Genomic DNA, 53,860 nt, shown 5'->3' on the forward strand with positions numbered 1-53,860 from the left:
GTCGTCCCGAAGTCCGCCCAGCCGTTCGTGGCCACCCTGGTGCGCACCATCTTCGACCAGCCCGACGCGGCTTCCGTCGAAGCTCAGCACGTCTGGGTCGTCCAAACGCTCGAGGCCAAGCACCCGGCCGCGGCAGAGCACCTGGACGCCGCCCGCGATGACCTGATCGCCTTCGCCGCCTTCCCACGCGAGATCTGGACGCAGATCTGGTCCAACAATCCGCAGGAACGGCTGAACAAGGAGATCCGCCGCCGCACCGACGTGGTCGGCATCTTCCCCGACCGGCCGGCCATCATCCGCCTCGTCGGCGCGGTGCTGGCCGAGCAGACCGACGAATGGGTCGAAGGACGCCGCTACATGGGCCTGGAAGCCCTCGCCAAAGCCCGCCTGCGTGTCCTGCCCGGCGACACACCCACGCAGAACCCACTCCCACAGACACTTACCGCTTAACCTGCAGAAACAGGATCACGCGGAGATCGACTCATACACCACGTCCGTGGACGTGACCCACGGGGTCCGCGCCGCGCAGCCGACCTCCCAGGAGCTTGACAAGGCTTTGCCGCCGCCCGGACGACCCGGCCCGGTGCCCGCGGCTACGGTGAAGATGTTCCACGCGCCGCATTGGCGTTTCCCGGGAACCCAGTCCGACGCTCCGTCCGCCCAGGCCATCTGGGCGCCGCAAACCCACGGAGTGACACGATGCTCAAGCGCCTGCTCGCCGCCACCGCCACGGTGGCCGCCGCACTCGTCGTCTCGGGCGCCCTGTCCGCGCCCGCCGCCCAGGCCACCGAGGACGTTCCGGCCTCCGGGCAGTTCGCACCGTCGCCGCCCTATCCCCCGTACAACGAGGACGACGACTGACCCGTCGCCGACCGAGGCCGCCCTGTCACGGGGCGGCCTCCCCTCGGCCCAAGATATGACAGCGCTGTTGTATTTTGGGACGATGTTTCCCCCGATCGAGCCGTACGACCACGGCCATCTCGACACCGGCGACGGCCACCTCGTCTACTGGGAGGTGTGCGGCAACCCCGAGGGCAAGCCCGCCCTCGTCGTCCACGGCGGCCCGGGATCGGGCTGCTCCCCGGGCGCGCGGCGCGCCTTCGATCCCGAGCGCTACCGCATCATCCTGTTCGACCAGCGCAACTGCGGCCGCAGCCTGCCCCACGCGAGCGACCCCGCCACCGATCTCAGCAACAACACCACGCACCACCTGATCGCGGACATGGAGCGGCTGCGTGAGCACCTCGGCGTCGACCGGTGGCTGCTGTACGGCGGTTCCTGGGGCTCCACCCTCATGCTGGCCTACGCCGAGACCCATCCCGAGCGCGTGTCCGAGATGGTGATCGTCAGCGTGACCATGACCCGCCGCTCCGAGATCGACTGGCTCTACCGGGGCGTCGGCCGGTTCTTCCCCGAGCAGTGGCAGCGCTTCCGCGAGGGCGTGCCCGAGGCCGACCGCGACGGGGACCTGCTGGCCGCGTACGCCCGGCTGGTGTCCGATCCCGATCCGGCCGTGCGCGAGAAGGCCACCCACGACTGGCTGGCCTGGGAGGACGCGGTGATCTCGCTGGAGGCCAACGGCACGCCCGGCGCCTACAGCGACCGGCCGTCCGACGCGCGCCTCGCCCTGGTCCGCATCTGCAGCCACTACTTCTCCAACGCCGCCTGGCTGGAGGAGGGCGTGCTGCTCCGCGACGCCCACAAGCTCGCCGGCATCCCCGGCGTGCTCATCCACGGCCGTTTCGACCTCGGCGGCCCGCTGGAGAACGCCTGGCAGCTCGCCCGGGCCTGGCCCGACGCGCGACTCGTCGTGGTGGACGACTCCGGGCACACCGGCAGCGGCACGATGCGCGAGGAGGTGCTCGCCGCCCTGAACGGATTCGCCCAGTAAATCCGCAGAAAGTGCTTATAGCGGTCTTACGGCGCTACCTGCACTGTTATACCGCTATACCACTATCGGAGGGACGATCATGACTGCCGGACCGGACGACTACGGCACCGCCGAGGTGCTGGCCCAGGAGCCTTCCCGCCGCCGTCTCCCTCGCGCGCTCGTGCTCACCGGCGTGACCGCCCTGGTGATCGCCACGGGTGCCGGGGTCGCCGCGGCGGCGCTCTCGCCCACGCCCTCCCAGAGCCCCACCGCCTCGGCCCCGCCCGCCGAGCCCCCCTCGGCCGCCCCGTCGGAGAGGGGCCCCTGGCACGGCCGGGGCTGGGGCCCCGGGCACGGCATGGGACGCGGCGCCATCCACGGCCAGTACGTCGTCCCCGACGGCAACGGCGGTTACGTGACCGTGGCCACCCAGTACGGCGACGTGACCGCGGTCGGCCAGGACTCGATCACGGTCAAGAGCGAGGACGGTCACACCAAGGAGTACGCGCTCAACGGCGACACCCGCGTCAACGCCGGCCGCGAGGGTCTCGACTCGGTGAAGGCCGGGTCGAAGGTGTTCGTCAAGGCGACGGTGCAGGGCGAGGCGGCCACCGCGGTCGCCGTGTTCGACGTCACGGGGTGGGACCGGGGCGAGTGGCACGGCCGCCGGCACCACGACCACCGGCCCGGCGGTCCCGGCCGGCCGGCCTCTCCCGCCCCGCCCTCTCCTGCCCCGGCATCCCCCGCTCCGACCGCGACGTCCTGACCCGTACTGCAGGTCGCTCGAAGGAGTGCGGACGGGGACCCCTCACCGGCTCCGGGCGGCGAGGGCGCCTCGTCACGACGTCGCCGACCGGCGCGGATCAGGAGGGGCGCGCCGGTCGGCAGGTGGCGCAGGCCGACGCCTTTACAAAGTAGATCTCGGGCGTCGATTCTGGTACTCGGCCGCTGGGCTCGTGGTGGCGTGGGCCGCTCGACGACGGTCAGGCCGGGCGGGTGACGGGCGGGCGGCGGCGCGAGACGGCCACGCCCGCCAGGCAGAGCACGCCGCCGACGAGCGTGAGCGGGCCCGGCACCTCTCCCAGCGCCAGCCAGGACATCGGCACCACGAGCGCCGGCACCACGTAGGTGGTGGCGCCCATGCGCCCGGCCGTCGTCCGGGACAGCGCGTACGCCCAGGTGGTGAACGCCAGGGCGGTCGGGAACACCCCCAGGTAGACCATGTTCGCGGTCGCGGCGAGCGGCGCCCGCGCCGCCTCCGACACCAGGACGCCGGCGAACGGCAGGCAGGCGACGGCCCCGGCGATGCAGCCCCACGTGGTCACCTGCAGGGCGCCGGCGTGCCGCAGCGCGGGCTTCTGCGCGACGACCCCGGCGGCGTACCCGGCGGCGGCCAGCACGCAGAGCAGCACGCCCAGCACGGACGCGTCACCGGTCCCGGAGGTCGACAGGCCCACCACGGCGGCGCCGGCGAACGACACCGCCATGCCGGCGAGCAGCGGCCGCGGCAGCCCCTCCCCCAGGAGCCTGCCGCCGAGCAGCGCGATGAGGATCGGGCCGATGTTGACGACCATGGCCGCCGTCCCCGCGTCCACCTCCCGCTCCGCCCAGTTGAGCGTCACCATGTACAGCCCGAACCACAGCACGCCCGACCAGATGATCCCCGGCCAGGCCGCGCGCGGCGGCCACCCTTCGCGGCGGACCAGACTGATCGCTCCCAGCACCAGGGCGCCGGCGAGGAGCCGCCCGAGGGCGAGGGCGCCCGGCGAGTACGCCGAGCCGGCGCTGCGGATGGAGACGAAGGCGGAAGCCCACAGCACGACGGTGACGGCGGCCGCTGCCAGGGCGAGCCGCGAGCCGCGACGGCCGGTGTCCGAGGAGGTTGCCATACGGCCGAACCTAGCCGCGGGACATTCACGCCCCCGTCGAAGGGTGACGGTAGCCCTTTCTCCCAGAATTGGGATATTGTCCCGCATATGGGAAAGATTGAGGTCGAGCCGGTGGAAGCCCGCCTGGCCGAGCGGCTCGCGCACCTGCGCGCCGAGCACGGCTGGTCGCTGGAGGAGCTGGCCGCCCGCACCGGGGTCAGCCGCTCGACGCTGTCGCGGCTGGAGCGGGCCGAGATCAGCCCGACCGCCGCCATGCTCGGCAGGCTCTGCTCCGCCTACGGCCGGACGATGTCGCAGCTGCTGGCCGAGGTGGAGGCCGAGCCGCCGCAGCTCGTCCCGGCCGACCGGCAGACGGTGTGGCGCGACGTGACGTCGGGATTCACCCGCCGCTCGGTGTCACCCCCCCATCCCGGGTTGCGCGGCGAGGTGGTCGAGGGCGTGCTGCGGCCCGGCGCCGACATCTCCTACGACGAGCCGCCGGTCCCCGCCCTCGAACAGCACATCTGGGTGCTCGACGGCGTCCTGGAGGTGACCACGGGCGGCGCCGCCCACCGGATCGGGACGGGGGACTGTCTGCGGTTCAGGCTGTGGGGCCGCTCCCGCTTCCACAATCCCGGCCCCGGCCCGGTCCGCTACGCCCTCCTGATCGTCCTCCCCTGACCTGCCCGTACCGTCGAAGGAACGACCATGCACACGATCACGCGCCTGACCGCCGGCGACTTCCACGACGCCGTGGAGGCATTGGCCGGGCTGCTCACCGACGTCGTCGCCGACGGCGCCTCGCTCGGCTTCGTCCTGCCCTTCGGCCGTGACGAGGCCGCCGCCTGGTGGCGCGCCCAGGAGCCGGCCGTGGCCGACGGCAGCCTGCGCCTGTGGGTCGCCCGCACCGGCGGCGGCATCGGCGGCATCGCCGGCGTCGTCGGCCTGGCGCTGGAGCGCAAGCCCAACGGCAGCCACCGCGCCGAGATCGTCAAGCTGATGGTGCACCCCGGCGCCCGCGGGCACGGCCTGGGCCGCACCCTGCTCGGCACCGCCGAACGGGCGGCCGTCGCGGCCGGCGTCACCCTGTTGCTGCTGGACACCGAGACCGGCAGCGCCGCCGACCGCCTCTACCCCGCCGCCGGCTGGGCCAGGTACGGCGTCGTCCCCGGCTACGCCGCCGATCCGGCGGGCACGCCGCGGGACTGCAGCTTCTACTACAAGCGACTGGAACGCGCCTCCCTGGCCTGACGCGGTCCCGTCCCGCCGCGGCGCGTGGTGTCACGGCGGGGACGGACCGGTCAGCCGGCGGTGCCGTCGAGGATCGGGATGAGCTGCTCCTCCTCGTAGGCCAGGTGCCGTTCCAGCTCGTCGCTGAGCCGTCCGACCTCGGCCGCGACCTGGAGGGGGTCGGGTGCGTCGCCGGAGATGACGGCCTGGAGTTCCGCCAGGAGGGCGGCCACCCTGCGGTGCTCCTCCCCGAGCCGTTCCAGGGTCGGGGCGAGGGAGGGGTGCTGGCGGGCGAGGGCCGGGAACATCCCCATGTCCTCGTGGACGTGGTGGTGGTGCAGCCCCTGGCAGACGGTCAGGCAGTTGATCCGGAGCTGGGCGCCGATTCCCGGCCCGGCGTCGGCGATCTCCTTGCGCACCAGGGCGAGCTCGCGGCGGAAGGCGTCGTGGACGGCCTTCAGCGCCGCGCCGAACGACGGGGCGTTGATGTTCGGCGGTCCGGCGGCGGGCACCTCCGTCAGCGCCACGACCGGCAGGACGCGCTCCGTCCTGGCCTGGTAGTCGGCCCACCCGGGGTCGGCCTCGACGGCGCGGGCGAAGACGCGGTCGCGTTCGGGGCCGTCGAGCACGGTGGCCTCCGCCTCGTAGGTGAACACGCCGTTCTCGACCGTGACACGGGGGTGGGCGAGCAGGTTGTGGAACCAGTCGGGGTGCTTCGGCGAGCCACCGGCCGAGCCGATGACGATGATGCGCTCGCCGCCGTCGGGGAGGTAGCCGAGCGGGGTCGTGTGCCGGGTCCCGGAACGGGCGCCGGTGGTCGTCAGCAGGATCAGCCGGGCTCCCTCGAAAAGGCCGCCGACGCGGCCGCCGTTGGCGCGGAACTCCTCGATGATCTGCTGGTTGAAGTCTACGGGCATGGGGTGTCGTGTTCTCCGGTTCGGGAGGGCCGCGAAGCCGTTCGCGGCAGGGGGAAGCACGCCACGGGCGCGTACGGGCCGTGGCGTGGAAAGGGAGGGGAGGGCGAGCCGGGCAGCAGGGTGCCGGGTTCGCCGGGAATGCCGACTATCGAAGGGAAAACTCGGAGGGGACGCGGTGTGCGGGCGTCCGCTCGGAGGCGCAGGCGGGCCGCGGGCCCGCCGCGAGGTCACGACGTGGCCGGGTGCCCTACTCGCTTCTGGCCCATGGCCGACCCGGCAGTCACGTCGTCCACCCTAGCCGGAGGGGTACGGCCCGGCAACATCATTTCCCGGGCATCCGGCTGCCCTGCGGTTCACGGCCGCTGCCGGGGTAGGCGTCCAGGAGGACGCGGAGGTGAGGTGACCGCGATGGCCGTCACCCTGGCACTGGCGGGCGACACCATGCTCGGCCGCGGCGTGGCGGAGCGCCTCGCCGGCCGGTCGCGCGTGGCCGACTTCTTCGCCGGCGAGGTGCGCGACATGCTGGCCGAGGCCGATCTCTTCCTGCTGAACCTGGAGTGCTGCGTCTCCGCGCGCGGCGCGCCCTGGCGGGCGCCGGGCAAGCCGTTCCACTTCAGGGCGCCGCCACAGGCCGCCGACCTGCTGGCCGAGCTCGGCGTCGACTGCGTCACCCTGGCCAACAACCACGCCCTCGACTACGGCCCCGACGCGCTGCTCGACACCCTCTCCCACCTGGCCCGGGCGGGCATCGGCTGCGTCGGCGCGGGCGAGGACCTGGCGCGGGCCCGCCGGCCGGTCCGCGTGGACGCGCGCGGGACGCGGCTGGACGTCGTGGCCTTCAGCGACCATCCGAGCGACTTCGCCGCCACGCCGGAGCGGCCCGGCATCGCCCATGCCGACCTGTCCGAGGGCGTGCCGCCCTGGGTGGTCGAGACGGTCGCCGCCCGGCGCGAGCACGGCGAGGCGGTGCTCGTCACCCCGCACTGGGGGCCCAACATGGTCACCGAGCCGCTCGCGTACGTGCGCCGCGCCGCCGACACGCTCGCCGGGACCGGGGCCACGCTGGTGGCGGGGCATTCGGCGCACACGTTCCACGGGGTCGCCGGGCGGGTGCTGTTCGACCTGGGCGACTTCATCGACGACTACGCCGTGCACCCGCTCGTCCGCAACGACCTCGGGCTGCTGTGGCTGGTCACACTGACACCGGCCGGACCGGTGGAGCTGCGTGCCCTGCCGCTCAAGCTGGACTACGCCCGTACCGGGCCGGCCGTCGGCGACGACTGGCTGCGGGTGCGCGACCGGTTCACCGCCGCCTGCGCCGCGCTTGGCACGTCCGTCCGCGTACGGGGCCGCGAACTGGTCGCCGCGTGGGACACCGCCGCCCCGCGGCCCTCCGGCGTCCGGCGGGAGACGCCTGCCGGCCCGCGGGGCGAGGGAGGGTTCAGCCGCTGAACTCCTTGGCCTCGCGGCCGTGCACGATGAGCGCGTACAGGACGAGCACGTCCACCGCGATGACGGCGAGCGACCACCAGGGGTTGACGGAGATCCAGATGAGCTGGGTGAGCGCGTTCAGCATGACGAGGACGACGGCGACCGCGCGCGCCCACGTCTGGCCCACGCTGACCGCGATGCCGGTGGCGATGAGCGCGAGGCCGAGCAGGAGGTGGATCCATCCCCACCCGGTGAGGTCGAAGACGAGCAGGCTGCCGGCCGCCTGGATGTAGACGTCGCGGTGGAAGATGGCGTAAAGGCCGGAGATGGCGTTGAACAGGCCCGACAGGATCAGGATGATGCCCGCGAACCAGACCCAGCCGACCCAGCCGGTGACGTGCTGCTGGCGAGCTTGATAGGTCATGGCGAATCTCCTTGGAAGACGATGGCCGGACCCTCTCCCTGACAGTACTGATATGGGTGCGTTCAAGGCTTTTGTTGAGGTAAATGTTGTGATGAGGAGCTTTTGTGCTCCAGCTCCCCGAGGCGCACGAAGACGGAGATTTTACGCGGCCGAGGGCGACAGCTGATCGAGAAATGTGGTGGCCTGCCTGCTATCGCCGCATTCGCGAGAAATGCAGCGCTGTCGATCCAGGCTGGGAGGATCCGATGGAGCCGCTGTCCGTCACCGTCACGACCCGATCCGGGCACGCCGTGGTGCGCCTGCGGGGTGAGATCGACATCGCCACCGCCGACGCGTTCCGGAGCGCTCTCGACAGCGCCGTCGAGCATCCGGCCGTCTCGTCGCTCGACCTGGACCTGGGCCGGGTGTCGTTCATCGACTGCTCCGGGTTGCGCGTGCTGGTGGGCGTGCGGCGGGCGATGGAGGACAAGGGCGGGACCGTCCGCCTGATCCGCCGCTCCCCCGCGGTGGAGCGGCTGCTGACGGCGGCCGGGCTCGACGAGCGGCTGCACGTGCCCGCTTCCCACGTCAAGGTGCCGGTCCCGGCCGCGTAGCAGGTTCGACGGGCCGTTTTCAGGGGAGTTGTCGTTCACCCTTGAACAGAACAACCCTCGGAGCGGCCCCCATGACGAATCCCACGGGCACCATCGCGGTCGGAGTGGAGGAGGAGTTCCACATCGTCGACGCCGGCACCCGGCACCTGGTGTCCCGATCCGGCGACCTGTTGAAGAGACTGCCGGAGGACCGCTTCACCCAGGAGTTGCTGCGCTCGGCGGTGGAGGCCAACAGCAGGCCGTTCGCCACGTTGGAGGAGCTGGCGCGCGACCTGACCGGGCTGCGCCGCACGGTGATCGCGGCGGCCGACGAGCTCGGCCTGGGCATCGCGGCGGCGGGCAGCGTGCCGCTCGGCGACATGGACCGGATGAAGGTCTCCCCCGACCCCCGCTACGAGCAGATGCTGGACGACTACCAGGTGCTGACCCGGGAGCAGCTCATCTGCGGGACGCAGGTGCACGCCGAGATCGAGGATCCCGATCTGGCGGTCCTGGTCTCGCACCGGGTGGGACCGTGGCTGTCCCCGCTGCTGGCGCTGAGCGGCAGCTCGCCGTACTGGATGGAGCAGGACACCGGGTACGCCAGCTACCGCACGCTGGTGTGGCGGCGCTGGCCGACCTCGGGACCGATGAGCAGGTTCGACACCGCCGCCGACTACGAGCAGATGGTGAAGGGGCTCGTCAGGTCCGGCGTGATCACCGACCCGGGGATGATCTACTTCGATGTCCGGCCGTCGGCGCACGTCCCCACCGTGGAGCTGCGCATCTGCGACTCCTGCCCGCTGGTGGACGACATCGTGCTCATCGCCGGGCTGTTCCGGGCGGTGGTGACGCGCGAGCTGGAGGCGGTGCTGCGCGACCGGGAGCACGAGGTGCCGCTCGAACCGGTGCGCGCCGCGACCTGGCAGGCCGCCCGCTCCGGGCTGGAGGGCGAACTCGTCGACCCGGACGCGGGCGAGCCCCGGCCGGCGGCCGAGGTGGTGCGCAGCACGGTGGACGCCCTGCGCCCCTGGCTGGAGGCGGCCGGCGACTGGGACCTGGTCTCGGACCTGGCCGGCGCGGCACTCGCCCGGGGCAGCTCGGCCGAGCGGCAGCGGCGCGCCCTGGCCCGTGCCGGCCGGATGACCGACGTGGTCGACCTGCTGCTCGCCGAGACCCGCTCCGGGACGTAGCCGCCCTTCACAGGACGCTCGCCAGGAACGTCCGGGTCCGCTCGTGCCGGGGGCCGGCGAGGACGGCCTCCGGCCGCCCGCTCTCCACGACGACACCGTCGGCGAAGAACGTCAGCGTGTCGCCGACCTCGCGCGCGAAGCCGATCTCGTGCGTGACCACGATCATGGTCATCCCGCCGCGCGCCAGCGCCTTCATCACCTCCAGCACCTCGTCCACCAGCTCGGGATCGAGTGCCGAGGTCGGCTCGTCGAACAGCATGAGCGCCGGTTCCATCGCCAGGGCCCTGGCGATGGCCACCCGCTGCTGCTGGCCGCCGGAGAGCTGGTGGGGCCGTTTGTGCGCGTGCGCGGCCAGCCCGACCTGTTCGAGGTGGCGCATGGCGAGCTCCCGCGCCGCCGCCGGCGTACGGCCGGCCACGTGGATCGGCGCGCAGGCCACGTTCTCCAGCGCCGTCTGGTGGGCGAAGAGGTTGAAGCGCTGGAACACCATCCCGATGTTCCTGCGGAAGGCGGCGAACCGCTTCGGCGTCCACGGGTGGTACCTGCCGGCGCCCATCGTGTAGCCGACCTCCTCACCGAGGACCCGCAGGCTCCCGCCGAGCACGGGTTCGAGCCCGTTGACGCACCGCAGGAAGGTGGACTTGCCGGACCCTGACGGGCCGATGACGCAGCTCACCTCGCCCTGCCGCACGGTGAAGTCGACCCCGTGGAGCACCTGGGTGTCGCCGTAGCCCATCCGGACGCCGGATGCGGCGACGACCACGCTCACGCGGTCACCTTCGGCAGGAACATGCGGCCGGTCACGCTCCTGCGGACCAGCCGTACCGCGTCGGAGCCGAACCGGCGTTCCAGCCGGCCCTGCAGGAAGGTGGCGACCGCTGTCATGAGCATGTACCACAGGCTTGCCACGATGAGGAGTTCCATGATCAGGTTGTTGGACTTGTAGATCTGGCTGGCATTGGTCATCAGGTCGTGGCCGGCCACCACGTACACCAGGGACGTCGTCTTCAGCATGGAGATGAACTCGTTGCCGGTGGGCGGGATGATGATCCGCAGCGCCTGGGGCAGCACGATGACGCGCATCCGCCTGGCCGGGGTCATGCCGAGGGCGTACGCCGCCTCCGTCTGGCCGCGGTCCACGGCCTGGATCCCGGCCCGCACCGTCTCGGCGAAGTAGGCGGCGAGATTCAGCCCGAGGCCGAGCATGGCCGCGGTGAATCCGGTCATCACCTCGTTGGTGTCCCACTTCACCCCGACGGAGGTGAACGGCACTCTCAGGACCAGCACCGGGAAGAGGAACGCCAGGTTGTACCAGAAGATGAGCTGGACGAGCAGGGGCGTGCCGCGGAAGAACCAGATGTAGAGCGTGGCCAGCCGGCGCAGCACCGGGTTGTGCGCCAGCCGCATCACCGCGAGCAGCACTCCAAGCACGAGGCCGATGGCGGTGGCCAGCACCGAGATCTCGAGCGTGACCAGGATCCCCGCCAGGATCTGCCCGTCGAACAGGTAGCGGCCGACGGCGCTCCAGTCCAGGTTGGGGTTGGTGACGAGAAGCAGGACCAGCCAGCCGAAGACGAGAACCGCGCCGGTGCCCGCCAGCAGGCGGCCCCAGTGCCGCGGGCGCGCGACCGGGATCGGCCTGCCCTCGGGGCTGATGATGGGTTCCGTACGCACGCCGGCTACTTCCCGCCGTTGACCACGGCCGACTGCACCGCGAGCTTCTCCAGCGACCACGCCTTGAGGATGGCCCCGTACTCACCGCTCCTGATCAGGGCGTCGAGGGCGCCCCTGACGGACGCGACGAGCTCGGTGTTCTCCGGGTTCATGCCGATACCCCACGGGCTCTCGGTGCCGTCGATGGCCAGCGCCTCGACGCCCAGCGCCGGGTCGGCCGCCTTGTACGCCGCCACGACGTAGTCGGTGATGTTGGCCGTCGCGCGCCCGTTCTTGACCTGGAGGAGCGCCTCCTGGTCGCCGGGGAACTTGAGGATGTCGACACCGGCCCTGCCCGCCTTCTCGCAGTCGCCGTCGTAGGTCTCGGCCAGCTCCAGGGAGGTCCCGTTGTCGACCACGGAGACCGTCTTGCCGCACAGGTCGCCCGGTCCCCGGACGCCGTCCGGGTTCCCGGCCTTGACGAGCATGCCGGCGCCGGCCCGGACGTAGTCGACGAAGGTGACCTTGGCCTGCCGTTCCGGGGTGTCCGACATCGATGACATGATCATGTCGTACCGGCCGGTGATGACGCCGGGGATCTGGGCGTTGAAGTCCTCGTGGCTGATCACCACCTTGACGCCGAGCTTCCGCGCGATGGCGCGGGCCAGGGCGGGGTCCAGGCCGATCGGTGTCTTCTTGTCGCCGGCGAAGAGCTCCATGGGCGGGTAGCCCACGGAGGTCGTGACCTTGAGGCCGTCCGCCTTCACGTCGGCCGGGACCTTGGCGGCGAGGTCCTGGTCCGGGGTGACGGCGTTGATGATCGCGGCCGCCTTGTCGTCGGCGGGCGCCTGGTCGAGGGCCACGGTGGGCCCGCCCGCCGGGTCCTGGCCGCCGGGACGGGCCTCGGCGGCCCCGTCGTCGAGCGGCTGGGCTCCGCAGGCGGTCGCCGCCAGCAGCAGGGCGCCGATGGTGATGGTTCGCAGGTTCATGACCGGGTCGTCTCCTTAGCTGCGTGCCCAGCGGATCTCGCCGCCGACCACGGTGGTCAGGACTTCCGTGCGCAGCAGCGCGTCGGGGGCTTCGGCGAAGGGGTCGGTGTCGAGGGCGATGAAGTCCGCGAGCATGCCTTCGGCCAGCACCCCCTTGCGCCGCTCCTCGCCGGCCGCGTAGGCCGAGCCGAAGGTGTGCGCCCGCAACGCCTCGCCGAAGGTGAGGCGCTGCCCCGGCTGCCAGCCTCCGGGCGGCCTGCCGTCCGGGCGGGTCCGGGTCACGGCGGCGTGCAGCGCGGCGAAGGGGTTCGGGTGTTCGACGGGCGCGTCGGAGCCGAAGGCCAGCGCGACGCCCGCGTCCAGCAGGGCGCGCCAGGCGTAGGAGGCCAGGTCGCGGTCGCCGAGCAGGGAGGAGACGAGGTCGAGGTCGCTGGTGCAGTGGACGGGCTGCATCGAGGCGACGACGCCCAGTCCGGCCATCCTGGCGATGTCGGCCGGCCGGAGATGCTGCGCGTGCTCGATCCGGTGCCGCAGGCCCGCTCGCCCGCCGGCGGCCTCGTAGGCGTTGAGCACGAGGTGGTTGGCCTGGTCGCCGATGGCGTGCGTGGCCACCGCGATGCCGGCCGCGCTCGCCGTGCCGATGAGCCTGACCAGGTCCGGATAGGGGGTCACGGCGATGCCGGCGTTGCCGGGGGCGCCGGCGAACGGCTCGCTCATGTGGCAGGTGTACGAGCCCAGCGCTCCGTCGCCGAACAGCTTCACCGGGCCGGTGCGGAACCAGTCGTCACCCTGGCCGGTCCGCCTTCCTTCGGCGATGGCCGCCTCCAGGTGGTCCCGCGGGATCGCCTTGTGCACGCGCAGTTTGAGCTCGCCGGCCCGGTGCAGGTCCAGGTAGGCCGCCCGGCAGTCCTCGCCGTCGATGTCGTGCACGCTGGTCAGCCCCAGGGCCAGCAACTCCTCCTGGGCCGTCCGGAGCAGGTCGGTCAGGTCTCCGGAGGCCACGAGGTCGCGCAGCGGGTAGGCGGCGGATTCGCGCAGGATGCCGGTCGGTTCGCCGTCCGCGTCCTTGACGATCTCGCCGCCGACCGGGTCGGGGGTGTCGCGGTCGATGCCCATCACACGCAGGGCCAGGGAGTTGGCCCACGTGGTGTGACCGTCGACGCTGGCGAGGGCGACGGGCCGGTCGGGGCAGACGGAGTCGAGGGCGTGCCGGTCGGGCTGCACCGGGCGGTCCCAGGTGTTGCTGTTCCAGCGGCCGCCGGACAGCCAGGCGCCCGGCTCCAGCCGGGAGGCGTGGCCGGAGATCCGGGCCAGCGCCGCCTCGAGCGACGGGACACCGCGAAGGTCCACCTCGCTCAGGCCCCGCGCGTAGTTCGCCGTGTGGATGTGGGCGTCGTACAGGCCGGGGATGACCGCCGCTCCGTCGAGGTCCACCACGTCGGCCGATCGTCCCGCCGCCGCCCGGACCTCGGACTCGTCACCCATGGCCAGCACCGTCTCCCCTTGGACGGCGAGCGCTCGCACGGGTGGTTTCGCGCCGTCTCCGGAGTGAATAACGGCATTGCGAAATATACGGATTGTCATGGAACCTCGGGCTTGGTGAGAAGTTCCCCACACTGTAAGAGCGGCGCATTAGCGTCCGAAAGAGCATAAAGACGACATTCAGCGCGGCTGAGGATAAGGAACGCTGATGGTGAAACCCGAGCATCTGCGCACGCTGCGTGAGGTGGTCAACCGTGGATCGTTCGCCGCCGCCGCCAACCGCCTCGGCTACACCCCCTCGGCCGTGTCGCAGCAGATGACCGCGCTGGAGCGGGAGCTCGGGGTGAGCCTGTTCATCCGGTCGGCCCACAGCGTCCTGCCCACCAACGCGGCCGAGGTGATGGCCAGGCACGCCGCCACTGTCCTGGGCGACCTCGACCGGCTGGTGGCCGCCGTACGGGAGACGCACCGCGACACCCGACGGCAGCTGCGGCTGGGCGCGTTCTCCAGCTTCGTCCTGCACCGGATCGCCCCGGTCCTGCGGCAGCTGCCTCCCGACGACAGGGCGTGCTTCCGGTTGTCGGTCGGAGAGCCGTCCCAGCTCATCCCGCACCTCGGCGCCGGCGGCGAGATGGACGCCGCGATCGTCTACCGCGTGGGCGACGCCGGGCTGTCGTGGCCTTCGTCGGTGGAGCAGCGCTGGATCGCCGAGGACCCGTTCAAGGTCGTCCTGCCCCGCTCGTGGCCCGGCCTCGCCCCCTACCGCGCCGAGCAACTGGCGGACCTGCCGTGGGTGGTGCACCACCCCGCCAGCAGCGACGCGTCCTTCTTCGACGGACTGTTCGCACGCTGGGGGCTGCACCCGCGCGTCGTCGGCTACTCCGACGACTTCAACGCCACGCTCGCCATGGTGGCGGCGGGCATGGGCGCGGCGCTCATCCCCGAGCTGGCCCTGCCGGCGCACGATCCCGGCATCGTCGTCGCCGACGTCCCGTGGCTCCGCACCAGCCGCAGCATCTTCGCCCTCGTCCGCCCGGACCGGGAGACCGCCCGGCTGAGCGCCTTCCTGGACTCGTTGCACCGTCCGGACGCCGACGCCGAACGCGGTGACGGATGAGCCGGGCAGGACGAGCGTCGCCGCCCGGCGGCGGGTGGCGCGGGGGCGGCACCGCCGTGCTCCTGGCGCACGCCGTGGGCACGCAGGCGCTCACGTTCGTGCTGCGGCCCGTCATGTCGTACCGGGCGATCGAGCTGGACGTCCCGACGGCCTGGCTCGGCGTGCTGGGCGCCGCCTTCGCGATCGCGCCGCTCGCGCTGGCCATCCCCGCCGGGCACGGCGCCGACCGCTACGGCGAACGGCGGATGGCCGTGGCCGGCGCCGTGCTGTTCGCCGCGGCGAGCGTCACCTTCGTCGTGGCGGGGCAGAGCGTGGCGGGGCTGGTCCTCGCCGGCGTGCTGCTCGGCACCGGACACCTCGGCTGCGTCATCGCCCAGCAGGCGCTGGTCGCCAACACCACCCCGCGGGGCGGCTACGACGCCGCCTTCGGCCGCTACACCTTCGCCGCGTCCCTGGGGCAGGCCGCGGGGCCGGGCCTGATCGCCGCGTTCGGCGGCGGGCAGGCCATCCCCGACACCGGGGGCGTGTTCCGGTGGAGCTGCCTGCTGGGCGTGATGCTGCTCGCCCTGTCGGCGTTCCTGCCGAGCAGCCCGCGCAGGAGCGCGCAGGACGGCGGCGGAGAGGTGGGGCTGCGCGCCCTGCTGCGGCTGCCGGGTCTCGGCCGGGCCCTGGTGACGAGCTGCGTCGTGCTGGCGGCGCTGGACGTCACGATCGTCTACCTGCCGGCGCTGGGCGCCGAACGGGGGCTGGCCTCGGGCACCGTGGGCCTGCTGCTCGTCGTGCGCGGGGTGGCGTCCATGGTGTCGCGGTTCTTCCTCGGCCGGCTGTCCCACGCCGTCGGCCGGCGCAGGCTCCTGGTGGGCAGCACGACGGGGGCGGCGCTGGGACTGCTGCTCGTGCCGCTGCCGTGGCCGTTGTGGGTGCTGGCGGCGCTGCTGCTGGTGGTCGGGTTCGGGCTCGGGGTGGGGCAGCCGCTCACCATGTCGTGGCTGGCCGAGGCCGCGCCGCCGGGGTTGCGCGGGCGGGCCATGTCGCTGCGGCTCGTCGGCAACCGCACCGGCCAGGTGCTCATCCCGAGCGCCGCCGGGCTGGTCGCGGCCGGGCTGGGAGCCGCCGGGGTGCTGTGGGTGACGGCGCTCGGGCTCGGCTGCGTGAGCGCCGCCGCACGCGGGCTCCCTGCGGACCGGGGCTGACCGTACGCGGGCCGAATGCCCCGCCGTGCGAGCCGCTCGTACGAACGGCTCGCATGGCGGGCAAGGTGCGAGAGCGAGTGCGGTCGCACGGCTCGCACGGCGGGCAAGGTGCGAGAGCGAGTGCGGTCGCACGGCGGGCAAGGTGCGGTGGCCCGGCTCGGACGGCGGGTCAGCGGCGGGTGAAGGTGCCGAGGCCGGTGCGGTCGAGGCTCTCCACGGTGACCCGTGTGATCGCCCCGCCGGTTCCGGCCGCGAACCGGACGCCGGACAGGCCGGAGGCGTTCTCGCCCCGCGTCTCGAAGGCGAACGTGTCGCCGGCGTGGTGGCGCAGCGGGAAGCGGCGCACCCCGTGCGGGCCCAGCCGCATCACCAGCCCGCCGCCCTCGCGGGTGACGGTGAGCGGGCCGTGGTAGCCGTTGGCGTAGGTCCCCGTGTACGCGGCCGGCCGCCTGGCCGGGGCGGCGTCCACCGGCGGCCGGGCGTAGTCCGTCCCCGCCCGGGCGCGTTCCTCCATCCCGGCGAAGACCTTGCCGAAGAAGGCGGGCCAGTCGACCGTGGGCCGGCCGTGCTGCGCGAGGTCGAGGAACGTCGCCGTCACGGTCTCGGGCGCGCCCACGGGCTGACCGTTGGTGAGCGCCACGATGCCGAGCCCCTCGGACGGCAGGAGGGTCACCGCCGTGGCCGCGCCCAGCTCGAAGGCTCCGGAGTGGCCGAGCCGCAGCCGGCCCAGCTCGTCGTAGTCCACGTTCCAGCCGAGCCCGTAGAAACCGGCCCGCCCGTACGGCGCCCTCGGCGGCGACGAGACGATGTGCGGCAGGTGCGTCCGCGCCAGCTCCGCCCGCCCGACGACGCGCCTGCCGTCGAACACGCCGCCGCCGAGCTGCAGCCGCATCCACGCGGCGAGGTCGCGGGCGGTCGAGGCGGCTCCGCCGGCCGGCGACTGGGCCTGCGGGTCCCGGACCGGCCCGGCCTCCCATCGGCCGCCCACCCGGACATGGGTCACCGCCCGATCGGGTGCCCGCCGGTACGCGGCGAAGCGCGAGGTGGTGGCCGTCATGCCGAGCGGCTCGTACAGGGTGCGCGCCGACAGCTCCGCCCAGGTCACGCCGCGCGCCCTGGCCACCGCGAGGGCCGCGGCGGTGAAGCCGAAGTTGGTGTAGGCGTACGTGGCGCGGAAGGGGGCCAGCGGCTCGTCGCGCAGATGGCGCAGGATGTAGCCGCGGCGGTAGCCGAGGTCCTCCAGCAGGTCACCGGCGTGGTCCGGCAGGCCGCTGCGGTGGGCGAACAGGTCGGCCAGCGTCACATGGCGTGTCACCCACGGGTCGGCCAGCGCGAACCCCGGATCGTGCTCGACCACCGGGTCGTCCCAGGCCACGCCCCGCTGTCCGGCGACGGCGGCGACCACGGTGGAGGCCAGCGGCTTGGACAGGGAGGCGAGCTGGAAGAGCGTGTCCGGGCCGACCGCGCCGGGGCTGCCGGCCCGGCGCACGCCGAACCCCTTGAGATAGGCGACCCGGTCCCGGTACACGACGGCGACGGACATGCCGGGCACCCCGGTCCTCGCCAGCGTGTCGCGGACGACGCCGTCGAGGCGGGCCACCGCGGCGTCGACGCGGGCCGGGGTGAGCGAGGGCGGCGGCTGAGCGGGCGGCTCCGCCGGCAGGCTTCCGCGCGGGTCCGTCTGTGGGTCCGTCTGCGGGGGTGTCGGCGGGTTCGTCTGCGGAGGCGTCGGCAGGGTCGTCGTCCCGGCGACCGGGGCTCCGAGTGCGTGGACCGGCGGTGACGGCCGGGCGCCCGCCTGCCGGGCCGTCGTACCACTGCCGGCGCACGCCGAGAGCAGCACCCCCGCCACCGCGACGACGACCGCCCGCCCCCACACGCCGGACGCCCCGACCACCCCGAAGCGGCCGGACGCCCCGCAAGAGCTGGACACCTTCGAGCCGGACGCTCCGCAAGGGCCGGACGCCCTCGGGCCGGACGCCTCAGAAGGACTGGACGAGCCGGACGCCCCGTAAGGGCCGGACGTCCTGGAGGAGCCGGGCGTCCGGAAGGTCCTGGAGCGCCCGGACGGGCCGGTCACGGCGCTTCAAGGTCCCCGGTGGCCGCGTACTCGAGTTGCCGGGCGTCGGACGTGCTGCCGACCGGCGGCGGCAGGACGGGCCGCGAGGGAACGACGGTCACCGGGCACGGCGGCCAGCGCAGGCACGACAGCACCACGACCCCGAGCCGGCCGTCGCCGGCGTGGTGGGCTGCCGAGCCCAGCACGAGCAGCGCGGCCCGCCGCGCGGCCCGCGCGAGCGCGACCTCGGGACGCCCGGCCACGAGCCGCTGCTCGACGCGCAGACCGGGGCGGGCGTCGCGGATGAGCTTCACCGCCTGGTCGAGGACGGCGATGGCACGGGCGTGCCGGTACGGCGCGTCGTCGTGCCAGGCCGGCGGCGCGTACGGCGCCTGCTCTCCGGGCGCGTCCCACGCGTGCAGGACGACGAGCCGCGCCCCGGCCCGCTGCGCCTCACCGGCCGCCCACAGCAGGGCGTCCGCGCTGCTCGGCGTGCCGTCCGCGCCCACGACGATGCGTCGATCCTCCATGTCTCCATGGTTCCCCGCCCCGGCCGGGACAGTGAGAGGCGTTCCACCCCTTTACTAGGGACTTACGACCTGCGCACTGATTCCTCCGCCAGGGCACGCCCGGGCGGGCGGAACGCAGACCGACCTGCGCATTGTCCTATGTCTGCCCTGGTGAGAGGATTGAAGGGCGATGTCCACGGATCTGGCAGTCATCCTCAACGACAAGCCGGGAGAGCTGGCCCGCCTGGGCCAGGCCACCGGCCAGGCCGGTGTGAACATCAAGGGCCTGGCCGCCTTCACCGGTGACGGCAAGGGCGTGGTCCACCTGCTCCTCGACGACGACGCCGTGGCGCGCTGCCGGCAGGCGGTGCAGGGCGCCGGGATGGGGATCGCCGACGAGCGTCAGGTGCTGGTGGTGGACATCGACGACCGGCCCGGCACGCTGGGCGAGCTGACCCGGCAGCTCGCCGAGGCCAACGTCAACATCGATCTGGCCTACACCGTCTTCGGCGGCGTCAAGGTCGTCATCGCCACCGACGACCTGGAGAACGCCGTGGCCGCCCTCGACGGGACCCTGGGCGAGCAGGCCGACACGGTGAGCATCTGGGACCAGCCCGCCTGACCCCCGGCACGGGGCGACCGGCTACACCGCGACACCCCCGTCCAGTTCCAGGCGGGAGCCGGTGAACGCCGCCCGCAGGCGCCGATCGTGCGTCACGACCACCAGCGCGCCCCGATACCAGGCCAGCGCCTCCTCCAGTTGCTCCACGAGCATCGGCGACAGGTGGTTGGTCGGCTCGTCCAGCAGGAGCAGGTCCACGGGCTCGGTCACCAGCCGGGCCAGCTCGATGCGGCGCCGCTGCCCGTAGGAGAGCTCCCGGAGGCGCAGGCTCAGGTCCGCCGACTGGAACAGGCCCAGGGCGAGCAGCGTGTCCGCGTGCTCGTCCAGGCCCCCGGGGCGCCCGTGGGCGTAGGCCCGCAGCACGGTCCACTCCGCCGCCCCCGCCGAGCCGCCCGGCCGCGCCACCCCCACCGGCCCGTCCGACCGGAGCACCCCCGCCAGACCGTCCGGCCCTGGCGCACCCGCCGGGTCGGACGGCCGGTGCATCGCGGCCGGGTCGGACGGCCGACGCATCGCGGCCGGGTCGGACGGCCGACGCATCGCGGCCGGGGCGGTCCGCCGCGCAAGGCCGGTGTCCGGCTCGCCCTGCCGGAACAACCCGACCCTGCCCACCCGCCGCATCTCGCCCGCGTACGGCTCCTCCTGCCGGAAGAACCCGACCCGGCCCACCCGCCGCACCTCCCCCGCGTCCGGCTGGAGCTCCCCGGCGAGGATCCGCATCAGCGTGGTCTTGCCCGCCCCGTTGGGGCCGGTGACGAGCAGCCGCTCACCGGCGCGGACAGCCAGGTGATCAAGGCGGAGCCGCCCCGCCACCACCACTCCGTCGAGCGCCGCCACCTCGGTCCCGATGGCGGCTTCCGCGGTGGCGAGGGCGGCGGTGAAGCGCAACGGCTCCGGCGGCGGCGGCGCCGGGTGCTCGGTGAGCCATCGCAGCCGCTGCTGGGACTGCCGGATGCGCCCGGCGGCCCCGTGCGTACGCGAACGCCCCCGCCAGCTTCCGGTTCCCATGCCGGCCTTGGGGGTCTTGCGGGGGATCGCGGCCAGCCGGCCGGCGTTGGCCGCCACCAGCGTGGCATGCCGGTCCAGCTCCGTCCTCCACTCCTCGTGCGCCCGCGCCCGCGCGGCGCGTTCGGCGGCCTTGGCGGCGAGGTACCCGGTGTAGCCGTCGCCGTAGCGGCGCACCTGGCCGTCGGCGACCTCCAGGATGGCGGTGGTCACCCGGTCCAGGAACGCCCGGTCGTGGGTGATCGCCACGACGGTGCCCCGGTGGGCGAGCAGGCGCTGTTCGAGCCAGTTCACGGCCCGGTCGTCCAGGTCGTTGGTCGGCTCGTCGAGCAGCAGCAGCTCGGGATCGGACGCCAGGGTGGCGGCCAGGGCGAGCCTGGAGCGTTCGCCGCCGGAGAGCGTGCCGAGCGGGCGGCTCCGGTCGAGCCCCGGCAGTCCGAGCCCGTGGAGCGCGATCTCCACCCGGGCGTCGGCCTCGTAGCCGCCCCGCGCCTCGAACTCCGCCACCAGCCCCGCGTAGGTGTCCAGGCCCGCGCGAGCCTCCGCGGCCGTACCGGCCTGCGCGCCCGTCACGGCGAGCGCCCGTTCGGCCGCCCGCATCCGGGCCTCCAGCTCTCTCAGGCCGGCCAGCGCCAGGTCGACGGCGTCGGCCACCGTCGCGTGCGGTGGCAGCCCGAGCGACTGCGGCAGGTAGCCGACGCCACCGGGCGCGACGACGACGAGCTCACCGTTGTCCGGCCGTTCGGCCTCCGCCATGAGCCTGAGCAGCGTCGACTTGCCGGCCCCGTTGTCGCCGATCATCCCGATGCGCTCGCCGGCCTTGACGCTGAGCGACACCCGGTCCAGGACGACGCGGGTGCCGTAACGCTTGGTGATCTCACTGAGTGCCAGTCGGGCAGCAGCACGCATGAGGGCCTCCTCTTCTCGACGCGGACTCTTCTCGACGCGGACTCTTCTCAGCACGGACTCCCCTCGACGCGGACTCTTCTCAGCACGGACTCCCCTCGACGCGGACTCTTCTGGACGCTGACGATGTCACCTGCGCAGGTCAGCCCGGCGCCTTCCGGCTGAGGTGCTCCCAGGCGCGGTACTCCTCCGCGCGAGCCCGGTCCATCTCCTGCACCATGTCGTAGGAGGCGGCGCCGACGATCAGCCGCAACGGCGGCTCCGCCAGGTCTGCCAGCTCCATGATCACCGGGGCCGCGGTGCTCGGGTCGGGACCGGCGTCCTCGCCCCACATCTCGGCCAGCCTGGCGCGCAGCGGCTCGTACTCCGGGTGGTGCTGCGTCGCCGTGGTGCCCCGGGTGAACAGGTCGGTGCCGTAGCCGCCGGGTTGGACGATCGTCACCTTGATCCCGAACGGCGCGACCTCCATCGCCAGCGCCTGACTCAACGAGTCGAGGGCGGACTTGCTCGCCGCGTAGAACCCGACCGACGCGAACCCCCCACCCGTCCCCATCGAGGTGACCTGCAGGATGTGGCCGGATCCCTGCGCCCGCAGGTGCGGCACCACGGCCTGGGCCACCCACACCGCGCCGAAGAAGTTGACGTCGAACTGGGCGCGGATCTGCTCTTCGGTGGCCTCCTCCACCATGCCGAACAGCATCGTGCCGGCGTTGTTGACCACGACGTCGAGCCTCCCGAACGCCGCCGCCGCCTGGTCCACCACCGTCCGCACGGCCGCGCGGTCGGAGACGTCCAGCGTCAGCCGGACGAGGTCGTCCGGGTGGGCGGCGGCCAGGTCGTCGAGCGGGGTGAGGTCGCGCGCCGCCGCCACGACGCGGTCGCCGGCGGCCAGGGCCGCCTCGGCGAAGGCCCTGCCCAGACCCCTGGACGCGCCGGTGATGAACCATACTCGGGCAGTCGTCATGCACGCTCCTCCACTGGTGAGACGATACGGTCCGCCTCGCTAGACGATGAGTATGGGGGACGCCCGCCCCGTCGTCAAGACGGATCGTCTCGTCTCGCCGAGTGCTATGCTTCCGCACGTGACCGACCCCAGAAAGCCGAACCCCGCCCGGCGCAGCGAGCGAAGCCGGCGCGCCATCCTCGACGCCGCGCGCGAGCTGATCTCCGAGCTCGGCTACGCCAAGGTGTCGATCGAGTCCATCGCCGCGCGCGCGGGAGTCGGCAAGCAGACCATCTACCGCTGGTGGCCGTCCAAGGGCGCGGTGATCTTCGACTCGTTCCTGGCGCTCAGCGAGGGCGAGGAGGGCATGCGGCTGCCCGACACCGGCGACCTCGAGGCCGACCTCAAGACCGTCATGCGGGCGACCGTCGCCGAGTTCGCCGACCCCGCGTTCGAGGCCCCCATCAGGGCACTCAACATGGAGATCATCGGTGACCCCGACCTCGCCGCCCTCTACCGCGACAAGCTCGCGCGGCCCGTCGACGAAGCCAAGAAGGCACGGCTGCGCAGCGGCCAGCAGGCCGGCCAGCTGGCCGCGGACGCCGACCTCGATCTGGTGCTCGAAGTGCTGTACGCCCCGCTCCACCAGCGCTGGCTGCACCGATCCGGCCCGCTCACCCAGGAGTACGCCGACGCGCTCGTGGAGGCCACCCTCCGCGCGTTCAGCCCCTGAGCGGCGTCCCACCACCCGACCCGCCGGACACCGGCCCAGACCGCAGGATCGTCAAGAGGGCGTGACCTGACGCGGCACTGGCTGGGCGGGCGGGGCGAGCCGCGCCACCTATTTGACGGATGTGATCGTCAAGGTCCGTCTGGAGCAACCCGTTGTCGATACCACGGGCGCACTCCGTGGAGAGGTGGACATCCGCAGGCGGAGGTTCTCCGCTGCTCAGCAAGATCACCCCTTGAGTCCGTCGACATCCCGGAGCGAACCCTTTCTGTCGGGCCCGCCTGTCAAGATCGCCGGCATGAGCACGCGACCCCCCACGTTCGCCAGAGCCGACGTGCACGTGAGCCATCATCAGATGCTCGTGAACGAGGAGACGGGCGCCGACCATCCGTCCCGCGTCCCCAACGGTCTGACGGCGTCGGCCCCCGGAGCGGCGGTGATCCTGACCGGCATACACACCGGAGTCGTGGACGTCACGGTGCAACTCGCCGACGCGCCCCCTGCCACCACAGTGGGGGGATGGGACGAGGTGGAGGACGTGGAGCTGATCAGTTTCACGGGTGAGACCCGGTTGGGGGGCCTCATGGGCCACCTGCCGGAGGCGCTCCCCAACCTGACCCCGCACGGTCCCGGCCGCTACGGCATGCGTGTGCACGCGCGCGGTCGCCACATCGATCCCTCCGCCGTGCCGAGCGTGCCCTTCGAGTTCTACCTGGTCATGATCTGGCCCATCGAGGTGGGACCGAAGGCGTGCGCCAGGCTCGGCGTGGGCGTCGCGGAAGAGCTGGGGCTGCCGGACAAGTCCGCCGAGATCAGGCGCTGGGCCCGGGAGCACGCGCGGCCGGAGTGCGAAGCCGGGGCGCATCGCCGCGAACGTCCCCCCGCCGCTCCCCACGCCCGTCCTGGGCACCGCACGGGCGACCGAGCATCGGTTGCGGATCGCCAATCCCTACCGTGAGGCCGCCTCCGGACCGGCGCTGCCGCAGGGCCTGGTCGCCGCCGCCCCGGACGCGGTGATCATCAGGACCCTCAAGCTGCGCCGGCCATAGTCGGCCCTGCACTTTCCAGACGCTGCGCGACGCGCTGCGGTGCAAGGAAATCCGGTGGTCGTCGGTCGCCCACTCCTTCCGTGATCCGAAAGGACCCTGCCCAAGGACTTCGCCGCCCGTCGCGTCGCGAACTACGCCAAGCTGGGCCAATCGAGATACCGGCGGTCACCGAGCCAGGTGATCACCTGGACGCTGGCGACCCGCCTGGGCCAGATCGTCCCGCTCATCCGAGACTTCCCGGGCCGCGCCAGTCGAACCCAACGTTCTCGTGACGGCCCGCGATCCGGCCTGCTGCGTCATAGGCGGTCACGGTGACGGGAGGGGTGTCGATGAAACGCTCCGGTTCACTGCTGTCCCTGCTCTTGCGGGAGACGGACTTGGCCGGCGTCCTGGAGATGAAGAAGCCGTTGCTCACGACGGCGTCTGTACGCTCGCCAGGGGACCATCCGATCGTCACCCGCCGCACGTCGGGAGCGACTCGGCCGGCGACAATACGTACGTAGTTGTCGCGGGGCGGCGGGTTCTTGCGGTACCAGTAGTGCACCGAATAGACGTCTACGCTGAGCTTGCCGGGGAACCCGGTCAGGTCCCCCGGCGCCTTGTTGCCCCAGTAGGTGAAGACCGGGGGCTCGGGCGACTCTTTGGTCGGCGTGCACAAGACGAAGCCCTTGGCACTGCCCAGCAGGGCACTGGAGCCGTTCTTGTCCCGGTATTCCGCCAGAACCCGGAAATCTCGCACTGTGCCATGTGCCGGGTCGCGCCAGTCGGGGTTGACGTTGACGGACGGGCCGCCGGCGGGCATACAGTCATGCACCAGCCGGAGCTGCTCGGGAGTGTTCGGCGGCAGGTCGCGGGCCGGCGCCTCGGCGACCTTCGCGGTCGTCTGCGTCCCGTCAAGGGCGAAGACGAAGCCGAGCCCGACGGCCAGCGTGGCGATGGCGGGGAGGGACCACGACAGACGGCGGCGGCGCGCGGACCGGGCGGTCGCGCGGGCGGCATAGGCCGAGGCGTTCACCGGAAGAGCCTCGCCGGCCATGCGGCGCAGCTCCTCGGCGAGGGTGCGCTCGTTGACGGTCGTCATGTCAGGCCTCCAGGGTGACGGGTTCGCCGACCAGCTCGCGCAACCGGGTGATCGCCTGATGTGTCTGGCTGCGAACGGTGCCGACCGAACAACCCATGATCTTGGCCACCTCCGACTCCGGGAGGTCTTCGTAGTAGCGCAGCACCAGCACCGCCCGTTTGCGCACGGGCAGCGTACGTAACGCCTGGTCGAGGGTGATGCGAGTCTCGACCTCGGCGGTCTGGTCGCCGGTCGTTCGCTCGGGCACCGCGTCCACCACGCGCTCTCTGTCCCACCACGGGCTCCGCCACCGGTCCGCTTGTTCGTGGTACATCACTCGGCGCACGTACATCTCCGGGTTGCTGCGGATTCTCCGCCAGCGGCCGGCCGTCTTGGCCAACGCGCTCTGCAGGAGGTCCTCGGCGGCATGCTGATCGTTGGTGAGGACGTACGCGAGCCTGATCAGGCTGTCCGAGCGGGCGGCCACGAAGTCGGCGAAGTCGCGTTGCTGGTCCGGATGCACGAGTCTCCTCGGGGCGGTGGTCTCACCCTGTTAAGACGTGTCCGAGGCCGTTTTTCTATGGCGTGCTCTCCGCGCCGCAGTGTCGAGGCACCTCGTCATGCCGTTCGACATGGCAATCGACGCTTTCGCAGAACGGGCCGAGCGGCGGCTGCGCGGCGCCAGCCGGCGGGAGGGGCTGCGCCGGCCGATGCGCGGCCGGCTCACCGAGGCGCGGCACGCCCTTCCTGGGCCACCCCCATGCGAGACCTCGGGACAAGTGGGACGCCAAGGCTGAGGGCGCCCGGCCGGGGCGGCTCTGTGGACCTCGATCGCGTCGTCCGGCGAGGGACGGCCGAGCCCGCTGACTACGGCTGGGAGCAAGCCGTCACAAGGAGAGGCCGAGCAGCGTCAGCAGCCGGCGGAACGGGGCCGACACGCGGCACACCGACACCGAGGCCTCGTGGACGAAGCCGAGCAGTGCCCGCGCGCCCGAGACGTCGATGAACGACACCCGGGCGGCGTCGACCACCAGGGCGGGTTCGCGACGGTGTGCGTCCGCCAGCGCGCGCACGAGCGCCCGGCTGTTGGTGGTGTCGACCTCGCCGACGAGCCGGACCACCGGCTGGCCGGCCGGGCCGTCGAGCACGACGCGCAACAGTCCGTCGGAGTAGAGGACCCGCCGGAGCCCGGCGCCGCTCTCGGGGCGGGCAGTCATGGCCTGATCGAGCATGTCGTCGCCTCCTCCGTCCCGATGCTGCCGGTCAAGCTCAGAAGAGCGGCCTCCCACGACTCACCGCGCCGTGAACGGGCAGGGGGCGGACGTCACGGCGATGACGCGAACACCTGTGCACATGCGATCGTCCCTCGCGCTTGCGTTCACTCTTCTTGGCAGTGGTTCGTGTAACCCCTAAGGTTAGGCGTGCAAGAGAATACAGGAAAGATTTTTCGGTATAAAATCTTCCGTGGATCGTCCCGGCGCATGGCGGACCCGCCGGGGGCCACCGGGGAGTGAGCTGCATGAGCAAGATCGCTGATGATGGGCCACGCTGGACCTTCCTCACCAACCATGCCCGCGTACTGCTGGCGATCGCCCGCAACCCGCAGGTGCGCGTCCGCGACATCGCCGCCGCGATCGGCATCACCGAGCGCGCCGCGCAGGGCATCGTGACCGACCTCAAGGAAGCCGGGTACCTCGATCCGGTGCGGGTGGGGCGGCGCAATCACTACACGATCGACGCACGCCAGACCTTCCGGCACCCGACCGAGGCGCAGATGCCGGTGCAGGCGCTGATCGACATGTTCACCCACCGCGACCTGTCGGAGGCGGACATCGAGCCCCGGCCCGCCCGGGACGACGACGTCGCGGGGAGCCGGCCCGTCGAGGACGACGCCGGACGGACCTCGTCCGGGGAGCGGGCCGTGGCCTCCCGCTGAGGGCCGGTCACACGGCCGGCCGGGCCTCCAGGAGGCGCACCACCTCGGCGTGACCGGTGCCGATCCAGCGCTCCGACCGCGGATTCCCGTCCGCGTCGCGGACCTCGGCCACCACCCGTTCGTCGCCGCCCTCGCCCCGTTCCCGGCGGAGCGTCACCCTGGCTCCCGGCGGCGCGTGCTCCGCGGCCTGCTCGCCCAGCCTGGCCTCGAGGTCGCCTCCCCTGTGGCGCCGGGCGAGGTCGGCGGGGCGCAGGCCGCGCTCGTCGGCCGCGGCGGGGTCGGCGCCGTGACGGAGCAGCGCGCCGACCACGGCGGCCAGGCCCCGCTCGGCGGCGTGTGAGAGGGGCGTGCGCCCGGTGGGGCCGGCCGGGTCGGGGTCGGCGCCCCGTTCGAGCAGGGCCGTCACGACGGCCAGGTGCCCGTTGGCCGCCGCCCAGTGCAGCGCGGTCATCGCGCTGCCCGCGCCGCCCTCACGGCGGCCGGGATCGGCGCCGCCGTCCAGCAGGGCGGCGACCGCCTCGGCATGCCCCCAGCACGCGGCGGCGCACAGGGGCAGCCCCTCGCTCTCTCCGCCGCTCTCCCGGTCGGGGTCGGCGCCGGCGGCGAGCAGCATCCGTACGATCCCGGCGTCCCCGCGCAAGGCGGCCAGGTAGAGGGCCGTGCTGCCGGACCCGTCCGGCGTGTCGGGGGACACGCCCTGGTCGAGCAGCCGCGCGACCTTCCCGGCCGCGCCCGTCGCCGCGGCCGTCACCAGTCGATCTCCGGTCATCCGGCCAGTCTGGCCGGGGCCTCGTCGTCGATCCACCGGTTTTCGCTCCGCCCGGGTTCAGCTCCCGGTGTCGAAGCGCAGCGGCATGTGCTTGATGCCGTTGATGAAGTCGGAGCGCATCCTGCGTACCGGACCCGTGTGCTCGGCCGCGGGGAAGCGGCGCAGCAGTTCCCTGATCATGCTGGAGATCTGCAGCCGGGCGAGGTTGGCACCCAGGCAGAAGTGCGGGCCGCCGCCGCCGAAGGTCACGTGGTCGTTCGGGGTGCGGTGGATGTCGAAGGTGTACGGGTCGGGGAAGACGTCCTCGTCCCGGTTGGCGGACATGTAGAACGTCACCACCTTCTCACCCTCGGCGATGCGCCGGCCGCGCAGGACGGTGTCGCGGGTCGCGGTGCGCCGGAAGTTGTGGATGGAGGAGCCCCAGCGCAGGAACTCCTCGGTGGCGGTGCGCCACAGGCCCTCGTCGTCGAGGTTGGCGGCCAGCTCGCGGTAGCTGTCCGGGTGGGCGATGAGCGCGTGCATGGCGTGCGCGATGAGGTTGCGGGTGGTCTCGTTGCCGGCGACGCACAGGATGACGAAGAAGGCGTCGATCTCCTCACGGGTCAGCCGGTCACCGTCGATTTCGGCCTGCACCAGGGCCGTGAGGATGTCGTCGCGCGGGCGCTCGCGCCGTTCGTCCACCAGCCCGTCGCAGTAGGCGAAGATCTCGGCGGCGGCGATCTCGCCGTCCTCGAACGTGGTGCGGAAGTCGGGGTCCTGGAAGCCCACCATGCGGTTGGACCATTCGAAGATCTTGGCGTGGTCCTCCTCGGGGACGCCGACGAGGTCGCAGATCATCTGCAACGGCAGGTACTCGGCGACGTCGGTGACGAACTCCACCTCGCCGTCCTTCTCCCGCACGGTGTCGGCGATCCTCTCGGCGCGTTCGCGGACCTTGTCCTTCAGCCGGGCGATCGTCCTCGGCGTGAAGCCGGCGCTGACCAGGCGCCGGTAGCGGGTCTGCTTGGGCGGGTCCATGTTGAGCAGCATGAGCCCGGCCACCTCGATGAACTCCGGCGTCTGGGTGCGGATGAACGCCGTGCCCACCTGGGTGGACCAGGTCTGCGTGTCGCGGCTGACCGACTTGACGTCGTCGTACCTCGTGACGGCCCAGAAACCCGTGTCGTCGGGCACGTCGTGCCAGTAGACCGGGGCGTTGCGGCGCAGCCAGGCGAACTGGTCGTGCGGCACTTCCCGTTCCCAGGTGTCCTCTAGCAGATCGATCTTCATGGTGCTCCGGGGGTGTCGGCTGGCCTACAGGTGCGCCCTCCCCGATATAACTATCAAGCGAGCGCTTGGTCAAGTCTCGGGATGGCGGCGCCGCGACTCGCGAAGGGCAAGGCGGGGCAAAGCCGGGGACCTCCGCCGTGCCCTCGCCCATAATGAGCGCGATATGGCTGACCTGGAGAAGCATGAGCGGGGTGACGACAGGCCGCCGTCGGCGTACCGCCGGGCCGCACCGGTCGCGCCGTTCCCCGAGTACGCCCCGCCGCCGGCGATGGACCGCACCCGGGTGATCGTCCTGCTGGTGGTGGGGTCGGCGGCGCTGCTGGGGGCGTGGCTGGGACTCCACGGGCCGGGCGGCGCGGACCCGGGCGGGGTGGCGGCGCCCTCCCCCGCCGGCCGCCCTGGAGCGCTCGCGGGTGCGGGAGGCCCGGCACTCGGTGACGCCGGGCCGCGCATCGGGAGCGGGGCGTCCGCGCCGCGCACCGGGCGGGACGCGCCGCGGGTCCGGGAGCGGCACCAGGCCGGGCGGACCCGGGACGCACGGTCAGGGCACCCTCCCAGGCCAGGCGGGGGCCACGCCCACCACACGACCAGGCGTGGCGGGGGCCAGGCCCACCACACGACCAGGCCAGGCGGCGGCCACGCGGCCGGGCGTGGCGGGGACGGCGCTCGTCACGCGACCGTGCCCGGCCCCGGCTCGTACGCACCGAACCCGGCCGCCCAGGACCGGGAGAACCGGGCCGGGCGCGCGGCCGGGCGTCGCGAGGATGCCCGGGCGACCCGGCAGGACCGGGAGAACCGGCCCCGGCACGCGGCCGCGCGACACGAACCCGTACGGACCGGGCACGTACGGACCGATCACGAAGCGAGGGCAGGCGCCGGGACGCCGGCGCACCGCTCGCCCCGGTCCGCCGGCGAACGGCCCTCGCGCCCCGCACCGGGGGCCGAGGCTCGGCGGCCGGTCTCCCCCGGCCGGCACAACGGCAAGACCGCGCGCGGGCCAGGGGCCACCGAGGACCGCCCGGCGCCCCGGGCCACGTCGCGCGGACCCGCCGGACCGGGCCTGCTGCACCAGTGGTGCGAGGACAACTTCACCACCGCTCCCCTGCTGGCCCGCGCCTGCCACCTGTACGTCACCCCCTGACCGGGGCCGGGCCGGAAACCGGGTGCGGTGCCCGGCTCGGGTGTGCTGGGATGCGACCCCATGGACGACGTGGCGCTGCGGGCGCTCGCCCGGCGGTTGGTGGAGGTGCCCTCGGTCGTGGCCGTGGTGCTCGGCGGGAGCAGGGCGCGGGGGACGCACCGCCCCGACTCGGACTTCGACCTGGGCCTGTACTACCGGGGCGAGCTGGACGTGCCGGCGTTGCGGTCCCTGGCCGCGCGGGTGGCGGACGAGCCGGCCGAGCTCACCGAGCCGGGCGGCTGGGGCCCGTGGGTGAACGGCGGCGGCTGGCTGACGATCCGCGGGCGGCGCGTCGACTGGCTCTACCGCGACCTCGACCGCGTCCACCGGGTGTGGGACGACTGCCGGGCCGGGCGGTACGAGGTCGGGGCCCAGGCCGGGCATCCTCTCGGGTTCTACTCCCACGCCTACGCGGGTGAGGCGGCGCTGTGCCGGGTGCTGGCCGATCCCGGCGGGGAGGTGACCGCGCTGCGCGAGGCGGCTCGCTCGTACCCTGCGGCGCTCGGCGAGGCTCTGGTGGCCGGGCTGTGGGAGGCGGACTTCGCGGTGCGGCTGGCGGGCTACGGCACGTCCGGAGAGGACCCCGCGTACGCGGCGGGCTGCCTGTTCCGGGCGATCGGCGTGGCCTGCCAGGCGCTGCACGGGCACGCGGGCCGATGGCTGATCAACGAGAAGGGGATGGTCGCGTCGGCCGGCCGGCTGCCGGCGGCGCCGGAGAGGTTCGCGGCGCGGGCACAGGCGGTGCTGGGCGCGATCGGGACCTCGCGGCGGGAGATCGGCGAGACGGTCACGCGGGCCGCCACGCTGGTGCGCGAGGTCCGACGGATCGTGGCCGGATGATCGTACGATGATCCGACATCGGGCGAACTTCGAGGTCAGCGAGTTAGGGCCGCGGCGCACGCCATGAGCCGCGCGTCCATAACACCGTAATAGATGACCTTTGACATCTAGCCGGATCCATACCAGCCGATAACTTGACAGCACCCCCCACAAAGGAGTGCACATGTGGAGTAAGCGCATGGGTCTGGTAGGCGCCACCATCATGGCCGCCTGTCTGGCCACCCCCCTCACCCCTGCCGCCGCAGACCCCGCTCCCCAGGCAACCGCCCCGCCCGGCATGATCGACGCGCTCGAACGCGACCTCGGCATCTCCGAGCAGCAGGCCGTCCAGCGGCTGGCCAACGAGCAGCGCGCGGCCGTGGCCGAGTCGCGGCTCAGCACCACGCTCGGCTCGTCGTTCGGCGGCGCGTGGCTGAACGAGGACGCCTCCAAGCTGATGGTCGCCACCACGGACGCGGCGGCCGCTCCCGGCATCGAGGCGCAGGGCGCCACGCCGGTCGTCGTCTCCCGCTCCCTGGAGCAGCTGAACGCGATCAAGGGCCAGCTCGACCGGGTCGCGGAGCAGGCCAGGACCGGGGCGACGCTGTGGTACGTCGACGTGGCGGCCAACAGCGTCGTCATCAACGCCCCCACCCAGGAGGCCGGTGACGCCCTGGCCGCGGCGGCCCGCGTCGACCGCAACCTGGTCCGCGTGCAGGTGAGCGCCGAGAAGCCGCAGCCGTTCATCAACATCATCGGCGGCAGCGCCTACTACATCGGCTCGAGCCGGTGCAGCGTCGGCTTCTCGGTGACGCGCGGCTCCACCCCCGGCTTCGTCACCGCCGGTCACTGCGGCAGGGCCGGCTCCCGGACGACCAACCCGACGGGCACCTTCCAGGGCTCGTCGTTCCCGGGCAACGACTACGCCTGGGTCGCCGCTCCCGGCAACACCCCCACGCCGTACGTGCGCGGCTCCGGCGGCGCGATGGTGACCGTGCGCGGCTCCCAGCAGGCCTCGGTCGGCGCCTCGATCTGCCGTTCCGGCTCGACCACCGGCTGGCGCTGCGGCATCATCCAGCAGCACAACGCCACCGTGACCTACCCGCAGGGCAGCGTCTACGGCCTGACCCGCACCAGCGCCTGCGCCCAGCCGGGTGACTCCGGCGGCTCGTTCATCTCGGGCAGCCAGGCCCAGGGCGTGACCTCCGGCGGCTCCGGCAACTGCAGCGTCGGCGGGACGACCTACCACCAGCCGGTCAACGAGATCCTGGGCGCCTACGGGCTGACCCTCACCACCGGCTGACCCGGGCCGTCAGGCCCTCCTCCGCAGCGTGTCCGGCACCCGCCGGGCACGCTGCCCTTTTGCACGCCGTCCCGCGCCGCGCCACGCCGCGCCGCGCCGTCCTTCGCCTCCCGCCCGTCATTCAGGGGACGACCTGCGCCGCCGGTAGGCGCGCTGGCGGCAGGCGGCCGAGCAGTACGCGCGGGGCCGCCCGGAGGCGGGCCGCTCCACAGGGGCGCCGCACTCCGGACACCCCGCGATTTCGTCACGCGTTTCGTAACGTTGTTGGATGAGCAGTTCGACGCCGTCCAGGAGCCTCGCCAGGCCGAACCCGAACGGGTCGACCGGCCGGTCGTAGGCGCCCGCCTCCCACAGCCGGGTGATCGTCGGATAGTCGCCCAGCCGGTCGAACAGCGTCCCACGCGCGCCCCACCACTCCGCCTCGCTCACCCCGCTGCTGCGCTCGGTCTCCGCCGCCTCCACCAGCAGAGACGCTTCGGCGTCGACGAAGCGTGAGACGAGGCCGACCACGGCGACCACCTCGGCCGGGGCCAGGCCGGTGCCGTCGAGCGCGCCGAGCATGCGCTCGTAGTGGGCGACGCCGTTGGGGCCGGGGACGTGACGGGATCCGCGCACCTCGGCCAGCCACGGATGGCGCCGGCGCAGCTCCCAGCTCCGGCGCGCGCACGCCTCCAGCCGCTCGCGCCACCCGCCCTCCCCCGGCCGGCCGTCCTCGGCCGGCTCGCCCATGACCGCGTCGCGCATCAGGTCGACGAGCTGGTCCCGGCCGGGCACGTGCCGGTAGAGCGACATCGTGGTGAAGCCGAGCCGGTCGGCCACCTTCCGCATGGACAGGCCCGCCAGCCCTTCGGCGTCGGCCAGCTCCACGGCCGCCCGGACGATCCGGTCCAGGCTCAGCCCCGTCCTCGGCTCCGCGTCCGCGCCCCGCCGCCGCCACAGCAACTCCACCACGCGATCGGGATCGGCCGCCTCGTCTCTCACCATGTTTATGGTATATACCTTGTGTACACCGTAAACACGCACGATCGAGGGGATCCTCATGCCTGAATTATTCGTCGCCCCCGACGGGGACGATTCGGCGCCCGGCACGCTGGAGCGACCGTTCGCCACCCTCGACCGCGCCCGCCGCGCCGCGCGCGGCCTCACGGGCGAGATCACCGTCCGGTTGCGGGCGGGCACGCACCTGCTCACCGCGCCCCTGGAGCTGACCGCGGCCGACTCGGGCCGCGACGGCCACCGCGTCGTCTACGAGCCCCACGGGTACGGCACGGCCGGGCAGGAGAAGGTCGTGATCAGCGGCGGCCGGACGGTCTCCGGCTGGCGGGAGCGGAGCGGCGCGTGGTCGGCCGACGTCGGCGACCTCGACACCCGCCAGTTGTACGTCGACGGCCGCCGGGCCGAACGCGCCGCGATCGACGGCCTGCCCGGCGAGGTCTCCATGACCGAGACCGGTTACCTCACCGCCGACGCGACGCCGCTCGGCTGGCACAGCCCCGCCGACGTCGAGTTCGTGCACCGGGGCGTCTATCCGTGGACCGAGGCCCGCATCGGCGTCGCCTCGGTCTCCCGGGACGGCGACGGCCGGACGGTGATCAGCATGGCGCAGCCGGCCTTCGGCCGTGCCCTCGACCTCTACAACTCCACCTGGGAGGGCCGGACGTCCCGGGGGCCCGGCCTGCCGACCCGCGTGGAGAACGACGCCGCGTTCCTCACCGAGCCCGGCACGTTCGTCCTCGACCGTTCACGCCCCGGCCACCACGTCCTGATCTACCTGCCGCGGCCGGGCGAGCGCCCGGACCGCACCCACGTGGTGGCGCCCGCTCTGGAGACGCTGGTGCGGGTCCTCGGGGCCCGCGACGTCACGTTCCGCGGATTGACGTTCGCCGACGCCACCTGGCTGCGGCCCGGCGGTCCCGACGGGTTCCTGCACTACCACGGGAGCGGTTTCCACGTCGGCGGGCCGGTCGACACCGTCGCGTTCGGCGAGGGGGCGTCGGTGACCGTGCCGCAGGAGATGGTGACGATTCCCGCGTGCGTGACGTTCGAGGAGGTGTCAGACGTACGGGTCGAGGGCTGCCACTTCACGCGGCTCGGCGCCACCGCGCTCGGCGTGTCCGGCGGCGCCGGCGTCACGGTGCGCGGGTGCGACTTCGACACCCTGGCGGCCGGGGGTGTCGTCGTCACCGGTGGTCAGGGCGTCCTGCTGGAGGACAACCTGGTGCGGCACATCGGCCTCGACTACCCCGGCTCCCCCGGCATCGCGCTGACCGGCACCGAGCGGTGCACGGTGGCGCACAACCACGTCGCCGACGTGCCGCACTGCGGGATCGTCGCCGGGCCCGGCCGTGGCACCCGCATCGTGGGCAACCTCACCACCGGCACGATGGGCGCGCTGGCCGACGGCGGCGGCGTCTACCTGGCCGGCCCGCAGGGTGGCTCGCTCGACGACGCCGCGGTCGTCCGGGGCAACGTCATCCAGGACACGCGCACCCCGTACAACTTCGGCCTGTACGCCGACTACGGCGCGTCCTGGGTCATCATCGAGGAGAACGTGGTGGCCCGCGCGGACAGCACGGCCATCCTGCACGTGTCCCCGCCGCTGGAGAACGTCGTCTTCCGGGGCAACTTCTGGGACGCCGACCCGGTCGGCGCCGACGCCCCGCCGGCCGGGGTCGTCTACGAGGACAACACCACGATCGCCGGCGCGTCCGACCTCGCGGCCGCCACAGCGGAGCTCCGATCCCGCGCGGGCCTCCTCACCCCGCGGCCCACCGCCCTCCGAGCCGAGGCAGCGACCGTCTGACGAGCACTCCCCGGCGGCCAGGCACAACCGAACCTCGGGCGGGCCTGGCCGGCGGGGCACCATCACCCTTTCCATGTAACCCCTCATGGGGTTATGCTCGGGGTTATGCCGAAGATCAACGTCTACCTCCCCGACGACCTGGCCGAGGCGGTCAAGGAGGCCGGCGTGCCCGTCTCCGCGGTCTGCCAGCGGGCCCTGGAGCAGGCCGTGCGCCGGATCACCGCCATCCGGCAGACCGCGCTGACCGATCTCGACCTCGACCAGCCGACCGGCTCGCTGGCGTACCTGACCGCCCGCGCCCGCGCCGTGCTCGGTCTGGCCGTCGAGCGCGCCCGCGCGGACGGCGCGCCGGTCGTCGGCACCGGTCACCTGCTCGGCGGCCTGCTGGCCGAGGGGACCAACCTGGCGCTGCACGTCCTGCGCGCGATCGAGGTCGAGCCCCGGACGGCCGAACGACACCTCGCCCGGCAGCCCGTCGCCGAGGGTGACGCCCCGGCGGACGGAGACGGACCGAGACTGAGCGTCCCGGCGGCGGCCGCGCTGGAGTTCGCCGTCACGGAGGCGACCTCGCTCGGCCACAACTACATCGGCTGCGAGCACCTGCTGCTCGGGCTGGCCGCCGAACCCGACGGCACAGCCGGGCAGGTGCTGCGCGCGCTCGGGGCGGAGCCGCGGCCGGTGCGCCGGGCCGTGGTGGCGGCCCTGGCCGGCTACGTGCACCTGCGCGCCCAGACCCGGGCGGGGGCGGGCGCGGCGGGCGGAGAGCCAGGCGAAGACACGGGCGGCGGGACCGGGGGATCCGCCCAGCCGCCCGCCGCGCCCGCCGCCCTGGCGGCGGCCCTGCGCGCCGAGCTCAGGCCACTCGTCGAGCGGATCGAACGCCTCGAGCGGCACGCGGGCCTGCCGGCCGGGGACTGACCGGAGGTGCGCGGGCCCGGCGAGAGGGACGCCCGGTCACGGGCGGCGGCCATCCTCCACGTCCTGCTCCTCGCCCTCCTGGTGGCGATCGTGGTGTGACGGCCACGGAACCGGGGCGGCCGCCCGCTCGTTGTGCCAGGGGAAGCGCGATGCCAGAGGAGGGGACATGGGCTGGCACTACCACAAGTCGATCAAGCTTGGGCCGTTCCGGATCAACCTGTCGCGGCACGGGGTGAGCCACAGTTTCGGCGGCCGCGGGCTGCACGTAACCACCACCCCCGACGGCCGCCGCCACGTGTCCGTCCGCCTGCCCGGGGGTTTCCACGTGACCAGGTCGTTCGGCCGCAGGCGCCACCGCCATTACTGAACCCGATATATCTCGGTTCTCCGGGGTAGCTGATCCTCGTTCCGCACTCATGGAGGAAGAACGATGGGCTGGAGCTACCGGAAGTCGATCAAAATGGGGCCGTTCCGGCTGAACCTTTCCCGGGGCGGCGTCGGCCACAGCTGGGGCAACCGCCTGTTCCGGGTCACCCGCAACGCCGACGGCCGCCGCACCCTCGCGGTCAACCTGCCGGGCGGGTTCCACTGGCGCAAGACCACGAGCGGCCGTTCCTGACCGCCGCGTGAGAGAGGGCCGCGGGCATCCGCGGCCCTCTCTCACCTCCAATAGATGACACAACATAGATGTCGTGTAATATAGATGCCATGACGAACACGAGCCCCATCAAGCAGGTCTCCATGCTCAGCACCGGTTCGGTGTCGATCCACCCCGAGCACGTCGCGGCGACGCGCAAGCCCCTCTACTGGTGGCTGTTCACCTCACGCCGGTGGACCCCGCCGCTGCCGATCAACGTGTACGTGGTCGAGCACCGCGAGGGGCTGGTGCTGTTCGACACCGGCCAGGACCGGGCCTCGGTCACCGACCGCGGCTACTTCCCCGGCGGGGTCACCGGCGTGATGTACGACCGGCTGGCCCGCTTCGAGATCGCTCCGGAGCAGACCCTCACCGCGCAGCTCGCCGCCCTCGGCCACGACATCCGCGACATGCGCATGGCGGTGCTCTCCCACCTGCACCAGGACCACATCGGCGGGCTGCGCGAGCTGGCGCACGCCGAGATCGTGGTCAGCGGGCGCGAGTGGGCGAGCCTCGCCGAGCCCCTCCCCGAGCTGCGCGGCCTGCTGCGTTCGCACATCGACGTGCCCGGCCTGCGCTGGCGCCGCGCGGAGCCCGAGCCGCTGGGGGACCCGTCCATCGCGCCGTTCACGTCGGGTCACGACCTGTTCGGCGACGGAAGCCTGGTGCTGCTGCCCACCCCCGGGCACACCCCCGGTTCGCTGTCCATGCTGGTGCGCGCCCCCGGCCGGGCGCCGCTGCTCATGGTCGGCGACCTCACCTACGACACCCGGCTGCTGGAGGCGGGACACGTGCCCGGCGTGGGAGACCGGGGAGAGCTCGCCGACACCACGCGCATGGTCAACGAGCTGCGCGAGCGCCATCCCGGGCTGGCCGTCCTCGCCGCCCACGATCCGGGGGCCGCCACCGCCCTGGCCGCCGCGCGGGCCATGGCGGCGGCAGAGCGTGGATAATGACCTCCATGCGTCCGGCTGAGGAGTTCCGCTATCTCGTCCTGGCCGCGCAACGCGAGGGCAACCGGCTCCTCGGCCAGGCACTCAAGCCGCTCGGCGTCACCCCGTCGCAGGCCGAGGTGATCCGCGTGCTCGACGAGCGCCGCCGGCTGACTCTCAACGGGCTCGGCGAGCTGCTCGTCTGCGAGAGCGGCAACAGCCCGAGCCGGCTCGTGGACCGGCTGGTGGCGGCGGGGCTGGTGCACCGGAACGTCTCCGCGCACGACCGTCGGCACGTCGAGCTGTCGCTGACGGAGGAGGGCGCCCGGCTGGCCCGCCGGGTGACCGAGGTCGAGGAGCAGCTCTACCTCTGGATCGACGACCTGGCAGGCGGCGGAGACTTCGCCCAGGTCAACGCGTTCCTGCGGAGCTTCGTCCGCGACCTCCCCGCCGGGCGGGCGCTCGCCCTCCGGAGCGAGGACCTGACACCCTGAGCGTGGTCTCCGCGAGCGCGGCGGCGCACCCCGTGGCGCGCGGCGCGGCCCGGACCCGCCCCCGCTTCGGGGGCGCCCGGGTCAGCGGGCCGGTTTGACGTTCTTCATGGTGAAGCGCGAGGAGATGCCCCTGACGCGCGGGATGGTCATGACGTGCCGGGTGAGGAAGGTCTCGTAGGCGGCCAGGTCGGCGACCGCCACGCGCACGAAGTAGTCGGGGCTGCCGAACAGCCGGCGCAGCTCGACGACCTCCTCGGCCCGCGCCAGGGTCTGCTCGAAGTGCTCGACGGTCTCCGCGTCCTGGGTGTCGAGGGTGAGGTCGATCAGGACCTCGAACGACCGGCCCACGGCGCCGGGGTCGATGACCGCCCGGTAGCCACGGATGACGCCCTCGGCCTCCAGCCGCTGGACGCGCCGCAGACACGGACCGGTGGTGAGACCGACCCGCTGGGCCAGCTCGACGTTCGTCAGCCGGCCGTTCTGCTCCAGCTCGGCGATGATTGCTCTGTCCAGCGCGTCCATGCATAGAAGATTGCCGTATCAGCTCCTCGATGAGCAACATGTGCAACCATATGGCGCGGCTTCTGCGAGACCATGGTGCGGTGCAACCAGATATCTCCCCCCAGATCACCGCGCCGGCCGGCGGGTGGGCCCCGGTCACCCGGCGGCAGCAGATCGCCGCGGGGGTACGTGACTCCTTCTCCGCGGGGCTGGGGATCTTCCCGCTGGGCATCGCCCTCGGCCTGCTCGTCGTCCAGGCCGGCCTGCCCTGGTGGCTCGCACCCGCGCTGTCCCTGGCCGCGTTCGCCGGCTCCCTGGACCTGCTGCTGGTGGGCATGATGGCCACCGTCACACCGCTCGCCGCCGTCGCGACGACCGCGCTGGTGATCAACTTCCGGCACGTGTTCTACGCCTTCTCCTTCCCCCTGCACCTGATCAGGAACCCGGTGGCGAAGGCGTACGCCGTCTACGCGTTGATCGACGAAGCGTACGCCGTCAACGCCTCCCTGTCCGAGGCGGAACGCTCGGCACCACGGACGCTGGCGATGCAGATGGCCTGCCAGACCTACTGGGTGGGCGGCGGCCTGGCCGGCGTCGCCGTCGGCGCGGCCATGCCCGCGCCGGTCAAGGGACTGGAGTTCGCCCTGTGCGCCCTGTTCACCGTGCTCACCCTGGACGCTTTTCGCTCCCGCGGCCAGATCCCCGCGGTGCTGCTCGCCGGCGCGAGCGTGGCCGTCGCCCTCGCCGCCACCCCCGAGGTCGCCATGCTGACCGCGCTGCTGCTGTTCGTCGGCCTCCTGCTGGCCCGTCACGCGCTCACCGCCCGCCGGCCCGTCGCGGAGGCCGCCGATGCCTGACACCGCGTACCTGATCGCCGTCCTGGCGATCGTCTTCACCATCACCCTCGCCCTGCGCGCCGTCCCGTTCGCGGCCCTGCGGCCGCTGCGTGCCTCGGCGACCGTGCGGCAGCTGTCGGTGTGGATGCCGGTGGGCATTCTGGCGATCCTCGCCGTGACCGCCCTGCACGGCACCATCGCCGCCGACCCGCACGCGGCGCCGTACGCGCTGCTCGCGGTCGCCGTCACCGCGGGCGTCCACCTCGCCTCCGGCCGCCGCACGATCCTGAGCGTAGGGATCGGCACCGCCGTCTACGTCGTCCTCGTCAACGTCTTCTGACCGCCCGCTCCGTCCGGGTGCCCGGAGCAGCGTCGCGGGCCGGCGGCACGTCACACCGGGAGCCTGCGGTGCCCCCGCGAGGCCGTGACGGCTGCCTCGGTGTGAGCCGTCGCCGTGATCGCGCCGAACGCGACGAGCCGCACCAGGCCGGCGTCGGCGCGACCGCGCGCCGCAGGCCCTCCGGCCCCAGCGGCCCGACCGCGCGGGCCGCGTTCTCGATCGCCCCGCGCGGCAGCGAGGACCGGGCGTGGGGGTGAATGCGCACCTCGCGGTGCTCGCCTCGCAGATCACCGGGCAGCGCGACGAGGCGCCGCTTTACACTCGGTCCAACCTAAGCACTTACTCGACATATTTTTATGTATGACCTAAATTTTGGTCTATCATCTATCGAGTGGAGTGCGCGTGGATCTCCGCATCGGGCGGCTGGACCACCGTCTCGCCCGGCCGCCGGTACGGACCCACCCGACCAGCTTCGTCCCGGGCCCCGACTTCGGCGAGATCGTCGTCCAGCAGGTAGCCGGATCGCCCCGGTAAATCATCTCCTGGGGGTTCGACGGACCGCGCTCCAGCCGTACGACGAGCTGAAGGAGGACGTTCGTGGATATCCGTGCCACACCCGAAGAGATCGCCGCTGTCAGGGGCCGGCTCGCGTTGCTGGCGGACGGCGTTCCCGATCTGCCGGCCGACGCCGACACGACGCCGGCGCTGCCCAGCGCGAGCGTCCCGGCGGGGCGGTGGGTGAATGCCTCCGGGCGGTCCGCTGCCGACGCCGGGGTGCTGCTGTACGTGCACGGAGGCGGCTTCGCCCACACAGAGCCGCACGCCGAACGGCTGCTTGCCCACCACCTGTCCGTGGCGACCGGCCGCCCGGTGTTCGCGCTGGACTACCGGCTGGCCCCGGCACACCCCTTTCCTGCCGCGCTGGAGGACGTGCTGGCCGCCCATGACGGCCTGCTCGCCGCCGGGGCGCCGGAGGTGGTGCTGTTCGGCGAGTCGGCGGGCGGCACCCTGGTCCTGTCTGCCCTGCTGGCTCTCAAGGCCGATCGGCTGCCCCGAACCGTCGCGGTGTCACCGGTGACCGACCTGACCCTGTCCAGCCCGTCCCTGCGCACCAACGACGGCCTGGACCTGATCAACCGCACGGTGCTGGAGCAGGTCTGCGCCCAGTACCTGGCCGGCGCCCCTGCCGACGAGGCGCCGCAGTCCCCGCTGCACGGCGAGCTCGGCGGCCTGCCACCCCTGCTGTTGGCCGCCGGATCGGCAGAGGTTACTTCCTCGGCTTCGTCGACTCCGGCCCGACCGAGCCGCCGGCAGAGGGCTGCTTCGCCGCGATCGCGCTGGAGGAGGCGGCCGTACGGCTGGCCACGCTGATCCGCGAGTTCCGCCCGCACGTCGTCATCACCTACGACGAGACCGGCGGCTACCCGCATCCCGACCACATCAGAACCCACGAGGTCACCATCGCGGCCTTCGACGCGGCGGGCGACCCCGGCCGCTTCCCCGAGGCAGGGCAGCCCCGGCAACCGGCCAAGCTCTACTACCACGGCGCCCTGTCCCGTGCGTGGTTCCCAGACGATGCACGACGCGATGACCGCCCGCGGCCTGGACTCCGGCATGCGGGACCGGGCCCTGCTCGCGCACGCCACCCAGATCGACCCGGATGGAGGTTTCATGCGGCACGACAGGAACGTTGAACGCGACGTGTGGCCCACCGAGGACTATCACCTGGCCCGCTCGCACGTGCCGGTCGACCTGCCCGAGAACGACCTGTTCGCCGGCGTGCGCCCCACCCGTTGAACCTGCTGATCTCCGGTGCCGGCTCCCGCAGGTGGCGGTGCACCAGGCGCAGTACCGCAGGGCAGTTCCTTGATCAACATCCCGGCGCCTCGTTCTTGACCTTGACGTGGCGTCATGGTTTTTCATGAAGCCATGAAGATCCGCAGTGATCGGCGCCATGGCGTTGCACGTGTCCCGCGCGGCAATCTCGACCTGGCCTATGTGCGGGCGGGACGGCGAGGGGCGACGCCCCTGTTGGTGATTCCAGGAGGACCGGGGATGGGCTCGATCCTCCCCTATCGCCGACTCCGGCGTATGGCCGCGGGCCAGGGCTTCGATGTGATCATGGTCGAGCATCGGGGCGTCGGTTTCTCCCGCCGCGACCGTGCCGGTGTGGATCTACGGTGGGATGATCTCACCGTCACCGCGGCGGTCGAGGACCTCGTGGCGGTGCTCGACGCGTGCGCTGTGGACCGCGCCGTCGTCTATGGCACCTCCTATGGCGGCTATCTCGCGCAGATGCTCGGTGCCGCCCACCCGCAGCGCGTGGCCGCCATGGTGCTCGACTCCACCTACGCCTCGGTTGACGACTTCGATCTCTGCCGGGCGTACCTGCGCCGGTTGTTGTGGGACGGGGACGACCCTGCGGCCAGAGGCGTGGCGGCGGCGCTACGCGCCCTGGTCGAGGCGGAGAAGGTCACGGATGAGGAAGCGGCCGTCGTGGTCCCGCTCGTCTACGAGCTCGGCGGGGTTCCCCTTCTGTCCAAGCTGCTCATGGCAGTGGGCAAGGGCAGGCGCCGGCTCTGGGATCGGCTGGCCACCCTGGTCACCGGCGAGCTGACTCGGGTACGCCCTTACGTCATGGAGTTCGACCTCGCCGGAGTGATCTACTTCCGTGAGTCCTACGCGCAGAAGCCGGACGGCCGCCCCCTGGACCCCGCGCTCCCCTACGCTTCCATCGCTGACCGCTTTCCCTCCTTCATCGGCGAACCCATCGACGCGCCCGCCGCCCTGCGGAGCTTCACCTGGCCTGTCGCCGTGGTGTCCGGAGCCAGGGACCTGCGCTCCGTACCGGCTGTGGCGCAGCGGATCCGCGACCTGACTCCCCACGGCGTGCTCGTGCCCTTCGACGGGCTGGCGCACAGCATCCTGGACAACCATCCCGCCGCGGCGCTGGCCATCGCCCGGCAGGTGACAGAAGAGGATCTGCACCTGCTACCTGCGCGGACGGCCCGACTGGCTGCCCTCCGTGGCCGTGGCAAGGCGGCACTCGGTGCCCCGCTGCTGAGCCTCTCACTAACCGGGAGCGCTTGAGACCAGCGCAGCAAACGGGCACCGGGAGCACGAGACAGCAGGTGGACGCCTCGTGCTCCGGTCACCGCGATGTGAATCGCCCCGGGTCCGGTGGAGACGTGATCACTTGAGAGGACCGAGTCCATGCCAGGCAAGTCTCCCTATCCTGCCGAACTGCGCCCGCGCACCCCGCCGCCGCACGGCCTGCCGCCCGCCCGCCGTCCGGGCGTGCGGCGTGGGCGGGTCCCGAACGGCGGCGAGACCACGGGCCGCCCACAGCACCGCCCGAGCGCCGTACTTGACCATCGGCCGTCGTACCGGAGCCGCGCCGCCGCCCCAAGGACGAGAGCCTCGACGGACCGGCCCTACCGCTACTCGGCTCTCACGGCATCCCTCGGACAGGCGCGACGCTCAGACCCGGAACCCTCGCCGGGTGATCAGGCAAGAAGAAGATGGGATGCTTCGGTGGTGATCAATGTCAGAAAGGGCCTTGTCCTGCTGGCGCTGGGAGGGGCGTTGGCGCCGGTGTACGCGGCACTCGACTACGTGGCCATCCAGATGGGGGAAGAAGCGCTGCATCGGGGCTCGGAGCGGGAGGGGGGTGTCCCGCTGAACGATCAAGCGGCTGCCTGGAGGGGTTCTGGTTCGCGTTCGAGGAGAGCCATCCGGCCGCTGGCGGCTGCGTCACGGTGACCGGCGTGCCGGAGAGCCCATCGGCGGCGCCGCCGTCACCGACGAGGCCGTGCCCCACCACGGAACGGTGCGGGCATGTCGCCTCCTCGACCGGATCAGGGGCGGGGCCGGGACGGCGGGATGTTGTGCACCCGGCCGAACAGGTTGTCCGGGTCCCACGCCGTCTTCACCCTGGTCAGGCGGGCGTGGTCGTCGCCGGTGTAGGCGTCGCGGGTGCGCGCAGGGTCGGTCAGGAAGTTCAGGAACGAGCCGCCGGTGGCGTGCGGGCGCAACGCCGCGGCCACCTCGCGCACACCCGCGGCCCGGTCCCGGCCGGCGTCGGCCGGGGCGGCCGTGGCGATCACCGAGAAGGGCACGTCACGGTGGCCGACCGGGCCGGCGTCCGGGGCGGGCCGGGCCATCGCCCCGCCCCAGTGCCGCAGCTCGATCGCCATCAGCCTCGACCCCGCGGCCTCCTCCCCCGGGCCGGTGTCGTCCACGGCCGCCAGGATGGTCTCGATCGCGTCGTCCGGGACCTGGCGCAGCAGGTCGAGGTGCTGCTCGACGGCCATCGGCGCGGGCGGCGGGCCGCCGAACGCCGGGACCGCCTCGGCGAACGTCATCGCGCCGAACCCGCCCGTCACCGCCGGTCCCGCGGCCTCCAGCAGCGGCTCCAGGTGCCGCCGCGCGCTGTCGGCCCCGCCCGCGTGGATGGCCCGCACCGCCAGCGCCCAGCCTCCCGGGCCGTCCGCCGTGCGCGGGGTGCGCAGGAGGATGACGGAGGTGTTCAGCTCGTCGGGTTGGGTCAGGGCCCACTCGCGGTAGCGGGCGAGCGTGCCCCCCGCTCGTCCGACCGGGTGCAGCGACATCCCCGCGTACACCTCGGCCACCGGGTACAGCCGGAACTCCAGCTCGGTCACCAGCCCGAAGTTGCCTCCCCCGCCGCGCAACGCCCAGAACAGCTCGGGGTGCTCGTCCGCGCTCGTGGTGACCGTCTCGCCGCCGGCGGTGACGAGCCGGACGCTCAGCAGGCTGTCCGCCGCGTAGCCGTACAGGCGTGACAGCCAGCCCGCGCCGCCGCCCAGCGTGTACCCGGTGACGCCGATCGCGGGCGTGCCGGAGACGGGGGCGAGGCCGTACGGGGCGCAGGCCGCGAGCACGTCGGACCAGAGGGCGCCGGCGCCGGCGCGGGCGGTGCGGCGATCGGGGTCGACGCGGACGCCGGCCATGCGTCCCGTCCTGAGCAGCAGGCCGCCGTCGGCGGGCAGGTGGGTTCCGTGGCCCGTCGACTGGACCGTGAGGGGCAGGCCGTGCTCGCGCGCGACGGCGACCGCCGCGCGCGCGTCTGCGGCGTGCTCCGCCTCGGCGACGACGGCGGGGCGGGGGTCGATGGCGCGGTTCCAGGCGAGCCGCGCGGTGTCGTAGCCGTCGTCGCCCGGCAGGTGAACGGGGCCGTCGAAGAGGTCACGCAGCTTTCGGTCGGCGGCGTGAGCCGTGCCGGCGGCGCTCCGCGACGGGGCGGGGGTCGTGATCGGATTCATGGATCCGATCGTGGCCGCCGGGCTGCTCCCGCGTCGTCCCACAGGCGGAGACACCTGAGGCTGGGCGCCGCGGGGTAGGCGCGGCGCGACTACTTCGGGGGGAGTATCTCCGGAATCAGACCGTGGTGTGACGCCATGGGGGGCGCGACGGCTTAATGTGCAGAACGTGAGTTCTGAGCGTTCCCCCGCCACGGCCCCGCCCGCCAGCCCCGCCGACCCGCCACGGCCGCCGGCCGAGCCCGGGCGCGCCCTCACACACACGCGCCCCGAGGCCGGGCAGGCGACGACCGAGGCACGGCAGGGGCACACCCGGACCGACCACCCGGGCCTCGGGACGAGGCAGGCACGCCCAGAAGTCGGCCCCACGACCACCGACACGAAACCACCACGCCCCGAGACCGGCCACACGACCGCCGAGACCCGGGCACGCCCGGAGACCGGCGACGCGGCCGACGCGATGCGGCGGGCACGCCCGGAGACCGGCGACGCGGCCGGCGCGATCCGGCGCGTGCTGAGCTTCCGCAACGCGATGCCCGTGCTGATGATCGCCGGGCTGCTGGAGGTGGGGGCGCTGTCGTCGCCCACCACGCGTCCCCTCGATTATGTGCTCGTCGTGGTGGGTTCGCTGGCGCTGCTCGTCTGCAGGCAGGCGCCGCGCGTGGCGCTGGCCGTCGCGACGGGGTGCATGCTGCTCTACTCGGTGCGCGCCGACCCCGGACCGCCAGCGACCTTCCCGGTGCTGGTCGCCATGTTCGCCGCCGTCGCGACGCGCCACCGGCTGGCCGCCGCGGCGGCGGCGGTCGCGTTCCTCGGCGGCGAACTGGCCACCGGGCTGGCCGCCGCCTCCGGCCGGGCCACGCAACCGATGCTCGAGGGGACGGTCCTGCTGCTCGGCTGGTTCATGGCCGCCGGGGTCGCGGGCATCGCCGCCAGCAACTGGCGCGCATACCTGCAGCAGGTGGAGCAGCGGGCCGCCGACGCGGAGCGCACCCGTGAGGAGACGGCGCTGCGGCGCGCCGGCGAGGAGCGGCTGCGCATCGCCAGGGAGCTGCACGACTCGCTCACCCACAGCATCTCCATCATCAAGGTGCAGGCGGGAGTGGCCGTCCACCTGGCGCGCAAGCGCGGCGAGGAGGTCCCGCACGCGCTACTGGCCATCCAGGAGGCGAGCGGTGAGGCGATGCGCGAGCTGCGGGCGACCCTGGAGGTGTTGCGCGACGACGCCGGCGACCCGCCGGGCAGCGGGCTGGACCTCCTCGACGACCTGGTGAAGCGGGCCCGCGACGCCGGCCTCCCCACCACGGTCACCATCGACGGCGAGCGCCGGCCGCTGCCGGCCGAGGTGGACCGCGCCGCCTACCGCATCGTCCAGGAGGCGCTCACCAACGTGGCCCGGCACGCCGGACCGGCGTCCGCGTCGGTGCGGGTGGGCTACGGCGCCGACAGCCTCCTCGTCCAGGTGGACGACGACGGCCGCGCCTCCCCCGACGCCCAGCCGGTGCCCGGCGTCGGGCTGCTGGGCATGCGCGAACGGGTCGCCGCGCTCGGCGGGCGTCTCGAGGCCGCTCCGCGCTCCGGCGGCGGCTTCACCGTACGCGCCGACCTACCCCTTCCGGCAGCCGTCCGGCCCGCCTCCGACCCACCTGCCTCCGACCCGCTGACCGGTCACCGGCTGGAGCACGGCCGGAACACCACCGGGCACACCGGCAAGAGCCCGTCCGCGCCCCTGCCCGCCTTCGAGGAGACCGCGTGATCCGGGTCCTGCCCGCCTTCGAGGAGATCGCATGATCAGGGTCCTGCTCGCCGACGACCAGTCGCTGATCCGCGCCGGCTTCCGCGCCCTGCTGTGCGCCGAGGAGGACATCGAGGTCGTCGCGGAGGCCGCCGACGGCGCGCAGGCCGTGGCCCTGGCGCTGGAGCACCGGCCGGACGTGGCCCTCGTCGACGTGCAGATGCCGGTGATGGACGGCATCGAGGCGACCCGGCGGATCGCCGCCGACGAGCGGCTGAGCGACGTGCACGTGGTGATCCTCACCAACTACGGCCTGGACGAGTACGTCTTCAACGCGTTGCGGGCGGGCGCGTGCGGGTTCATGGTCAAGGACACCGAGCCGGCCGACCTGCTCCAGGGCGTGCGCGTGGCGTCCCGGGGCGACGCCCTGCTCTCCCCGTCCATCACGCGCCGCCTCATCGCCGAGTACGTCGCCCGCAGGCCCGAGCCGCACCCATCAGGGCTGGAGGCACTGACCAACCGGGAGCGGGAGGTCACGGCGCTCGTCGCCCGCGGCCTGTCCAACGACGAGATCGCCGCCCACATGGTGATCAGCCCCACCACGGCCAAGACCCACGTCAGCCGGGCCATGACCAAGCTGCACGCCCGCGACCGCGCCCAGCTCGTCGTCCTCGCCTACGAGACCGGCCTGGTCACCCCCCGGAGCCGCTGACCCACCACAGCGCACCCGGCCAGGCCCGGTGACCCACCGCAGCCCACCCGGCCAGGGCCGACCGCGCGCTCGGCCGGGCGGGTCCGGGCAGCCGCGAGGAGGCAGGCGGGGCACGCAGGGTCGGTCCTCCCCCCAAGGACGCGCCGCGGACGCGACTCCCCAGGGGTCGCTCGTCCGCGAAGGAGGCAGGCCAGGCGCAGCTCGCACGCAGGGTGGATCCTCCCCCAAGGACGCCCCGCGGACGCGACTTCCCAGGGGCCGCTCGTCCGCGAAGGAGGAGGCCGGGCGCGCGGCTCGCACGAAGAGCGCCCCTCTTCGAAGAGGCACCCCCGACGCTGCTCGCACGAAGAGCGTTCCTCTCTCGAGAAGCACGCCCGGCCCAGCTCGAGAAGCACGCCCGGCCCAGCTCACCTTGAGAAGCACGCCCGACGCTGCTCGCAGGAAGGCCGCTCGTCCGCGAAGAGGCAGGTGCGGTTCGCCGGGAGGCGTCGGGGGAAATGGCGCGCCGGGCGTGGTCCCCTAAGATCCTGGAATGTGAGTGACGTGGCCGGCGAGCGGGACCCCATCGACGTGATCCTGGAGCAGTGGCGGCGCGAGCGGCCCGACCTGGATCTGTCCGCCATGGGGGTCTTCGGGCGGCTGGCTCTGGTGACGCGCAGGGCGGAAGCGTCGGTGGACCGGGTGTTCGCGGGTCATGGCCTGCGCCACGGTGAGTTCGACGTGCTGGCCGCGCTGCGCCGCTCAGGCCCGCCGTACACGGCCATCCCGTCGGAGCTGTCGGCGGCGCTGATGATGTCGCGGGCGGGCATGACCAACCGGATCGACCGGCTGGAGGCGGCCGGGCTGGTCGAGCGGAGCCTCGACCCGGCGGACCGGCGCAGCTTCCGGGTCACGCTCACCGCCGAGGGCCGCCGCGTCATCGACGCGGCGATGACCGACCATGCGGCGACCCTTGCCCGGCTCACCGCGGGCCTCGCGCCCGAGGATGCCGAGACCCTCACCCGTATCCTGCGCTCCATGCTCACCCCTTCCCCCTGACTCCGCTCACCTCGGCGATGGCGTCCGCCGACGCAGATCACTGTCACGTCGGGGATGGCGTCCGCCGGTCGGGGTGCCGTGACGGTCGCGGTGGGGTGCGGCGGCTGGGTGGGTCGCCGTCGTCAGCGAGGTGAGCGCCGTCGGCGCAGCGCACCGGCCACGGTGAGCCCGACGACCAGGGTGACCGTGCCGATGGCGAGCCAGGCGGGCGATCCGCCGGTGAGCGGCCGGCAGTCGGCGACGCACAGGACGGGCCGGATGCGCAGCAGGTCGGCGCCCAGCAGCGTCCCCACGACGATCCGCGCGACTGTACGCCACCTCATGGCTCCACCCCTTCGCTTTCCGCTACGATCCAAGTATTAAGGAAGCCTTAGTAAGCGAGGTTATAAGGTGCCCGAAGAACCTACAAGTGCCGCGCCGTTCCTGCCACAGCTCATCGGCCAGGCGTTCAACCTGATCCTCGACGGGCTCTACCAGCACCTCGTCGAGACCGGACACGAGGATCTGCGGCCCACCCACTGCCTGAACGTGTTCCGGTTCATGGACTGCGACGGCACCCGCCCCACCACGCTGGCCCGACGGGCCGGGATGACTCCGCAGGCCATGAGCGAACTCGTGGGCTACCTGGAGCAGCGCGACTACGTGCGACGTGTCCCCGACCCGTCCGACGGCCGGGGCCGCATCGTCGTCTACGCCGACCGCGGGACCCGCGCCGCCGAGATCAGCGCCGCCTACTTCGCCGACGTGGAAGCCCGATGGGGCGCCGTGGTCGGCCCCGGCCGTCTCGAGGACGTCAGGTCGGCCCTGGCGCAGATCCTCGGCGCCACCCCGGCTCGCACCGCCCACGCGGCGAAGGCCTCCGCGCCGTGAGACGCTCGTCCGGAGCACTCATCGGCTACTGGGACCGGCAGGCGGCCACCTACGACAGACGATCGGCCGGGGTCGAGCGCCGGTTCCTGGCGGACAGCCGCCGCTGGGTCTGCGGCCGGGCCCGGGGCGTCACCCTGGAGATCGCCGTCGGCACCGGAGCCAACCTCCGCCACTACCCCGACGAGGTCGATCTGACCGGCGTCGACTGGAGCGCCGCCATGCTCCACGCCGCTCGCCGGCAGGCGGATCTGGTGCACCGGGCCGTCCGGCTCCACCAGGCCGACGCGGCCGCTCTGCCCTTCCCCGCGGCGACGTTCGACACTGTCGTCAGCACCTTCGCCCTGTGCTGTGTCCCCGACGAACGCGCCGCGCTGGCCGAGGCGCTCCGCGTGCTGCGGCCCGGAGGTCTCCTGCTGCTGGCCGACCACGTGGCCGCGTCCTTCTGGCCGCTGCGCGCACTGCAGCACGTCGTCGAGCTGGTCAGCGTCCCCCTGCAGGGCGAGCACTACACCCGCCGCCCCCTGGCCGCCCTGCGCGGTTTCGGCGTCGTCATCGAGGAGACCGAGCGCCTGACCATGGGCGCGATCGAGCGCGTTCATGCCCGTAAGCCCCGCTGATCACCAGGGCGGCGAGCTCCACCCCGCGTCGAGGCCGTCCGCCTCGGGCTCGCCGTCCGGGACAATGTGACCGGGGCGGCGAACCGGCCTCTATCCTTACGCCGTACGGAGACAAGGGGGCGGACGTGGCGGTCTTCGCCGGCCAGGGGGACGCGCGGCGCTCGATGGCGCTGCTGTGGCGCGCCGGAGCCGTTCCGGGCGGTGACGCCGGCGGACGGCCGGGGCCCAAGCCGGCGCTGACCCTCGACATGATCGTCGGCGCGGCCATCGCCGTGGCCGACGAGCACGGCATGGCTGCGCTGTCCATGCGCGCCGTGGGCGAGCGGCTCGGCCGGACGGCCATGGCGCTCTACACGTACGTGCCCGGCAAGGGCGAACTGCTGGACCTCATGTACGACCAGGTGCTCGCCGAGCTCCCCACCGGTTACGACCTGGGCGCGGGCTGGCGGGCCGCCGTCTCCGCCTGGGCGCGGGACCTGTGCGAGCTGTACCTGCGTCACCCGTGGATGCTCCAGGTGTCCCAGGTCCGGCCGGTGCTCGGACCGAACGAGTACGCGATGCTCGACACCCTGCTGAGCCTGCTGCGCGTGACCGGGCTCGACCGTGAGCCGCTGCGGAGCCTCGTGGGGACATTGTTCCACTTCGTACGGGGTTCCGCCGCGACGATCGCCGAGTCCCGGCAGGCCGAGGCGGCGACGGGCGTCGGCGACCGGGAGTGGTGGCTCGACCGGGCCGGGTCGCTGCAGGAGGTGGCGCCGGACTTCGCCGACCGGTTCCCGCAGGTGGTGTGGCTGGACAGTGTGCCTCCCCCGCCGCGGCCCGCGGAGCCGGGCCCCTACCTGGAGCAGGCGGCCAGGAGGACCTTCCAGGCCGGACTCGACCTCATCCTGGACGGCGCCGAAGCGGCCAGATAACCCCAGGTCAGGGCTGTTAAGGCGGTGACCTCGCGGCTAGCGTGGGCCAGAGAGGGCAGGCCCGGCGCCGGTGTCGCACGTGTCCACGGCGGCCGGGCGGGCGCACGCCGCGGACGCCGGCGGCGCCTTGTTCCATTCAGGGGGATCTTCATGAACACCGCCGACGCCTACACCGCCAGCGACACCGAACGCACCGACCGGCTCACCGACCGCCTGTTCACAGCCGCGCTCGGCGCGCTCGAGCTCTACTCCGTCTACCTGGGCGGCGAGCTGGGCCTGTACCGGGTGCTGCGGGAGCAGGGCCCGCTGACGGCCCGGGAGCTCAGCGAACGCGCCGGGATCGCTCCCCGGTACGCCGTGGAGTGGCTGGAGCAGCAGGCCGTCGCCGGGTTCCTGGACACCGATCCGGACGTGCCGGCGGACGAGCGCCGCTACCGGCTCGACCCGGCGCACGCCCGTGTCCTGCTGGAGGCCGAGGACCCGGCACACGTCGCCCCGTTCGCCCATCTGCTCGCCGGCGTCGGCGGCGTCATCACGGAGGTGGCGCAGGCGTACCGCACCGGCGCGGGGGTTCCCTACGAGTCGTACGGGGCCGCGTTCCGCTACGGGCAGGGTCACATGAACCGCCCGGCCTTCACCCACGAGCTGCCCACCGACTGGCTGGCCGCCATGCCCGACATCGTGGCCCGCCTGCGGGACGCGCCGCACCCCCGCATCGCCGACGCCGGCTGCGGGCAGGGCTGGTCGACGATCGCGCTGGCCCGCGCCTTCCCGGACGCGCTCGTCGACGGCGTGGACGCCGACGCCGCGTCGATCGCCGACGCGCGCCTGCACGCCGAGCGGGCCGGCGTGGACGACCATGTGCGGCTGATACACGGCGACGCTGCCCGGCTGACGGAGACCGGCCCGTACGACCTGGTGGTCATCCTGGAGGCGCTGCACGACCTGGCCCGGCCGGTGGAGTTCCTGCGGGCGGCGCGCGGGTCGCTGAAGGAGGGCGGCGCCGTGCTGGTGGCGGACGAGCGGGTCGCGGACCGGTTCACGGCTCCCGGGGACGAGGTGGAGCGGATGATGTACGGCTGGAGCGTCACGCACTGCCTGCCGACCCAGCTCGTCGAGCAGCCGTCGGCGGCCACCGGCACGGTGCTGCGCGCGGATCGCGTCCGCGCCTACGCCGAGCAGGCCGGCTTCTCGGCGTGCTCGGTGCTGCCGGTGGAGAACGACTTCTTCCGCCTCTATCGGCTCGACGCCTGAGTCCCGGCCTCGCCGCCGCCGGCCGGGACGAGGCGTGCCGCCAGCCCGGGCAGGTCGTCGACGAACCAGAGGTGGCTTCCCCGGTTCGACTCGTGCACCCACGCCTGGAAGGCGGAGCCGGCGACGGCATGCCGGCTGACGTCACCCACGATCGCCAGCCCGAGGCGGTAGTTCACGAACTTCTGCGTCATCTCTCCCGCCACGCCGGTGTGCAGCCGGAAGAAGTCGTCGTGCAGCCGGTGGGCGGGCACCGCGACCCACGCCGCTCTTGCCGCCCAGGCGGCGGCGATCAGGTCGAGGGCGTCGTCCGCGCCGCGCAGCGGCTCCCCGTCCTCCTCGTACACATAGACTGCATCCATAACTCATCTTCCTTCCCTATCACTCCATCAGAAAGGGAAGGATAGATGAGTTTGCTGTAGAAGTCACGGGCGAGCACACGCCGGACAGGCGAGTCGGCGCACCCATGCCCTCGGGGACCTGAACCGACTCGCGATGAACCTGGTGGTGTTCCTGGTCTGTCTCCTGGCGGTCGGGTGCGGCGCTCCCTTCGGCCGAGGGGAGCAGCCCGGCCCGGGCGACAGGAGGACGGGTGAGCCTGACGCGCGAGGCCCCTGGGAGACGGCGGGGAGGCGTACGGAGCGCCCATCAAGATCCCCGCGCGGCAGAGGGACCAGGGGCGTCCGCTCGCCGACATGAGGAGCCGGATCGAGAGCGGCATCCGCGAGCAGTGCCCGGGGCGGAAGCGGTGCGTGCGGCTGCGGGTCGAGGCGCGCGACCGGCCGGGCTTCTCGACCTGCGTGTTCGTGGAGACCGATCCCCCGCAGGGGACCCTGGTCAGGCGGGCGCCACCGTCGTGATCGTCACAGGCGAGGAGCCCTGCGGCTCGACGGCGACCCCGGACGAGCCGTCCCGTCGATCGACGAGTCCCCTCGCACCGGGCCGTCCGGAGACGGTGACTCGCCGTCTCCGGACGGCACTCCGGAGCCGGACGACAGCCCATGACGGCGGGCCCTCCCGGAGCCGAGTCCACCCCGGAAGGCCGGCCCGCCGCTTCCGGGCAGCCCTCCGGCCCTGAGCAGCCTGACGGCCCCGGACCGCCTGACGGTCCCGGACCGCCTGACGGTCCCGGACAGCCTGACGGTCCCGGACAGCCTGACGGTCCCGGACAGCCTGACGGTCCCGGACAGCCTGACGGTCCTGGGCGGCCGGGCGTGGCAGACGGGGACGTCTCGCCGGTGGCCGTCGGCGAGACGGCGAGCTGGTTCGCGTCGGACCTCTCGATCATCAGGATCCTCGGCGCGATCGTGGCCCCCACGACCGTGCTCACCGCGATCCTGTTCTACTTCGGCTGGTCCCGCGCGTACTGGTTCCACGACTACTTCGGCGTGGACGCGACGCTGCTGGGCCTCACCACCCAGGACCACCTGCAGCTGAGCCGGGTCCCACGCCCCCGGTGGGTGCCCGTGCTGAATGGGCGGTCGTGTTCGTGCTCGTCGGCGTGGGCCTCTTCTGGGCCGCGAACGACTACTCCGCCGCGGTCGGCCGCGCGCGGGCCCGCCAGTTCCTCGCCGAACTGCCGGCCGCCCCCTGAAGCTCGTCCTGCGGTCCGGAGATCAGTACCTGCTCGTCCCGGAAGGCTGGTCCCGCGAGAACGGCGTCGCCCTCCTGCTTCCCATGAGCGACGCCGTCCGCCTGGAGTTCAGCCCGGCGTCGGTCCCTGAGGCCGCGCGCCCTCCCGCCTGCTGAACACCGGCGGGGAGGCGATCACCGTACGGCTACGAGGATCGTGTCGTCACCGACCTGCCACACCGTTCCGACCTCGCTGAACCCGGCGCGGCGCAGAAGGTCGGCGTGCACGGAGACCGGCACGCGGTGGTCGGCT

The 53,860-nt window shown here is 73.0% G+C and carries 61 protein-coding genes (1 of these 61 cut by a window edge); 39 read left to right on the forward strand and 22 right to left on the reverse strand.

Annotated elements, in window-relative coordinates:
• The 4 genes from CXR44_RS14790 to CXR44_RS14800 form a co-directional block, all read left to right on the forward strand.
• On the forward strand, positions 1–450 hold a 450-nt coding region (locus CXR44_RS14790; RefSeq protein ID WP_180903424.1), incomplete at its 5' end, for a transposase.
• 249 nt (positions 451–699) lie between these two features.
• Entirely contained in the window at positions 700–861 is a 162-nt protein-coding gene (locus tag CXR44_RS39435) for a hypothetical protein (RefSeq protein ID WP_180903426.1), read from the forward strand.
• 82 nt (positions 862–943) lie between these two features.
• Positions 944–1,891, forward strand: a complete 948-nt coding sequence (gene pip, locus CXR44_RS14795) for a prolyl aminopeptidase (RefSeq protein WP_101786630.1) — start codon at positions 944–946, stop codon at positions 1,889–1,891.
• Between the two features lie 79 nt (positions 1,892–1,970).
• Positions 1,971–2,636: a hypothetical protein gene (locus CXR44_RS14800; protein ID WP_101786631.1), complete on the forward strand. Its 666-nt coding sequence runs from the start codon at positions 1,971–1,973 to the stop codon at positions 2,634–2,636.
• A 217-nt stretch (positions 2,637–2,853) separates the two neighbouring features.
• Here the strand turns inward: CXR44_RS14800 and CXR44_RS14805 are convergent, their stop codons facing one another.
• Positions 2,854–3,759, reverse strand: a complete 906-nt coding sequence (locus tag CXR44_RS14805) for a DMT family transporter (protein ID WP_101786632.1) — start codon at positions 3,757–3,759, stop codon at positions 2,854–2,856.
• Positions 3,760–3,846: 87 nt separating this feature from the next.
• Between CXR44_RS14805 and CXR44_RS14810 the strand changes: the two genes are divergently transcribed.
• Positions 3,847–4,419, forward strand: a complete 573-nt coding sequence (locus tag CXR44_RS14810) for a helix-turn-helix domain-containing protein (protein WP_101786633.1) — start codon at positions 3,847–3,849, stop codon at positions 4,417–4,419.
• 27 nt (positions 4,420–4,446) lie between these two features.
• On the forward strand, positions 4,447–4,989 hold the full coding sequence (locus CXR44_RS14815; protein WP_101786634.1) for a GNAT family N-acetyltransferase: 543 nt from the start codon (positions 4,447–4,449) through the stop codon (positions 4,987–4,989).
• A gap of 50 nt (positions 4,990–5,039) precedes the next feature.
• Here CXR44_RS14815 and CXR44_RS14820 read toward each other — a convergent pair whose 3' ends face one another.
• Positions 5,040–5,885, reverse strand: coding sequence for a nitroreductase/quinone reductase family protein (locus CXR44_RS14820; protein WP_101786635.1), 846 nt, complete (start codon positions 5,883–5,885; stop codon positions 5,040–5,042).
• Positions 5,886–6,293: 408 nt separating this feature from the next.
• On the opposite strand from CXR44_RS14820, the gene CXR44_RS14825 reads away from it, so the two are divergent.
• Positions 6,294–7,337, forward strand: coding sequence for a CapA family protein (locus tag CXR44_RS14825; protein WP_101786950.1), 1,044 nt, complete (start codon positions 6,294–6,296; stop codon positions 7,335–7,337).
• On the opposite strand, the gene CXR44_RS14830 is transcribed toward CXR44_RS14825, so the two are convergent.
• The gene (locus tag CXR44_RS14830) at positions 7,327–7,740 is read right to left on the reverse strand and encodes a DUF7144 family membrane protein (RefSeq protein ID WP_101786636.1); all 414 of its coding nucleotides are present in this window, start codon (positions 7,738–7,740) and stop codon (positions 7,327–7,329) included. The genes CXR44_RS14825 and CXR44_RS14830 overlap by 11 nt on opposite strands.
• Before the next feature lie 245 nt (positions 7,741–7,985).
• Between CXR44_RS14830 and CXR44_RS14835 the strand changes: the two genes are divergently transcribed.
• Together CXR44_RS14835 and CXR44_RS14840 are read left to right on the forward strand one after the other, a co-directional pair.
• Positions 7,986–8,333: an STAS domain-containing protein gene (locus CXR44_RS14835; RefSeq protein WP_180903428.1), complete on the forward strand. Its 348-nt coding sequence runs from the start codon at positions 7,986–7,988 to the stop codon at positions 8,331–8,333.
• A 71-nt stretch (positions 8,334–8,404) separates the two neighbouring features.
• Positions 8,405–9,505 (forward strand): carboxylate-amine ligase, encoded by a 1,101-nt coding sequence (locus CXR44_RS14840; RefSeq protein ID WP_101786638.1) that lies wholly within the window; start codon positions 8,405–8,407, stop codon positions 9,503–9,505.
• A 7-nt stretch (positions 9,506–9,512) separates the two neighbouring features.
• On the opposite strand, the gene CXR44_RS14845 is transcribed toward CXR44_RS14840, so the two are convergent.
• Genes CXR44_RS14845 through CXR44_RS14860 form a run of 4 tightly spaced genes read right to left on the reverse strand, consistent with a single transcriptional unit; the run spans position 9,513 to position 13,632 of the window.
• Positions 9,513–10,241 carry an amino acid ABC transporter ATP-binding protein gene (locus CXR44_RS14845; protein ID WP_101786951.1) on the reverse strand — a complete coding sequence of 243 codons (729 nt, stop codon included), beginning with the start codon at positions 10,239–10,241 and terminating at the stop codon, positions 9,513–9,515.
• A 29-nt stretch (positions 10,242–10,270) separates the two neighbouring features.
• Positions 10,271–11,179: an amino acid ABC transporter permease gene (locus tag CXR44_RS14850; RefSeq protein ID WP_101786639.1), complete on the reverse strand. Its 909-nt coding sequence runs from the start codon at positions 11,177–11,179 to the stop codon at positions 10,271–10,273.
• 5 nt (positions 11,180–11,184) lie between these two features.
• Positions 11,185–12,147, reverse strand: a complete 963-nt coding sequence (locus tag CXR44_RS14855) for an ABC transporter substrate-binding protein (RefSeq protein ID WP_101786640.1) — start codon at positions 12,145–12,147, stop codon at positions 11,185–11,187.
• Between the two features lie 15 nt (positions 12,148–12,162).
• The gene (locus CXR44_RS14860; RefSeq protein ID WP_245899165.1) at positions 12,163–13,632 is read right to left on the reverse strand and encodes an amidohydrolase; all 1,470 of its coding nucleotides are present in this window, start codon (positions 13,630–13,632) and stop codon (positions 12,163–12,165) included.
• Positions 13,633–13,837: 205 nt separating this feature from the next.
• On the opposite strand from CXR44_RS14860, the gene CXR44_RS14865 reads away from it, so the two are divergent.
• A complete protein-coding gene (locus CXR44_RS14865) occupies positions 13,838–14,746 on the forward strand; it encodes a LysR family transcriptional regulator (protein ID WP_101786642.1) in 909 nt (302 codons plus the stop codon).
• Positions 14,743–15,939, forward strand: a complete 1,197-nt coding sequence (locus tag CXR44_RS14870; RefSeq protein WP_101786643.1) for an MFS transporter — start codon at positions 14,743–14,745, stop codon at positions 15,937–15,939. The genes CXR44_RS14865 and CXR44_RS14870 overlap by 4 nt, the downstream gene beginning before the upstream one ends.
• A 169-nt stretch (positions 15,940–16,108) precedes the next feature.
• Here the strand turns inward: CXR44_RS14870 and CXR44_RS14875 are convergent, their stop codons facing one another.
• Both CXR44_RS14875 and CXR44_RS14880 read right to left on the reverse strand, forming a co-directional pair.
• Positions 16,109–17,872, reverse strand: coding sequence for a serine hydrolase (locus CXR44_RS14875; protein WP_245899166.1), 1,764 nt, complete (start codon positions 17,870–17,872; stop codon positions 16,109–16,111).
• A gap of 143 nt (positions 17,873–18,015) precedes the next feature.
• On the reverse strand, positions 18,016–18,528 hold the full coding sequence (locus CXR44_RS14880; RefSeq protein WP_101786644.1) for a universal stress protein: 513 nt from the start codon (positions 18,526–18,528) through the stop codon (positions 18,016–18,018).
• A 169-nt stretch (positions 18,529–18,697) separates the two neighbouring features.
• Here CXR44_RS14880 and CXR44_RS14885 point away from each other — a divergent pair, with 169 nt between their 5' ends.
• A complete protein-coding gene (locus tag CXR44_RS14885; RefSeq protein ID WP_101786645.1) occupies positions 18,698–19,129 on the forward strand; it encodes an amino acid-binding protein in 432 nt (143 codons plus the stop codon).
• 21 nt (positions 19,130–19,150) lie between these two features.
• Here CXR44_RS14885 and CXR44_RS14890 read toward each other — a convergent pair whose 3' ends face one another.
• A complete protein-coding gene (locus CXR44_RS14890) occupies positions 19,151–21,043 on the reverse strand; it encodes an ABC-F family ATP-binding cassette domain-containing protein (protein ID WP_101786646.1) in 1,893 nt (630 codons plus the stop codon).
• Positions 21,044–21,182: 139 nt separating this feature from the next.
• On the reverse strand, positions 21,183–22,004 hold the full coding sequence (locus CXR44_RS14895; protein WP_101786647.1) for an SDR family NAD(P)-dependent oxidoreductase: 822 nt from the start codon (positions 22,002–22,004) through the stop codon (positions 21,183–21,185).
• A 118-nt stretch (positions 22,005–22,122) separates the two neighbouring features.
• Here CXR44_RS14895 and CXR44_RS14900 point away from each other — a divergent pair, with 118 nt between their 5' ends.
• Positions 22,123–22,716: a TetR/AcrR family transcriptional regulator gene (locus CXR44_RS14900; protein ID WP_245899167.1), complete on the forward strand. Its 594-nt coding sequence runs from the start codon at positions 22,123–22,125 to the stop codon at positions 22,714–22,716.
• A gap of 295 nt (positions 22,717–23,011) precedes the next feature.
• Positions 23,012–23,671 (forward strand): hypothetical protein, encoded by a 660-nt coding sequence (locus CXR44_RS14905; protein WP_144069966.1) that lies wholly within the window; start codon positions 23,012–23,014, stop codon positions 23,669–23,671.
• A 314-nt stretch (positions 23,672–23,985) separates the two neighbouring features.
• Here CXR44_RS14905 and CXR44_RS14910 read toward each other — a convergent pair whose 3' ends face one another.
• The 3 genes from CXR44_RS14910 to CXR44_RS14920 form a co-directional block, all read right to left on the reverse strand.
• Positions 23,986–24,843 carry a hypothetical protein gene (locus CXR44_RS14910; RefSeq protein WP_101786650.1) on the reverse strand — a complete coding sequence of 286 codons (858 nt, stop codon included), beginning with the start codon at positions 24,841–24,843 and terminating at the stop codon, positions 23,986–23,988.
• Position 24,844: 1 nt separating this feature from the next.
• Positions 24,845–25,345, reverse strand: a complete 501-nt coding sequence (locus CXR44_RS14915) for a SigE family RNA polymerase sigma factor (protein WP_101786651.1) — start codon at positions 25,343–25,345, stop codon at positions 24,845–24,847.
• 364 nt (positions 25,346–25,709) lie between these two features.
• Positions 25,710–26,054: an STAS domain-containing protein gene (locus CXR44_RS14920; RefSeq protein ID WP_101786652.1), complete on the reverse strand. Its 345-nt coding sequence runs from the start codon at positions 26,052–26,054 to the stop codon at positions 25,710–25,712.
• 287 nt (positions 26,055–26,341) lie between these two features.
• Here CXR44_RS14920 and CXR44_RS14925 point away from each other — a divergent pair, with 287 nt between their 5' ends.
• Positions 26,342–26,758, forward strand: coding sequence for a helix-turn-helix transcriptional regulator (locus CXR44_RS14925; RefSeq protein WP_101786653.1), 417 nt, complete (start codon positions 26,342–26,344; stop codon positions 26,756–26,758).
• 7 nt (positions 26,759–26,765) lie between these two features.
• On the opposite strand, the gene CXR44_RS14930 is transcribed toward CXR44_RS14925, so the two are convergent.
• Positions 26,766–27,527 (reverse strand): ankyrin repeat domain-containing protein, encoded by a 762-nt coding sequence (locus CXR44_RS14930; RefSeq protein WP_101786654.1) that lies wholly within the window; start codon positions 27,525–27,527, stop codon positions 26,766–26,768.
• A 57-nt stretch (positions 27,528–27,584) separates the two neighbouring features.
• Positions 27,585–28,796 carry a cytochrome P450 gene (locus CXR44_RS14935; RefSeq protein ID WP_101786655.1) on the reverse strand — a complete coding sequence of 404 codons (1,212 nt, stop codon included), beginning with the start codon at positions 28,794–28,796 and terminating at the stop codon, positions 27,585–27,587.
• A 163-nt stretch (positions 28,797–28,959) separates the two neighbouring features.
• Between CXR44_RS14935 and CXR44_RS14940 the strand changes: the two genes are divergently transcribed.
• From CXR44_RS14940 to CXR44_RS14950, 3 genes are all read left to right on the forward strand, one after another.
• On the forward strand, positions 28,960–29,937 hold the full coding sequence (locus CXR44_RS14940; protein WP_101786656.1) for a hypothetical protein: 978 nt from the start codon (positions 28,960–28,962) through the stop codon (positions 29,935–29,937).
• Positions 29,938–29,997: 60 nt separating this feature from the next.
• A complete protein-coding gene (locus tag CXR44_RS41685) occupies positions 29,998–30,816 on the forward strand; it encodes a nucleotidyltransferase domain-containing protein (protein WP_101786657.1) in 819 nt (272 codons plus the stop codon).
• A gap of 178 nt (positions 30,817–30,994) precedes the next feature.
• Positions 30,995–32,098 carry a S1 family peptidase gene (locus CXR44_RS14950; RefSeq protein ID WP_245899169.1) on the forward strand — a complete coding sequence of 368 codons (1,104 nt, stop codon included), beginning with the start codon at positions 30,995–30,997 and terminating at the stop codon, positions 32,096–32,098.
• Between the two features lie 117 nt (positions 32,099–32,215).
• Here CXR44_RS14950 and CXR44_RS14955 read toward each other — a convergent pair whose 3' ends face one another.
• Positions 32,216–33,082, reverse strand: a complete 867-nt coding sequence (locus tag CXR44_RS14955) for a TetR/AcrR family transcriptional regulator (protein WP_101786659.1) — start codon at positions 33,080–33,082, stop codon at positions 32,216–32,218.
• Positions 33,083–33,137: 55 nt separating this feature from the next.
• Here CXR44_RS14955 and CXR44_RS14960 point away from each other — a divergent pair, with 55 nt between their 5' ends.
• The 6 genes from CXR44_RS14960 to CXR44_RS14985 all read left to right on the forward strand — a co-directional run bounded on the left by CXR44_RS14960 (position 33,138) and on the right by CXR44_RS14985 (position 37,882).
• Positions 33,138–34,901: a right-handed parallel beta-helix repeat-containing protein gene (locus CXR44_RS14960; protein ID WP_101786660.1), complete on the forward strand. Its 1,764-nt coding sequence runs from the start codon at positions 33,138–33,140 to the stop codon at positions 34,899–34,901.
• A 105-nt stretch (positions 34,902–35,006) separates the two neighbouring features.
• The gene (locus CXR44_RS14965) at positions 35,007–35,819 is read left to right on the forward strand and encodes a Clp protease N-terminal domain-containing protein (RefSeq protein WP_101786661.1); all 813 of its coding nucleotides are present in this window, start codon (positions 35,007–35,009) and stop codon (positions 35,817–35,819) included.
• Between the two features lie 166 nt (positions 35,820–35,985).
• The gene (locus CXR44_RS14970) at positions 35,986–36,186 is read left to right on the forward strand and encodes a DUF4236 domain-containing protein (protein WP_101786662.1); all 201 of its coding nucleotides are present in this window, start codon (positions 35,986–35,988) and stop codon (positions 36,184–36,186) included.
• A gap of 63 nt (positions 36,187–36,249) precedes the next feature.
• Entirely contained in the window at positions 36,250–36,438 is a 189-nt protein-coding gene (locus tag CXR44_RS14975) for a DUF4236 domain-containing protein (protein WP_101786663.1), read from the forward strand.
• Between the two features lie 89 nt (positions 36,439–36,527).
• Positions 36,528–37,409 carry an N-acyl homoserine lactonase family protein gene (locus CXR44_RS14980; RefSeq protein WP_101786664.1) on the forward strand — a complete coding sequence of 294 codons (882 nt, stop codon included), beginning with the start codon at positions 36,528–36,530 and terminating at the stop codon, positions 37,407–37,409.
• An 8-nt stretch (positions 37,410–37,417) separates the two neighbouring features.
• Entirely contained in the window at positions 37,418–37,882 is a 465-nt protein-coding gene (locus CXR44_RS14985; protein ID WP_101786953.1) for a MarR family winged helix-turn-helix transcriptional regulator, read from the forward strand.
• Between the two features lie 81 nt (positions 37,883–37,963).
• Here CXR44_RS14985 and CXR44_RS14990 read toward each other — a convergent pair whose 3' ends face one another.
• On the reverse strand, positions 37,964–38,404 hold the full coding sequence (locus tag CXR44_RS14990; protein WP_101786665.1) for an Lrp/AsnC family transcriptional regulator: 441 nt from the start codon (positions 38,402–38,404) through the stop codon (positions 37,964–37,966).
• Between the two features lie 80 nt (positions 38,405–38,484).
• On the opposite strand from CXR44_RS14990, the gene CXR44_RS14995 reads away from it, so the two are divergent.
• From CXR44_RS14995 to CXR44_RS15015, 7 genes are all read left to right on the forward strand, one after another.
• Complete coding sequence (locus CXR44_RS14995) at positions 38,485–39,240, forward strand: AzlC family ABC transporter permease (RefSeq protein WP_245899170.1); 756 nt, start codon at positions 38,485–38,487, stop codon at positions 39,238–39,240.
• Positions 39,233–39,559: a branched-chain amino acid transporter permease gene (locus CXR44_RS15000; protein ID WP_101786667.1), complete on the forward strand. Its 327-nt coding sequence runs from the start codon at positions 39,233–39,235 to the stop codon at positions 39,557–39,559. Before CXR44_RS14995 ends, CXR44_RS15000 begins: the two co-directional genes overlap by 8 nt.
• 68 nt (positions 39,560–39,627) lie before the next feature.
• Complete coding sequence (locus CXR44_RS38900) at positions 39,628–39,816, forward strand: hypothetical protein (RefSeq protein ID WP_144069967.1); 189 nt, start codon at positions 39,628–39,630, stop codon at positions 39,814–39,816.
• Between the two features lie 145 nt (positions 39,817–39,961).
• On the forward strand, positions 39,962–40,093 hold the full coding sequence (locus tag CXR44_RS41690) for a hypothetical protein (protein ID WP_281260278.1): 132 nt from the start codon (positions 39,962–39,964) through the stop codon (positions 40,091–40,093).
• 63 nt (positions 40,094–40,156) lie between these two features.
• Positions 40,157–40,930, forward strand: coding sequence for an alpha/beta hydrolase fold domain-containing protein (locus CXR44_RS15005; RefSeq protein ID WP_245899171.1), 774 nt, complete (start codon positions 40,157–40,159; stop codon positions 40,928–40,930).
• A complete protein-coding gene (locus CXR44_RS15010; protein WP_245899211.1) occupies positions 40,816–41,253 on the forward strand; it encodes a PIG-L family deacetylase in 438 nt (145 codons plus the stop codon). The genes CXR44_RS15005 and CXR44_RS15010 overlap by 115 nt, the downstream gene beginning before the upstream one ends.
• 235 nt (positions 41,254–41,488) lie before the next feature.
• A complete protein-coding gene (locus tag CXR44_RS15015) occupies positions 41,489–42,649 on the forward strand; it encodes an alpha/beta hydrolase (protein ID WP_180903430.1) in 1,161 nt (386 codons plus the stop codon).
• Between the two features lie 767 nt (positions 42,650–43,416).
• On the opposite strand, the gene CXR44_RS15020 is transcribed toward CXR44_RS15015, so the two are convergent.
• A complete protein-coding gene (locus CXR44_RS15020; protein WP_101786669.1) occupies positions 43,417–44,841 on the reverse strand; it encodes an FAD-binding oxidoreductase in 1,425 nt (474 codons plus the stop codon).
• Between the two features lie 166 nt (positions 44,842–45,007).
• Between CXR44_RS15020 and CXR44_RS15025 the strand changes: the two genes are divergently transcribed.
• The 3 genes from CXR44_RS15025 (at position 45,008) to CXR44_RS15035 (ending at position 48,323) form a co-directional block, all read left to right on the forward strand.
• Positions 45,008–46,594 carry a sensor histidine kinase gene (locus CXR44_RS15025; RefSeq protein ID WP_245899172.1) on the forward strand — a complete coding sequence of 529 codons (1,587 nt, stop codon included), beginning with the start codon at positions 45,008–45,010 and terminating at the stop codon, positions 46,592–46,594.
• Between the two features lie 31 nt (positions 46,595–46,625).
• The gene (locus tag CXR44_RS15030; protein ID WP_101786670.1) at positions 46,626–47,285 is read left to right on the forward strand and encodes a response regulator; all 660 of its coding nucleotides are present in this window, start codon (positions 46,626–46,628) and stop codon (positions 47,283–47,285) included.
• 534 nt (positions 47,286–47,819) lie between these two features.
• Positions 47,820–48,323: a MarR family winged helix-turn-helix transcriptional regulator gene (locus CXR44_RS15035; RefSeq protein WP_245899173.1), complete on the forward strand. Its 504-nt coding sequence runs from the start codon at positions 47,820–47,822 to the stop codon at positions 48,321–48,323.
• 122 nt (positions 48,324–48,445) lie between these two features.
• On the opposite strand, the gene CXR44_RS15040 is transcribed toward CXR44_RS15035, so the two are convergent.
• A complete protein-coding gene (locus CXR44_RS15040; RefSeq protein WP_101786671.1) occupies positions 48,446–48,646 on the reverse strand; it encodes a hypothetical protein in 201 nt (66 codons plus the stop codon).
• A 67-nt stretch (positions 48,647–48,713) separates the two neighbouring features.
• Between CXR44_RS15040 and CXR44_RS15045 the strand changes: the two genes are divergently transcribed.
• The 4 genes from CXR44_RS15045 (at position 48,714) to CXR44_RS15060 (ending at position 51,978) form a co-directional block, all read left to right on the forward strand.
• Positions 48,714–49,193, forward strand: coding sequence for a MarR family winged helix-turn-helix transcriptional regulator (locus tag CXR44_RS15045; RefSeq protein WP_101786672.1), 480 nt, complete (start codon positions 48,714–48,716; stop codon positions 49,191–49,193).
• Positions 49,190–49,810, forward strand: coding sequence for a class I SAM-dependent methyltransferase (locus tag CXR44_RS15050; RefSeq protein WP_101786673.1), 621 nt, complete (start codon positions 49,190–49,192; stop codon positions 49,808–49,810). Before CXR44_RS15045 ends, CXR44_RS15050 begins: the two co-directional genes overlap by 4 nt.
• A 125-nt stretch (positions 49,811–49,935) precedes the next feature.
• A complete protein-coding gene (locus tag CXR44_RS15055; protein ID WP_101786674.1) occupies positions 49,936–50,724 on the forward strand; it encodes a TetR/AcrR family transcriptional regulator in 789 nt (262 codons plus the stop codon).
• A 150-nt stretch (positions 50,725–50,874) separates the two neighbouring features.
• Complete coding sequence (locus tag CXR44_RS15060) at positions 50,875–51,978, forward strand: class I SAM-dependent methyltransferase (protein ID WP_101786675.1); 1,104 nt, start codon at positions 50,875–50,877, stop codon at positions 51,976–51,978.
• On the opposite strand, the gene CXR44_RS15065 is transcribed toward CXR44_RS15060, so the two are convergent.
• On the reverse strand, positions 51,960–52,337 hold the full coding sequence (locus CXR44_RS15065) for a DUF4180 domain-containing protein (RefSeq protein ID WP_101786676.1): 378 nt from the start codon (positions 52,335–52,337) through the stop codon (positions 51,960–51,962). The genes CXR44_RS15060 and CXR44_RS15065 overlap by 19 nt on opposite strands.
• 333 nt (positions 52,338–52,670) lie before the next feature.
• Here CXR44_RS15065 and CXR44_RS39440 point away from each other — a divergent pair, with 333 nt between their 5' ends.
• Entirely contained in the window at positions 52,671–52,835 is a 165-nt protein-coding gene (locus CXR44_RS39440) for a hypothetical protein (RefSeq protein WP_180903433.1), read from the forward strand.
• A gap of 907 nt (positions 52,836–53,742) precedes the next feature.
• On the opposite strand, the gene CXR44_RS15075 is transcribed toward CXR44_RS39440, so the two are convergent.
• A protein-coding gene (locus CXR44_RS15075; RefSeq protein WP_101786678.1) for a class I SAM-dependent methyltransferase crosses the window boundary here: on the reverse strand, positions 53,743–53,860 show its final stretch. It continues 626 nt past the right edge of the window; the window shows 118 of its 744 coding nt (coding positions 627–744); its start codon lies beyond the right edge, outside the window; it ends in the stop codon at positions 53,743–53,745.

This window comes from Nonomuraea indica (assembly GCF_002850745.1).
GTDB classification, from domain to species: Bacteria; Actinomycetota; Actinomycetes; order Streptosporangiales; family Streptosporangiaceae; genus Nonomuraea; species Nonomuraea indica.

Excerpts from the sequence above, each read along its gene's own strand:
- CXR44_RS15040 (WP_101786671.1), bottom strand. The coding sequence starts at position 48,646 with ATGAGGTGGCGTACAGTCGCGCGGATCGTCGTGGGGACGCTGCTGGGC.
- CXR44_RS15000 (WP_101786667.1), top strand. The coding sequence starts at position 39,233 with ATGCCTGACACCGCGTACCTGATCGCCGTCCTGGCGATCGTCTTCACC.
- CXR44_RS14810 (WP_101786633.1), top strand. The coding sequence starts at position 3,847 with ATGGGAAAGATTGAGGTCGAGCCGGTGGAAGCCCGCCTGGCCGAGCGG.
- CXR44_RS14990 (WP_101786665.1), bottom strand. The coding sequence starts at position 38,404 with ATGGACGCGCTGGACAGAGCAATCATCGCCGAGCTGGAGCAGAACGGC.
- CXR44_RS14820 (WP_101786635.1), bottom strand. The coding sequence starts at position 5,885 with ATGCCCGTAGACTTCAACCAGCAGATCATCGAGGAGTTCCGCGCCAAC.
- CXR44_RS14825 (WP_101786950.1), top strand. The coding sequence starts at position 6,294 with ATGGCCGTCACCCTGGCACTGGCGGGCGACACCATGCTCGGCCGCGGC.
- CXR44_RS14935 (WP_101786655.1), bottom strand. The coding sequence starts at position 28,796 with ATGAAGATCGATCTGCTAGAGGACACCTGGGAACGGGAAGTGCCGCAC.
- CXR44_RS15065 (WP_101786676.1), bottom strand. The coding sequence starts at position 52,337 with ATGGATGCAGTCTATGTGTACGAGGAGGACGGGGAGCCGCTGCGCGGC.
- CXR44_RS14920 (WP_101786652.1), bottom strand. The coding sequence starts at position 26,054 with ATGCTCGATCAGGCCATGACTGCCCGCCCCGAGAGCGGCGCCGGGCTC.
- CXR44_RS15030 (WP_101786670.1), top strand. The coding sequence starts at position 46,626 with ATGATCAGGGTCCTGCTCGCCGACGACCAGTCGCTGATCCGCGCCGGC.
- CXR44_RS14830 (WP_101786636.1), bottom strand. The coding sequence starts at position 7,740 with ATGACCTATCAAGCTCGCCAGCAGCACGTCACCGGCTGGGTCGGCTGG.
- CXR44_RS14910 (WP_101786650.1), bottom strand. The coding sequence starts at position 24,843 with ATGACGACCGTCAACGAGCGCACCCTCGCCGAGGAGCTGCGCCGCATG.
- CXR44_RS14970 (WP_101786662.1), top strand. The coding sequence starts at position 35,986 with ATGGGCTGGCACTACCACAAGTCGATCAAGCTTGGGCCGTTCCGGATC.
- CXR44_RS14965 (WP_101786661.1), top strand. The coding sequence starts at position 35,007 with ATGCCGAAGATCAACGTCTACCTCCCCGACGACCTGGCCGAGGCGGTC.
- CXR44_RS14865 (WP_101786642.1), top strand. The coding sequence starts at position 13,838 with ATGGTGAAACCCGAGCATCTGCGCACGCTGCGTGAGGTGGTCAACCGT.
- CXR44_RS14960 (WP_101786660.1), top strand. The coding sequence starts at position 33,138 with ATGCCTGAATTATTCGTCGCCCCCGACGGGGACGATTCGGCGCCCGGC.
- CXR44_RS15060 (WP_101786675.1), top strand. The coding sequence starts at position 50,875 with ATGAACACCGCCGACGCCTACACCGCCAGCGACACCGAACGCACCGAC.
- CXR44_RS14855 (WP_101786640.1), bottom strand. The coding sequence starts at position 12,147 with ATGAACCTGCGAACCATCACCATCGGCGCCCTGCTGCTGGCGGCGACC.
- CXR44_RS14905 (WP_144069966.1), top strand. The coding sequence starts at position 23,012 with ATGAGCACGCGACCCCCCACGTTCGCCAGAGCCGACGTGCACGTGAGC.
- CXR44_RS14940 (WP_101786656.1), top strand. The coding sequence starts at position 28,960 with ATGGCTGACCTGGAGAAGCATGAGCGGGGTGACGACAGGCCGCCGTCG.
- CXR44_RS14950 (WP_245899169.1), top strand. The coding sequence starts at position 30,995 with ATGGGTCTGGTAGGCGCCACCATCATGGCCGCCTGTCTGGCCACCCCC.
- CXR44_RS14840 (WP_101786638.1), top strand. The coding sequence starts at position 8,405 with ATGACGAATCCCACGGGCACCATCGCGGTCGGAGTGGAGGAGGAGTTC.
- CXR44_RS14930 (WP_101786654.1), bottom strand. The coding sequence starts at position 27,527 with ATGACCGGAGATCGACTGGTGACGGCCGCGGCGACGGGCGCGGCCGGG.
- CXR44_RS14890 (WP_101786646.1), bottom strand. The coding sequence starts at position 21,043 with ATGCGTGCTGCTGCCCGACTGGCACTCAGTGAGATCACCAAGCGTTAC.
- CXR44_RS14895 (WP_101786647.1), bottom strand. The coding sequence starts at position 22,004 with ATGACGACTGCCCGAGTATGGTTCATCACCGGCGCGTCCAGGGGTCTG.
- CXR44_RS39435 (WP_180903426.1), top strand. The coding sequence starts at position 700 with ATGCTCAAGCGCCTGCTCGCCGCCACCGCCACGGTGGCCGCCGCACTC.
- CXR44_RS14870 (WP_101786643.1), top strand. The coding sequence starts at position 14,743 with ATGAGCCGGGCAGGACGAGCGTCGCCGCCCGGCGGCGGGTGGCGCGGG.
- CXR44_RS14845 (WP_101786951.1), bottom strand. The coding sequence starts at position 10,241 with ATGGGCTACGGCGACACCCAGGTGCTCCACGGGGTCGACTTCACCGTG.
- CXR44_RS14880 (WP_101786644.1), bottom strand. The coding sequence starts at position 18,528 with ATGGAGGATCGACGCATCGTCGTGGGCGCGGACGGCACGCCGAGCAGC.
- CXR44_RS14805 (WP_101786632.1), bottom strand. The coding sequence starts at position 3,759 with ATGGCAACCTCCTCGGACACCGGCCGTCGCGGCTCGCGGCTCGCCCTG.
- CXR44_RS39440 (WP_180903433.1), top strand. The coding sequence starts at position 52,671 with ATGAGGAGCCGGATCGAGAGCGGCATCCGCGAGCAGTGCCCGGGGCGG.
- CXR44_RS14885 (WP_101786645.1), top strand. The coding sequence starts at position 18,698 with ATGTCCACGGATCTGGCAGTCATCCTCAACGACAAGCCGGGAGAGCTG.
- CXR44_RS14800 (WP_101786631.1), top strand. The coding sequence starts at position 1,971 with ATGACTGCCGGACCGGACGACTACGGCACCGCCGAGGTGCTGGCCCAG.
- CXR44_RS14815 (WP_101786634.1), top strand. The coding sequence starts at position 4,447 with ATGCACACGATCACGCGCCTGACCGCCGGCGACTTCCACGACGCCGTG.
- CXR44_RS14975 (WP_101786663.1), top strand. The coding sequence starts at position 36,250 with ATGGGCTGGAGCTACCGGAAGTCGATCAAAATGGGGCCGTTCCGGCTG.
- CXR44_RS14925 (WP_101786653.1), top strand. The coding sequence starts at position 26,342 with ATGAGCAAGATCGCTGATGATGGGCCACGCTGGACCTTCCTCACCAAC.
- pip (WP_101786630.1), top strand. The coding sequence starts at position 944 with ATGTTTCCCCCGATCGAGCCGTACGACCACGGCCATCTCGACACCGGC.
- CXR44_RS14835 (WP_180903428.1), top strand. The coding sequence starts at position 7,986 with ATGGAGCCGCTGTCCGTCACCGTCACGACCCGATCCGGGCACGCCGTG.
- CXR44_RS14980 (WP_101786664.1), top strand. The coding sequence starts at position 36,528 with ATGACGAACACGAGCCCCATCAAGCAGGTCTCCATGCTCAGCACCGGT.
- CXR44_RS41685 (WP_101786657.1), top strand. The coding sequence starts at position 29,998 with ATGGACGACGTGGCGCTGCGGGCGCTCGCCCGGCGGTTGGTGGAGGTG.
- CXR44_RS14985 (WP_101786953.1), top strand. The coding sequence starts at position 37,418 with ATGCGTCCGGCTGAGGAGTTCCGCTATCTCGTCCTGGCCGCGCAACGC.
- CXR44_RS14860 (WP_245899165.1), bottom strand. The coding sequence starts at position 13,632 with ATGGGTGACGAGTCCGAGGTCCGGGCGGCGGCGGGACGATCGGCCGAC.
- CXR44_RS15015 (WP_180903430.1), top strand. The coding sequence starts at position 41,489 with ATGAAGATCCGCAGTGATCGGCGCCATGGCGTTGCACGTGTCCCGCGC.
- CXR44_RS15020 (WP_101786669.1), bottom strand. The coding sequence starts at position 44,841 with ATGAATCCGATCACGACCCCCGCCCCGTCGCGGAGCGCCGCCGGCACG.
- CXR44_RS14955 (WP_101786659.1), bottom strand. The coding sequence starts at position 33,082 with ATGGTGAGAGACGAGGCGGCCGATCCCGATCGCGTGGTGGAGTTGCTG.